The sequence below is a fragment of the Streptosporangium sp. OZ121 genome (assembly GCF_051918885.1).
GTDB lineage: Bacteria > Actinomycetota > Actinomycetes > Streptosporangiales > Streptosporangiaceae > Streptosporangium.
In genome coordinates, this window is record NZ_JBPXMC010000022.1 from 113,294 (window position 1) to 155,245 (window position 41,952).

39 protein-coding genes and 4 pseudogenes (1 of these 43 running past the window's edge) are annotated in these 41,952 nt (G+C 71.3%); 22 read left to right on the forward strand and 21 right to left on the reverse strand.

All coding sequences use genetic code 11. The features are described from left to right. Together ACTOQ1_RS30980 and ACTOQ1_RS30985 are read left to right on the forward strand one after the other, a co-directional pair. On the forward strand, positions 1-112 hold the end of the coding sequence (locus tag ACTOQ1_RS30980; protein ID WP_440071499.1) for a helix-turn-helix transcriptional regulator. The gene continues 719 nt to the left of window position 1, outside the view; only the last 112 of its 831 coding nucleotides appear in the window; its start codon lies off the left edge, out of view; the stop codon is at positions 110-112. Positions 113-330: 218 nt separating this feature from the next. Then, entirely contained in the window at positions 331-1,212 is an 882-nt protein-coding gene (locus tag ACTOQ1_RS30985; RefSeq protein ID WP_440071500.1) for an SDR family NAD(P)-dependent oxidoreductase, read from the forward strand. Positions 1,213-1,231: 19 nt separating this feature from the next. Here ACTOQ1_RS30985 and ACTOQ1_RS30990 read toward each other — a convergent pair whose 3' ends face one another. The 4 genes from ACTOQ1_RS30990 to ACTOQ1_RS31005 form a co-directional block, all read right to left on the reverse strand. Further along, a complete protein-coding gene (locus ACTOQ1_RS30990; protein ID WP_440071501.1) occupies positions 1,232-4,471 on the reverse strand; it encodes a S41 family peptidase in 3,240 nt (1,079 codons plus the stop codon). Between the two features lie 55 nt (positions 4,472-4,526). Then, complete coding sequence (locus ACTOQ1_RS30995; RefSeq protein ID WP_440071502.1) at positions 4,527-4,721, reverse strand: hypothetical protein; 195 nt, start codon at positions 4,719-4,721, stop codon at positions 4,527-4,529. A gap of 78 nt (positions 4,722-4,799) precedes the next feature. After that, positions 4,800-5,081: a hypothetical protein gene (locus tag ACTOQ1_RS31000; protein ID WP_440071503.1), complete on the reverse strand. Its 282-nt coding sequence runs from the start codon at positions 5,079-5,081 to the stop codon at positions 4,800-4,802. Positions 5,082-5,305: 224 nt separating this feature from the next. Further along, positions 5,306-5,761 (reverse strand): hypothetical protein, encoded by a 456-nt coding sequence (locus tag ACTOQ1_RS31005; protein ID WP_440071504.1) that lies wholly within the window; start codon positions 5,759-5,761, stop codon positions 5,306-5,308. A gap of 329 nt (positions 5,762-6,090) precedes the next feature. Between ACTOQ1_RS31005 and ACTOQ1_RS31010 the strand changes: the two genes are divergently transcribed. After that, positions 6,091-6,378, forward strand: a complete 288-nt coding sequence (locus ACTOQ1_RS31010; RefSeq protein WP_440071505.1) for a DUF3040 domain-containing protein — start codon at positions 6,091-6,093, stop codon at positions 6,376-6,378. Positions 6,379-6,550: 172 nt separating this feature from the next. Here ACTOQ1_RS31010 and ACTOQ1_RS31015 read toward each other — a convergent pair whose 3' ends face one another. From ACTOQ1_RS31015 to ACTOQ1_RS31025, 3 genes are all read right to left on the reverse strand, one after another. Next, positions 6,551-7,372 (reverse strand): F0F1 ATP synthase subunit A, encoded by an 822-nt coding sequence (locus tag ACTOQ1_RS31015; protein WP_440071506.1) that lies wholly within the window; start codon positions 7,370-7,372, stop codon positions 6,551-6,553. 322 nt (positions 7,373-7,694) lie between these two features. Further along, positions 7,695-9,326, reverse strand: coding sequence for a penicillin-binding transpeptidase domain-containing protein (locus tag ACTOQ1_RS31020; protein ID WP_440071507.1), 1,632 nt, complete (start codon positions 9,324-9,326; stop codon positions 7,695-7,697). A 71-nt stretch (positions 9,327-9,397) separates the two neighbouring features. Further along, the gene (locus ACTOQ1_RS31025) at positions 9,398-10,048 is read right to left on the reverse strand and encodes a lysophospholipid acyltransferase family protein (RefSeq protein WP_440071508.1); all 651 of its coding nucleotides are present in this window, start codon (positions 10,046-10,048) and stop codon (positions 9,398-9,400) included. A gap of 943 nt (positions 10,049-10,991) precedes the next feature. Between ACTOQ1_RS31025 and ACTOQ1_RS31030 the strand changes: the two genes are divergently transcribed. Genes ACTOQ1_RS31030 through ACTOQ1_RS31045 form a run of 4 tightly spaced genes read left to right on the forward strand, consistent with a single transcriptional unit; the run spans position 10,992 to position 14,699 of the window. Next, the gene (locus ACTOQ1_RS31030) at positions 10,992-12,455 is read left to right on the forward strand and encodes a sugar ABC transporter ATP-binding protein (RefSeq protein WP_440071539.1); all 1,464 of its coding nucleotides are present in this window, start codon (positions 10,992-10,994) and stop codon (positions 12,453-12,455) included. Positions 12,456-12,495: 40 nt separating this feature from the next. Beyond that, positions 12,496-13,518: an ABC transporter permease gene (locus ACTOQ1_RS31035; RefSeq protein WP_440071509.1), complete on the forward strand. Its 1,023-nt coding sequence runs from the start codon at positions 12,496-12,498 to the stop codon at positions 13,516-13,518. Then, positions 13,508-14,575, forward strand: coding sequence for an ABC transporter permease (locus ACTOQ1_RS31040; RefSeq protein ID WP_440071510.1), 1,068 nt, complete (start codon positions 13,508-13,510; stop codon positions 14,573-14,575). Before ACTOQ1_RS31035 ends, ACTOQ1_RS31040 begins: the two co-directional genes overlap by 11 nt. Before the next feature lies 1 nt (position 14,576). Further along, on the forward strand, positions 14,577-14,699 hold the full coding sequence (locus tag ACTOQ1_RS31045; protein WP_440071511.1) for a hypothetical protein: 123 nt from the start codon (positions 14,577-14,579) through the stop codon (positions 14,697-14,699). Positions 14,700-14,767: 68 nt separating this feature from the next. Here the strand turns inward: ACTOQ1_RS31045 and ACTOQ1_RS31050 are convergent, their stop codons facing one another. The 3 genes from ACTOQ1_RS31050 to ACTOQ1_RS31060 form a co-directional block, all read right to left on the reverse strand. Then, positions 14,768-16,048, reverse strand: a complete 1,281-nt coding sequence (locus tag ACTOQ1_RS31050; RefSeq protein ID WP_440071512.1) for an Nramp family divalent metal transporter — start codon at positions 16,046-16,048, stop codon at positions 14,768-14,770. A gap of 312 nt (positions 16,049-16,360) precedes the next feature. Then, positions 16,361-16,783 (reverse strand): GNAT family N-acetyltransferase, encoded by a 423-nt coding sequence (locus tag ACTOQ1_RS31055; RefSeq protein ID WP_440071513.1) that lies wholly within the window; start codon positions 16,781-16,783, stop codon positions 16,361-16,363. A 56-nt stretch (positions 16,784-16,839) separates the two neighbouring features. Continuing rightward, positions 16,840-17,346: a hypothetical protein gene (locus tag ACTOQ1_RS31060; protein WP_440071514.1), complete on the reverse strand. Its 507-nt coding sequence runs from the start codon at positions 17,344-17,346 to the stop codon at positions 16,840-16,842. Between the two features lie 203 nt (positions 17,347-17,549). Here ACTOQ1_RS31060 and ACTOQ1_RS31065 point away from each other — a divergent pair, with 203 nt between their 5' ends. Together ACTOQ1_RS31065 and ACTOQ1_RS31070 are read left to right on the forward strand one after the other, a co-directional pair. Next, positions 17,550-18,347, forward strand: a complete 798-nt coding sequence (locus ACTOQ1_RS31065; protein ID WP_440071515.1) for a GNAT family N-acetyltransferase — start codon at positions 17,550-17,552, stop codon at positions 18,345-18,347. Positions 18,348-18,470: 123 nt separating this feature from the next. Further along, positions 18,471-19,583: a winged helix DNA-binding domain-containing protein gene (locus tag ACTOQ1_RS31070; RefSeq protein ID WP_440071516.1), complete on the forward strand. Its 1,113-nt coding sequence runs from the start codon at positions 18,471-18,473 to the stop codon at positions 19,581-19,583. Between the two features lie 84 nt (positions 19,584-19,667). On the opposite strand, the gene ACTOQ1_RS31075 is transcribed toward ACTOQ1_RS31070, so the two are convergent. Continuing rightward, complete coding sequence (locus tag ACTOQ1_RS31075) at positions 19,668-20,234, reverse strand: TetR/AcrR family transcriptional regulator (RefSeq protein WP_440071517.1); 567 nt, start codon at positions 20,232-20,234, stop codon at positions 19,668-19,670. After that, complete coding sequence (locus ACTOQ1_RS31080; protein WP_440071518.1) at positions 20,227-21,048, reverse strand: alpha/beta fold hydrolase; 822 nt, start codon at positions 21,046-21,048, stop codon at positions 20,227-20,229. The genes ACTOQ1_RS31075 and ACTOQ1_RS31080 overlap by 8 nt, the downstream gene beginning before the upstream one ends. Positions 21,049-21,598: 550 nt before the next feature. Between ACTOQ1_RS31080 and ACTOQ1_RS31085 the strand changes: the two genes are divergently transcribed. From ACTOQ1_RS31085 to ACTOQ1_RS31095, 3 genes are all read left to right on the forward strand, one after another. Next, complete coding sequence (locus tag ACTOQ1_RS31085) at positions 21,599-22,564, forward strand: patatin-like phospholipase family protein (protein WP_440071519.1); 966 nt, start codon at positions 21,599-21,601, stop codon at positions 22,562-22,564. After that, positions 22,561-23,787: a macrolide family glycosyltransferase gene (locus ACTOQ1_RS31090; RefSeq protein WP_440071520.1), complete on the forward strand. Its 1,227-nt coding sequence runs from the start codon at positions 22,561-22,563 to the stop codon at positions 23,785-23,787. The genes ACTOQ1_RS31085 and ACTOQ1_RS31090 overlap by 4 nt, the downstream gene beginning before the upstream one ends. A 361-nt stretch (positions 23,788-24,148) precedes the next feature. Further along, positions 24,149-24,793, forward strand: a complete 645-nt coding sequence (locus ACTOQ1_RS31095; protein WP_440071521.1) for a LysE family translocator — start codon at positions 24,149-24,151, stop codon at positions 24,791-24,793. A gap of 15 nt (positions 24,794-24,808) precedes the next feature. Here ACTOQ1_RS31095 and ACTOQ1_RS31100 read toward each other — a convergent pair whose 3' ends face one another. The 4 genes and pseudogenes from ACTOQ1_RS31100 to ACTOQ1_RS31115 form a co-directional block, all read right to left on the reverse strand. Beyond that, positions 24,809-25,399: a DUF4865 family protein gene (locus ACTOQ1_RS31100; protein WP_440071522.1), complete on the reverse strand. Its 591-nt coding sequence runs from the start codon at positions 25,397-25,399 to the stop codon at positions 24,809-24,811. Positions 25,400-25,435: 36 nt separating this feature from the next. Continuing rightward, a complete protein-coding gene (locus ACTOQ1_RS31105; protein WP_440071523.1) occupies positions 25,436-25,807 on the reverse strand; it encodes a VOC family protein in 372 nt (123 codons plus the stop codon). Between the two features lie 54 nt (positions 25,808-25,861). After that, a complete protein-coding gene (gene tnpB / locus ACTOQ1_RS31110) occupies positions 25,862-27,004 on the reverse strand; it encodes an IS607 family element RNA-guided endonuclease TnpB (RefSeq protein WP_440071540.1) in 1,143 nt (380 codons plus the stop codon). 2 nt (positions 27,005-27,006) lie between these two features. Continuing rightward, positions 27,007-27,075: pseudogene (locus ACTOQ1_RS31115) on the reverse strand (helix-turn-helix domain-containing protein); the annotation flags it as partial. Positions 27,076-27,463: 388 nt separating this feature from the next. Here ACTOQ1_RS31115 and ACTOQ1_RS31120 point away from each other — a divergent pair. Beyond that, positions 27,464-27,892, forward strand: a pseudogene (locus ACTOQ1_RS31120) (FAD-dependent monooxygenase); the annotation flags it as partial. 200 nt (positions 27,893-28,092) lie between these two features. Here the strand turns inward: ACTOQ1_RS31120 and ACTOQ1_RS31125 are convergent. Both ACTOQ1_RS31125 and ACTOQ1_RS31130 read right to left on the reverse strand, forming a co-directional pair. Next, positions 28,093-29,295: a cellulase family glycosylhydrolase gene (locus tag ACTOQ1_RS31125; protein ID WP_440071541.1), complete on the reverse strand. Its 1,203-nt coding sequence runs from the start codon at positions 29,293-29,295 to the stop codon at positions 28,093-28,095. A 51-nt stretch (positions 29,296-29,346) separates the two neighbouring features. After that, positions 29,347-29,748, reverse strand: a pseudogene (locus tag ACTOQ1_RS31130) (cellulose binding domain-containing protein); the annotation flags it as partial. A 184-nt stretch (positions 29,749-29,932) separates the two neighbouring features. Here ACTOQ1_RS31130 and ACTOQ1_RS31135 point away from each other — a divergent pair. Next, the gene (locus ACTOQ1_RS31135; RefSeq protein WP_440071524.1) at positions 29,933-30,955 is read left to right on the forward strand and encodes a carbohydrate-binding protein; all 1,023 of its coding nucleotides are present in this window, start codon (positions 29,933-29,935) and stop codon (positions 30,953-30,955) included. Between the two features lie 48 nt (positions 30,956-31,003). Here the strand turns inward: ACTOQ1_RS31135 and ACTOQ1_RS31140 are convergent, their stop codons facing one another. Continuing rightward, the gene (locus tag ACTOQ1_RS31140; protein WP_440071525.1) at positions 31,004-32,230 is read right to left on the reverse strand and encodes a leucine-rich repeat domain-containing protein; all 1,227 of its coding nucleotides are present in this window, start codon (positions 32,228-32,230) and stop codon (positions 31,004-31,006) included. Between the two features lie 225 nt (positions 32,231-32,455). Here ACTOQ1_RS31140 and ACTOQ1_RS31145 point away from each other — a divergent pair, with 225 nt between their 5' ends. Then, a complete protein-coding gene (locus tag ACTOQ1_RS31145; protein WP_440071526.1) occupies positions 32,456-33,628 on the forward strand; it encodes a UDP-N-acetylglucosamine--N-acetylmuramyl-(pentapeptide) pyrophosphoryl-undecaprenol N-acetylglucosamine transferase in 1,173 nt (390 codons plus the stop codon). Between the two features lie 204 nt (positions 33,629-33,832). On the opposite strand, the gene ACTOQ1_RS31150 is transcribed toward ACTOQ1_RS31145, so the two are convergent. Further along, a complete protein-coding gene (locus ACTOQ1_RS31150; protein WP_440071527.1) occupies positions 33,833-34,267 on the reverse strand; it encodes a hypothetical protein in 435 nt (144 codons plus the stop codon). A gap of 90 nt (positions 34,268-34,357) precedes the next feature. Between ACTOQ1_RS31150 and ACTOQ1_RS31155 the strand changes: the two genes are divergently transcribed. The 3 genes from ACTOQ1_RS31155 to ACTOQ1_RS31165 all read left to right on the forward strand — a co-directional run bounded on the left by ACTOQ1_RS31155 (position 34,358) and on the right by ACTOQ1_RS31165 (position 37,581). Further along, a complete protein-coding gene (locus ACTOQ1_RS31155; RefSeq protein ID WP_440071528.1) occupies positions 34,358-35,251 on the forward strand; it encodes a hypothetical protein in 894 nt (297 codons plus the stop codon). Between the two features lie 355 nt (positions 35,252-35,606). After that, the gene (locus ACTOQ1_RS31160) at positions 35,607-36,434 is read left to right on the forward strand and encodes a class I SAM-dependent methyltransferase (protein ID WP_440071529.1); all 828 of its coding nucleotides are present in this window, start codon (positions 35,607-35,609) and stop codon (positions 36,432-36,434) included. Between the two features lie 226 nt (positions 36,435-36,660). Further along, positions 36,661-37,581, forward strand: a complete 921-nt coding sequence (locus ACTOQ1_RS31165) for a TIGR02452 family protein (RefSeq protein WP_440071530.1) — start codon at positions 36,661-36,663, stop codon at positions 37,579-37,581. 156 nt (positions 37,582-37,737) lie between these two features. Here the strand turns inward: ACTOQ1_RS31165 and ACTOQ1_RS31170 are convergent, their stop codons facing one another. Further along, positions 37,738-38,379 carry an NAD(P)-dependent oxidoreductase gene (locus ACTOQ1_RS31170; protein ID WP_440071531.1) on the reverse strand — a complete coding sequence of 214 codons (642 nt, stop codon included), beginning with the start codon at positions 38,377-38,379 and terminating at the stop codon, positions 37,738-37,740. 85 nt (positions 38,380-38,464) lie between these two features. Here ACTOQ1_RS31170 and ACTOQ1_RS31175 point away from each other — a divergent pair, with 85 nt between their 5' ends. The 4 genes and pseudogenes from ACTOQ1_RS31175 (at position 38,465) to ACTOQ1_RS31190 (ending at position 41,864) form a co-directional block, all read left to right on the forward strand. Continuing rightward, entirely contained in the window at positions 38,465-39,094 is a 630-nt protein-coding gene (locus ACTOQ1_RS31175) for a TetR/AcrR family transcriptional regulator (protein WP_440071532.1), read from the forward strand. Between the two features lie 286 nt (positions 39,095-39,380). Beyond that, positions 39,381-40,115: an SDR family oxidoreductase gene (locus tag ACTOQ1_RS31180; protein WP_440071533.1), complete on the forward strand. Its 735-nt coding sequence runs from the start codon at positions 39,381-39,383 to the stop codon at positions 40,113-40,115. An 82-nt stretch (positions 40,116-40,197) separates the two neighbouring features. Beyond that, entirely contained in the window at positions 40,198-41,163 is a 966-nt protein-coding gene (sigJ, locus tag ACTOQ1_RS31185) for an RNA polymerase sigma factor SigJ (protein WP_440071534.1), read from the forward strand. Between the two features lie 64 nt (positions 41,164-41,227). Beyond that, positions 41,228-41,864, forward strand: a pseudogene (locus ACTOQ1_RS31190) (transposase). Positions 41,865-41,952 lie beyond the last annotated feature (88 nt).

Consider the following 41,952-nt stretch of genomic DNA (forward strand, 5'->3'; position numbering starts at 1 on the left):
CGTCGTCTATCAGGCGGAACCCGCCTCGGCGACCGCGGCCGCCTTCGAGCGGCTGCGCTCGCCGGCCGTGCGGGAAACGGAAAGACCGCTGCGGACCCGCCAGGCGACCTGACCGCCCGCGCGGACCGCCCCGAGGGGGCTTCGAGGGGGCTTCGAGGGGGCTTCGAGGGGCAAGGCGGCACGCCCGGCGCTCCCTTCCCAGGTTTCCTGGGTGGGGAACTCCCAGGAAGGCCCTGGCCTTCCTCCCCGTGTGCGACCTGCGCAGACTCGAATCCGTCAGTGGCGGGAAACGGATCCGCCAGGACTCACGAAGGAGAAGGACACGACATCATGGCCATCTGGTTCATCACCGGTGCCTCCCGCGGTCTCGGCGCCGAGATCGCCCGGGCCGCGCTCAGGGGCGGGGACGACGTGGTCGTCGCCGTGCGCGACCCCGACGGGCTTCCCGAGGACCTCAAGACCTCCGGCCGGGTCCTCGCCGTCACGCTGGACGTCACCGACGGCGTCGCCGTCCCCGCCGCGGTCCAGGCCGCGACGGACCGCTTCGGCGGTATCGACGTGCTGGTCAACAACGCCGGCCGCGGCCTGCTGGGCGCCCTGGAGGAGATCGGCGACGACGAGGCGCGCTCCCTGTTCGACCTCAACGTGTTCGGCCTGATCAACATGACCCGGGCCGTGCTGCCCGGCATGCGCCGCCAGGGCTCAGGCAAGATCGTCAACATCGGTTCGCGGGCCGGTTTCGAAGGCGAGCCGGGAGTCGGCCTGTACAGCGCCTCCAAGTTCGCCGTCGCCGGTGTCAGCGAGGCTCTCGCCGCGGAGATGGCGCCTTTCGGAATCCAGTGCATGGTCGTCGAGCCCGGCGTGTTGCGCACCGACTTCCTGGACGCGAGCTCGCTGTCGCTGGCGAGGGAGCGGATCGCCGACTACGACGGCACCCCCGCGCACGCCACCCTGGACTGGGCCCACGACACCAACCACGCGCAACTCGGCGACCCGGCCAAGGCCGCGGCCCTGATCCACGAGGTCGTCGGCCAGGACACCCTGCCCCGGCACCTGTACCTCGGGCCCGACACCATCGAACGGATCCAGGCCAAGCTCGAACAGATCTACGACGACCTGAACACCTGGTGGGAGAAGTCGGCGGCCATCGCACGCGACGACGCCGCGTGGCCCGCGGGCGGCCGGCCCTCGACGCCGGCGTACGGCCGATGATCACATCGGTCCTGCCCGTCTAGCGGGGCGGCAGGCGCGGCACCACGAGCCGGGGCCTGGCCGCCGCGTTGGGCGTGTGGGGCGGCTGGAGGACCAGGCGTTCCTTGGCCGCCTCGATCGCCCGGTCCAGCTGGGTGTCCACCCCCGCCGCGTAGTCCTGCGGGGTGATGTCGACCTCGATGTCGGGGTCGGTGCCGTAGTTCTCCACCCGCCAGCCCACGTCGTCGAAGGCGAAGGAGAACTCCGGCTGGGTGGTGACCGTGCCGTCGGCCAGGTGGTGCCGGGGCCAGATGCCGATCACCCCGCCCCAGGTGCGCTTGCCGATCAGGGGACCCAGGCCCAGCAGCTTGAACGTGTGGCTGAAGATGTCGCCGTCGGAGCCGGCCCACTCGTTGGTGACGGCCACCATCGGGCCGCGCGGCGACTCGTCGGGGTAGGGCTCGGGCACGCCCCAGCGGGGGAAGTCGTAGCCCAGGCGGCGCCGGGCCAGCTTCTCCAGCAGCAGCGCCGACACGTGGCCGCCGCCGTTGAAGCGGACGTCCACCACCAGGGCCTCGCGGTCGTACTCGGCGAGGAAGCCCCGGTGGAACTCGGCGTAGCCCTCGGGGCCCATGTCCGGGATGTGCAGGTAGCCGATCCGGCCGCCGCCGAGCTCGTGGCAGCGGGCCCGGTTGGCCTCCACCCAGTCGCGGTAGCGGCCCGGCTGCTCGTCGCCGATGGCCCGCACGGTGACGGTCCGCCGCTCGTCCCCGCGCAGGACCGTCAGCTGGACCTCCTGGTCGGCCTGGTTGACCAGCAACTCGTCCGGGCTCGCGTCCGCGCCGACGGGCTGGCCGTTCACGGCGAGCACCGCGTCACCCGGCCGTACGTCCACCCCGAGGCGGTTGAGCGGCGAGGTCGCCTCCGGGTCCCAGCGGTCGCCGCCGACGATCCTCGCGATCCGGTAGACGCCGTCCGCGAAGGCCCAGTCGACGCCCAGCTTGCCCTGCCGGTAGTGCGGCCGGGACCGGTAGGCGCCGCCGCTCTCGTAGGCGTGGGAGGTGCCCAGCTCGCCGAGCAGCTCCCACAGCAGGTCGGAGAACTCGCCCCGGGTGGTGACCCGGTCGACCAGCGGCAGGTAGCGCCGGTAGACGTCGTCCCAGTCGAGCCCGGCCATGTCCTCGGTCCAGAAGTTCTCCCGCTGCAGCCGCCAGGCCTCCCTGAACATCTGCCGCCACTCCGCCTCGGGCCGGATGGAGACCTTCACCCTGGACAGGTCCACCCACCCGCTCGTACGGCCGGGAGCGTCGTCGTCCTCGGGCTCCTCGCCCGCCTTGACCATCCGCAGCCGCTTGCCCGACTGGTAGAGCAGCGTGCTCCCGTCACGGCCGAGCGCGAACTCCGACACGTCCCCGACCAGGGTCTCCTGCTTCTGCTTGGCGAAGTCGTAGACGTGCAGGGTGCCGTCGGAGGAGTCGGCGTAGTCGTCGCCCAGGCTGCCCTCGACGGGGAAGGTCAGGTAGACGGCCTTGCCCTTGATCCCGGCGATGGCGTCGTAGCGTCCCTCGGGGACGGGGAAGACGACGACCCGGTTCTCGATGCCGTCCAGGTCGACGACCACCTCGGGCGGCCCGTCGCCCTCGTTCTCGCCGTCGTCGCCGTCACCGTCGTCGTCATCGTCGTCCCCGAGCGGCCGGGGCTCGGGGACGAAGGGCGAGGTGACGTCGGCGCGGAGCGCGATCGCGTAGGGGCGGGAGCCCAGGGGGAAGCCCAGGTCGAAGTGGAGCTCGTCGTAGACCGGGTTGAAGACGCGCCGGCCGATGAAGTACAGGTAGTCGCCGCCCGGGTCGAAGGCCGGGCGGGCGTCCCACAGCACCGGCCGGGTGGCGGGGAACGTCTCGCCCGTCTCGACCCGGCACAGCTTCACCGCCGTCGTCTGCGCGGTGTCGCGGCAGGCGTACGCCAGCCAGCGGCCGTCGGGGGACCAGGCCAGGTCCTCGATCGCGCCGAACCTGCTGGAGTCGATCACCCGGCCCCGTGCCCGGTCCTCCTCGCCCGTACGGCCGGAGATCCCGCCGGCCGCGGGGCCGGGCGCGGGGCCGGGCGCGAGGTCGACCAGGATCAGCTCGTTGCGGTGGTTGGCCACCGCGACCAGGTCGGCCACGGGGGAGACCTCCAGCTCGACGGCGCGGCCGGTGTCGAGGTGGTCGAGCCTGGCGGGCTCGGTGGTGCCGTCGGCGGTGAGCACCGTCAGCACCTCGCGGTCGCCCTCGTCGCTGGCCGCCGCCACCAGCCGCTCGCCGTCGTTGAGCCAGCTCAGCAGCCGGTACCGCACCCCGTACAGCGCCCCGTGCTGGCGCACCGGGCCCTCCCAGGCGGCGAAGGAGAACGCCTTGCCGTGGGTGGTGACGGCCAGGCCGACGCCGTCGGGGCTGAGGGTCGCGCTGTCCAGGAAGTCCTCGGCCGAGGCGAAACGGCGGTTGCGCTGGGTGCGCGAGCTGCGCAGCCGCACCTCGATCGGGCGCGACTCCCCGTCCTCCACCAGGTACAGCTCGGCCCCGGCGTGGTAGACGAGCCTGCGGCCGTCGCCCGACAGGTTGCGGGCGTAGTAGTCGGCGTGGTCGGAGTGCCTGCGCAGGCCGCCGCCGTCCGCGTCGCAGGAGTAGACGTTGCCGACCCCCTCGTGGTCGGAGATGAAGTAGACCCGGTCCCCGGTCCAGCAGGGCGAGGCGAGGTTGCCGGGCAGCGCGGTGAGCCGCCGGAACCGCCCGTCCTCGCCGGTCTCGATCCACAGGTCGCCCATGGTGCCGCCCCGGTAGCGCTTCCAGCGGGCCGGGTCGGCGGTGTTGCGGCCGAGCACGATCCGCGGGCCGTACGAGATGGTGTTGGCCGGGCCGTACGGCAGGCGCTCGGGCACCCCGCCCGGCTCCACCCGGTGCAGCCAGGTGCGCCCGTCGAAGGGCTGGCCCTGGTCGCTGGCGTAGACGACGCCGCCGCGGGGGTCCCAGCCGGCGACGCTGGAACGCGCCCCGTGGTAGGTCACCCGCTGTGCCGCGCCGCCGTCGGCGGGCATCACGTAGACCTCCTCCGGCCCCTCCTCGCGGCCGACGAAGGCGAGCAGGTCACCGTCGGGGGAGAAACGCGGATATCCGGCCTCGGCCACCCCTGCGGTCAGCCGGAAGGCCCGCCCGCCGCCGGCGGTGACCATCCACAGGTCGTCCTCGGAGGCGAAGACGACCATCTCGCCGAAGATGGTGGGAAATCGAAGGTAGGCGGGCATCGTGTCACTCCATGATCGGGTGACCGGGGTGAAACCCGGTCACCCGATCATGATTTCACGCCCTCGGCGGCTGGGCTGCCCGTGCGCCCTGGTGGGCGGGCCCCGTCTCGGGCACCCTGGCCTCGGGCTGCCCGGACTGGTTCTTCGCTTCCTTCGCCGAGCGTGTCGCCTTGATCGCGGCCTTCTTGCTCTTCCCCGAGCCCTTCGCGGCCTTGTTCTTGGAATCCTTGGTGTCCTTGGAGTCCGTCATCGTTTCCCCCGTTGTGCTTGATGGACGATGCCGTTGATTAGGCATTCAAAGAGGTTTAGTACCCTTTGCAGGCTTCAGTCATCCACGATCCGTGGAGTGTCGGGCACGGAGTGTGACCAGGTGTGCGGCGGGTGGGGCCCTGGGGCCAGGTGGTGAGTCGCTGGGGGAAGGCGACGGCCAGGTGGCTTTGGAGGCGGCCGCGGTGAACTCGACACGGCGGCAGGTCAGCAGGAAACCGGGGATCTCCACCACGGCCTGATTCGGTGCCCGCACGGTCCCGGCGTCCACTCCGCCGAAGATCTCGTCCAGCCCGTCCAGAACCGGGATGATCCGGCCTTCGGTGAGCAGGCCGCGTGCCACGCTCTTTCGTTCTCCAGCCTCGACGACCGAGAGCGTTTCGGCGATCCGGCTCGCGCACCAGTCCAACAGCGACGGAACCGGGGCCGGGATGCCGTCGAGGCGATCCAGGGGGCCGAGCGGCCCGTGGCCGACGTGGCCGGACGGGACGTGCCGGGGCGGGTGACGTCACCGGCGCGAGGACCGCCACGCTCGTGAGGCCGGCCGACGGCCCGGTGCCGGGCTCTTCATGCCCCGCCCTCGCCGTCGGGATCTCCCGCGAGGGCCCGCGCGGCCGCCGCGTCGCGCTCGCTCATGCCCTCGTAGCCGCTGTTGCGGTGCTGTTCGGCCTGGTCGTCGATCCACCGGCCGTGCGCCTCCCACGCGGCCTGCTTGCTCGTGCCCAGGGCCGCGCCGATCTGCGACCACGACGCGCCCGCGGCCCGCGCGGACCGTACGGCGAGCTGGCGCCCGTAGCCCGCCTTGCGCGCGACCACCTCCCCGAGCGCGAGAAGCTCCAGCACCTCGTCGCGGGTGAGGGACGGCACCTCGGGGTCGGCGGGGTCGTTGACGTCGTCGGGGTGCTCTCCGCCGGTGGCGTCGCCCGCCGCCGGAGCCAGGGCGTCGCGCACGCGGAGCTCGTCGTAGCGGGCGGCGGCGGTCAGGAGCGTGAAGTCGCCTTCGAGGCTGTCTGGTGTGAACATGCCCCCACCTTTTCGTCAAGCCAGCCTGACGTCAAGAGGGCTTGACGGTGCGTCGCCGCCGGGCGCGGAGGTGATGCCACGGAGAGTGTCCCGGCCTTCGCGCGGTGCGATGAAGGGAGGCCGGGGCGGTGGAATGTCGAGATCGCGGAGAAGGCTGGGAATCGCCCGACACCCCGCCGGCGCCGCGCCGGCCCCCGCGCGAGGGCATGATCGCGTGCTCGGATTGCGCCCGTGAAAAGAAGAGGTAAATCGAAGCCCTCGGAAAGGATAATGATCTTCACGATTGGGCAGAACGTCCGCACACGGCTTGCGTTCCGGGGAGGTGATGCATGGCCTGGTCACAAGACGAGGAGCGCATGCTGCTGCAGATCGAGCGCCACCTCATCGACGAGGACCCACGGCTCGCCGCGCGGCTGGAGTCGTTCAACGAGCGTGTCCAGCGCAAGGAGGGCGGCGGTCGCGGGCGTGGCGCGAGGAACGGGCGGAGCCGGTCCTCCAGGCGTCTCCGCCGCTCGACGGTCATCATCATGTTCAGCTGGCTGCTGATCGCGACACTGATCATCACGCTGCTCATCATGGTGCTGCGTCACGACGCGGTCGCGGCTCTCCCTCTGTGATCGCGGTCGCCACGTCACCCCGCGACCTTCGCCGTGATCGCCCCCGTGATCGCCGGGGTGCGGGTGACGGCGGCGGGTGGCGCGGTGCGGGGCGCGTGGAGGTCCGAAGCGGCCGGAGGGTGCCGGGTCCCGGTGCCGGTCGCCCAGGATGCGCGGGGCGACGGCGGGCCGGTCAGTGCTCGGGGTTGAGCGCGTTGCCGATGAACATCGCGGTCAGCAGCGTGAACAGGAACGCCTGCAGGAACTGGACGAACATCTCCAGGGCCGTGATGACGATCGCCATCAGCACGCCGGCCACGCCGACCGGCACGCCCGGCAGGGTGGGTTCCTCGAACAGGAACCAGAAGCCGACCATGCTGAAGAACGCCAGGATGAGATGGCCCGCGAACATGTTGGCGGCCAGCCGCAGCATGTGCGCGAACAGCGAGTTCACGAAGGTGTAGAGCAGCTCCAGCGGGATGACCAGCACGTACGCCAGAACGGGCAGCCCGGGCGGGATCAGCCCGCGGAGATAGCCGGCGACGCCGTGCCGCGTGACGCCGAGATAGATCTTCAGGACGTAGACGCTCACGGCGATCACCGCGGGGAAGGCCAGGAACGAGGAGACGGGGATCTGGGCGAGCGGGACCACCCCCATCAGGTTCCAGATCCAGACCAGGAGGAAGACGCTGAGCAGCAGGCCCATCCACCGGTCGGTGTCCTTGCCGAGAAACGGGCGGGCCGCGTGGTCGCGGACGAACACGTAGCCCAGCTCGACCACGTTCTGCAGGCCGCGCGGCACCACCTTGGGGTTGGCGAAGGCGGCCCAGCAGACGCCGCAGACCAGGGCCGCGGCCAGGACGGCCATCAGGATCGGTTTGGTCAGCCAGTAAGGCGCGCCCGCCCACAGCGGGGGGAAGTCGAACAGCTCCAGGCCGGGCGCCTGGAATCCGGGTGACACGGGCGACGCGGGCGATGTGAACGACTCGAGTGATGAGGTGATCAGGATCGTCATGAGGCGGTCCCAGCGGCAGGGGGATACTTTGTGAAGGCTTTCACATGACCCCGCGAGCGCGACAATACCTCGAAGGTAATGATCAACTTAGAGGTGAGGGGAAGAAGGCTCCGGCGCCGGTCCCGCAGGCTCCCGTCGCCACGGGTCACCCGGGGAGGAACCCCCGCCCTTCCGGGAAGGGCACCGCCGGCCGGGAACGCCGACCTGGGGAGAAACGCCGTCTCGAGGAGAACGCCGTCAGCCGGCGACGTCGCCGGCTGAGAGCACCGTCAGTCGGGAGCACCGTCAGTGGGAGCGGGAGCATCGTCAGCTGAGAGCACCGTCAGCCTAGAGCGCGCAGGAAGTCGGCGGCCACCGGGGCGGCGACCGAGCCGCCGCCCGAGCCCTCCTCGACGATCACCGCGAAGGCCACCTCGCCGCGGAAGCCGATGAACCAGGCGTGGGTCTTCAGATTGTCCTGCTCACCGTACTCGGCGGTCCCGGTCTTGCCCCGGGTTCCCTGCGGCAGGCCCGCGTCCTCGGCGGTGCCCTTGGTGACGACCGCGGACATCATCCGGTGCATGTTCGGTATGACGGCCTCGGGGAGGGCCTGCGGCTGCGCCTCCTGCTTGATCGAGGGGACCAGGGTCGGCGGGCGCCAGGTGCCGTCGGCCAGCGCGGCGGCGACCGAGGCCATCATCAGCGGGCTGGCGGTGATCCGTCCCTGGCCGAACGACTCCGCGGCCAGTTCCGCGTCGCTCTCGGCCCTGGGGAAGCTGCCCTTGGCGGCCGTGACACCGATGTTGAGCGGCTTGTTGAAACCGAACAGCTCCGCGGTGCTCAGCAGCTTGTCGGCGCCCAGCCGCTCCTTGGTCAGCGGGGCGAAGGTGGTGTTGCAGGAGTAGGCGAACGAGTCGGACAGCGACACCGAGCCGTAGGCGGCGTGGTTGGAGTTGCGGATCGGCAGGCCGCCGACCGTGACGTCCTTGGGGCAGGTGACCCGATCGCCGGGGCTCATCCCCTCGGCGAGCAGCCCCACGGCGGTGACCGCCTTGAAGGTCGAGCCGGGAGGGTAGTTGCCGTCCAGGGCCCGGTTGAAGCCGCCCTGGTTGTTCACCACCGCGAGGATCTCGCCGGACGAGGGCCTGATCGCGACCAGGGCGGCGGTCTTCTTCAGGTCGCGGACGGCCTCGACCGCGGCCCGCTGGACCCGCATGTCCAGGGTGGTCTCCAGAGGCTCGCCGCTCTTGCCCTCGACCGTGCCGAGCGTCTTGACCGTCTTCTTGTCCGGGCCGACGAGTTCGATCTCGGTGTCCGGGGTGCCGGCCAGGCGCTCCTGGAAGGTGTGCTGCAGTCCGCTCGCGCCGACCGCGTCACCCACCTTGTAGGGGACGCCCAGCTTCGCGACGCTCTTCGCCGTGGCCTTCTCCAGGTAGCCGACGAGCTGCTGCACCGAGCCGCCCACGTCGGAGCCGTCGATGCGGTCGCCGTCCGCCGAGGTGATCGCGGCCCGTTCGGGCCACTTCGTCCTCAGCGCGAAGGCGGTGGTCGCGGTCAGGTCGGGGTGGACGGCCTTGGGCGACCACTTGACCCGCCAGTGCCGGTCGACGACCGCGAGGTCGACGTTGCCGGAGTAACTCCACTCGCCGACGTCCTTGAGCTTCAGCGTGGCGGTGTAGGAGGCCTGTCCCGTGCCGTCCCCGGTCTCGCGCACCCCGTCGAGGCGTACTGTCGTGCTCTCCACCGCGAGGGCCTTGCGCATGCCGTCGTACGCCTTGGCGAACGCCGGGTCCGGCGTTCCGAGCTCGGCGCGCATGCCCGCCAGGTTGCCGCTCTGCCAGGCGCCGACGAACCGCTCCGCGGTCTCCTGAGGGGTTCCCCTGGTGTGCAGGTACCACCAGGCGCCGCCGCCGGCGGCCCCCGCCACCAGCACGACGGCTGCCGATGTGATCGCGATCGTCTTGCCCCGTGCCACCTGATCCCCCAGTTCTCTCTTCCCCAGGGCCGCAGCCTAGCGTGACCAACGCGACATATATGGATAAATGGTCACTTGGCCTGTGTGCGACTAGGTGCGTAGCTCGTCACGTACTCCTGGCCGGACAGCTCCTGGATCGCGAACATGATCTCGTCTGTCACCCTGCGCCGGTCACGCGCGCTCGTCTCCGAGCCGGTGAAGGTCATCGGCTTGCCGATGCGTACGTTCACCCGGCCGAGCCTGGGCCTCGCGGCGCCGATCGGCAGCACCTCGCCGGTGCCCTCCATCGCCACCGGGAGCACCGGGGCACCGGTGGCCAGGGCCAGCCAGGCGACGCCCACCTTGCCCCGGTAGAGGCGCCCGTCGGGGGAGCGGGTGCCTTCCGGGTAGATGCCGAACAGCTCGCCTTTCTTGAGCACCTCCGCCGCCGCGTCGAGCATGTCCTGGGCCGAGGTGGGGCTCTGCCGGTCGATGCTGATCTGGCCGGTGGCGCGCATCCACATCGCGGTGACGGGGTTTCCGGTGAAGTACTCGGACTTGGCGACGAAGCGCACCTGGCGCTTGAGCACCAGGGGCAGGAAGGTCGAGTCGAGGATCGACAGGTGGTTGGAGGCCATGATGGCCGGACCCGTGACGGGAACGTGCTCGTGCCCGGTGACCGAGGTCGGCCAGAGCAGGTGCAGGACCGGGCCGCCGACGATTTTGGTCAGGCGATAGAGCACGGGCTCTCCTCATGAGACGGGTTACCCAACACTAGGTGGTGGCCCGGCGGCCGACGGTTGTACGCACCCGCACAAGCGGAGCGCCCAGGTTTGTAGCCCTCCTCCATCGCCACCGCTCTTTTCCAGGGCGAATCCGGTGAAAACCCCCACCGGTCACGGAGGAAAAGAAACGCCCCGCGGGCCGGGAGGGCTCACGGGGCGTGACGTTTGGTGCCGATGTGGCGGTCGCCTCCTCGGCGAGAGGCACAACACGGCTCCAGCCGAACGGTATTCCGTGAAGGCGGTAATTTGCGGCCCGGGGGACACAAACCACATCGGCACGATCACTCTAACGGACGTCTGCCGCTGGTTATTCCGATTTGAGGTCACCGGCGTGTCCTGTGGGGCCGTCTGGCCCGGAGATTCGCAGGTCACAGCCCTCGGCGACGGTCTCGGAGAACCGCGGGCCGAGGCCGAGGCAGAGGCCGGGACCGTGGCCGGTCGGCCCGGCGGGCCCGCCGGGCCCGGCGCGAGAGGAGCGACGGGAGCGACCGGAGCGAGGAGAGTCACGAGAGCGGGGCCGGACCTGGCGTGCGGGGGCCGAGGCCGGATCCGGGGGGTCCGACGCGTCCCGGGGGCGCCGTGGGCCGCCCCGCGACCTCCAGGGCCGTCGTGGCCACCCCGGCTCCGGCGCTGATTAAAACGTGTTACTCGATCTCGGTGGAACCGTCTCCGCGGGTGGCGTCCGGCCCGGTCCCGCCCCACCTGCGGGATGGCGTAACGCATTGGAAACGAGGCGTTCATTCCCCATTGACAAGGGAGGCGGCCGGGATTAGCGTCCGCTCATTCTGCTAAAACGTTTTTAGAGGATGGAAGGGATGGCGCGGTGACCGTACCGGACGAGGGAGAGGCGCCACTCCGGCCGCCCTCCGGCGACCCCCCTCCGGTCCTGGCGCTGGCCGGGGTGAGCAAGGCGTTCGGCGCCGTGCGGGCGCTGCGCGACGTCTCCCTCGACCTGTACGCGGGAGAGGCGCACGCGCTCGCCGGGGAGAACGGCGCGGGCAAGTCCACCCTGGTGAAGATCCTGGCGGGGGTGCACCGCCCGGACACCGGGCAGGTCCTGCTGGACGGCGAGCCGGTGGAGTTCGGCAACCCCGCCGACGCCCAGCGGGCGGGTGTGGCGGTGATCTACCAGGAGCCCACGATGTTCCCCGACCTGTCGGTCGCCGAGAACATCTTCATCGGCCGCCGGCCCAGGAGCACGCTCGGCCGGATCGACCGCGGGGCCATGCGCGCCCGCGCCGCGGAGCTGTTCGCCGGGCTCGGCGTGGCCCTCGACCCCGAACAGCCGGCCCGCGGGCTGTCCATCGCCGACCAGCAACTCGTCGAGATCGCCAAGGCGCTGTCGCGGGACGCGCGGGTGCTGGTCATGGACGAGCCCACCGCGGCGCTGTCGGGCAACGAGGTGGCCCGGCTGTTCAACGTGGTCAAGGCGCTGCGCGAGCAGGGGTGCGCGGTCCTGTTCATCTCGCACCGCCTGGACGAGATCTTCGAGCTCTGCCAGCGGGTCACCACGCTGCGCGACGGCGCCTGGATCGCCGGCGAGCCGGTCGCGGGCCTGACGCACGAGCACCTGATCCGCCGGATGGTCGGCCGCGACCTCGACACCCTCTACCCCAAGCAGGAGACCGAGGTCGGTGAGGTGGCGCTCAAGGTCGACCGGCTCACCCGGGAAGGCGTGTTCACCGACGTCTCCTTCGAGGTGAGGCGGGGCGAGATCGTGGCCCTCGCCGGGCTGGTCGGGGCGGGACGCAGCGAGGTCGCCCGCGCGATCTTCGGCGTGGACCGCTGGGACGCCGGGACCGTCGAGGTGAACGGGAAGCGGCTGCCCGCCGCGTCCCCGACCGCCGCGATGTCCGCGGGCCTGGCCCTGGTCCCCGAGGACCGGCGCCAGCAGGGCCTGGTGATGGACCACTCCATCGAGCGCAACATCGGGATCACCGGCCTGAGGGCGCTGCGCCGCGGCCCGGTGATCTCCCGCGCCGCCGAGCGCGACCGCGCCCGCGATTGGGCGATCCGGCTCCAGCTGAAGTTCAACCGGCTGTCGGACGCGGCCAACGTGCTCTCCGGCGGCAACCAGCAGAAGGTCGTGCTGGGCAAGTGGCTCTCCACCGGCCCCGACGTGCTCATCATCGACGAGCCCACCCGGGGCATCGACGTGGGGACCAAGGCCGAGGTGCACCGGCTCCTGTCCCAGCTGGCCGCCGACGGCCTCGCCGTACTGATGATCTCCTCCGACCTGCCCGAGGTGCTCGGCATGGCCGACCGGGTCCTGGTCATGCAGGAGGGACGGCTCGTCGCCGAGATCCCGCGCGAGCGGGCCACAGAGGAGAGTGTCATGTCAGCGGCGACCGGGAGGGCCTCGTGATCGAGCGGAACGAGAGCGCGCGGGCGGCGGGGGAGGGCGCATGAGCGCCGTCACCGCCGGGCGGAGCGCCCGCGGCCTGGTGGACCTGGTGTTCCGGGCCCGCGAGCTGAGCATCGTGGCGGCGCTGGCCGTGCTGGTCGCGGTGACCGCGAGCACCAACGGCAACTTCCTGTCCGGGCAGGGCCTGACCGACATCTTCCTCAACGCCTCCATCCTGGTGCTGCTCGCCGTCGGCCAGTCCGTCGTCGTCATCACCCGCAACATCGACCTGTCCGCCGGCTCGGTCGTCGGCCTGGTGGCCTTCACCGTCGGCGACCTGCTGTCCGCCGACCACGGCAGGGGCATCGTCTTCGCCGTCGTGCTGGGCGTCGCGATCGGCGCGCTCTGCGGCATGATCAACGGCCTGCTGGTCAGCTTCGGCCGGGTACCGGCCCTGGTGGTGACCCTCGGCACGCTGTACGTGATCCAGGGCGTCGACCACTACATCGCCCACGGGCGGCAGATCAACGCCGTCGACCTGCCCCCGGCGCTGCTGTCCCTGGGCAACGGCTCGGTGTTCGGGGTGCCGTACCTGCCGGTGATCGCCGTCGTGGTGATGCTGGCCGTCGGCTACTACCTGCGCTCCTACGCCTCGGGCCGCGACTTCTACGCCATCGGCTCCAGCCCGGAGGCCGCGAGCCTGGCGGGCGTGCCGGTACGGCGCCGCGTGATGGGGGCCTACCTCTTCAGCGGCGCGCTCGCGGGCCTGGCCGGGGTGCTGTGGCTGTCGCGGTTCGGCACCGTGGTCGCCGACGCCGCCAACGGCTGGGAGCTCCAGGTGGTCAGCGCCGTCGTGGTCGGCGGGGTGGCGATCACCGGCGGCGTCGGCACCGTGTACGGCGCGGCGCTCGGCGCGCTGCTGCTCACCACCATCACCAGCGCACTGGTCGTGCTCAAGGTCAACCCGTTCTGGCAGCAGGCCATCACCGGAGCGCTGCTGCTCCTGGCGATCAGCGTCGACCGGCTGCTCGCGCTGCGGGTCGCGCGGGCACTGCGGAGGAGGAACTCCCGGCATGGCTCCTGACGTGACGACCGTGAAGCCCGAGGCGCGGGCCGTGCCACCCGCCGGCCGGCCGGAGCGCGGCTCGCTCGGACGCCTGCTCCGCTGGGACGTGTTCGTCGGCCTGCTGCTGGTCCTCGTCTTCATCGGCGGCTCGGCCGGATCGCCCGGTTTCGCCGGCGTCGGCAACCTGTCGTTCGCGCTCGGCGACCTGGGGGAGATCGCGCTGATCGCGCTGGCGATGACCATGCTGGTGGTGGCCGCCGAGGTGGACCTGTCGGTGGCCTCGGTGCTGGGCCTGTCCAGCGCGCTGGTCGGCGCGCTCTGGGACGCGGGCTGGGCGATCGAGACGATCATCCCGCTGGTGGTCGTGGTGGGAGCGGTGTGCGGGCTGGTCAACGGCCTCCTGGTGACCCGGCTGGGGCTGCCCTCGCTCGCCGTCACCATCGGCACGCTGGCGCTCTACCGGGGCCTCGCCTACGTGGTGCTGGGCGACAGGGCGATCGCGGAGTTCCCCGCGCAGTACACGGAGCTGGCGGTGGGCGACGTGCCGGGCACGCCGATCCCGTACCCGGTGGCGCTGTTCGTCCTGCTGGCCGTGGTCACCGCCGTGGTGCTGCACGCCACCGGATTCGGCCGCTCGCTGTTCGCGATCGGCGCGCAGGAGGAGGCGGCGCGGTTCGCCGGCATCCGGGTCAAACGGATCAAGCTGATCCTGTTCGTGCTCTCGGGCACCGTCGCGGCCTTCGCCGGGGTGATCTTCACCCTGCGGTACGGCAGCGCCCGCGCCGACAACGGCGTCGGGCTGGAGCTGGCCGTCATCGCCGCGGTGCTCCTCGGCGGCGTCGATTTCGACGGGGGCAAGGGCACCCTCGGCGGCGTGATCGCCGGAGTGCTGCTCATCGGCCTGCTGCGCAACCTGCTCATGCTCAACGACGTGGCGACCGAGATCCAGTCGATCGTCACCGGCCTGCTCCTGATCATCTCGGTGATCACTCCGCGTCTCGTCGCCGCGGTGGCGCGGCGCCGGCACGCCAGAGCCGTCCGGGAGACGTCACCCCAGCGGGCCGGCACCTCGTGAGATGACGAGCACCGAGGGGACGAGCGCCGGCACCGCCTCCGCGGCCGTCGGGATTACCGCCCGTACCGGCAGCGGCGCGGTGTCGGCGGGGCCGGACGCGGAGGGGTTCGTCACCGACACGTGAGGAGCGGGCGGGGACGGGCGTCCAGCCGTCCCTCTCGATCCGCGTGCGGGCCATGGAGAAGGAGAACTTCAGAACAGGAAGGTCAGCGGCAGGCAGCACCCGAGCAGGGCGACCGCGGCGCCCGCGCAGGCCGCGATCCGCGTGGTCAGCGGATCGTTGACCAGGGGGCCCATCACCGACCGGTCGCGGCAGAAGTGGACGAGCAGGAACAGCGCGACGGGCACGCCGAGCGAGATGACCACCTGGCTCACGATCAGCAGGCTGGTCAGCGGCACGCCGAGCACCAGGGCGAGGACGGCCGGTGTCATCGTCACGACGCGCCGCAGCTGGATCGGCACCCGGAGGTTCAGGAAGCCCCGCATCACCACGTCTCCCGCCAGGGTGCCCACCCCGCAGGAGGAGACCCCCGACGACAGGAGCATGACGGCGAACGCGAGGGCGGCGCCGCCGCCGACCCGGTTCAGCAACTCCTCGTGGGCGGCGAACAGGTCGCCGGTCCAGGCCCCGCCCGCGGCGGCCCCGAGCCCGGCGCCGAGGGCGATCATCGACACGTTGACGATCGTGGCGGTGCCGAGCCCGAGCAGGCAGTCGATCCGCAGGGCTCGCCGGACGGGCCCTGGCTGCCGCCACGCCGCGCCGGCCGGCCATCCGCGGCCCTGCACCAGCGCGGAGTGCAGGTAGATGGCGTGGGGCATGACGGTGGCGCCGACGATTCCCATGGCGAGGATCAGCGAGCCGCCGCCGTCCAGGCGGGGTATCAGCCCGCCGGCCAGCTCGGTGACGGACTGACGGCCCACCGCGAAGACGTCGTAGACGACCCCCGCCCCGACGAGCAGGAGGCTCGCGGCGCTGACGAGCTCGAACCGCCGCGTCCGGCCGTGCCGCCGCAGCTGGAGCATGAGCAGTGCCACCACGGCGGTGACCACCGCCGACATCGCGGGCGGCATTCCGAAGAGCAGCTGCATCCCGATGGCCGCGCCGACGAACTCGGCCAGGTCCGTGGCCAGCACGACCACCTCGGCCTGCAGCCACAGCAGGAGGCTGCCGCGGCGGGAGAAACGCTCGCGGCACAGCCGGGGCAGGCTCTTGCCGGTCGCCATGCCGAGCTTCGCCGCCTGGAACTGGACGAGGAGCGCGACGAGACTGGCCAGCACGACGACCCACACGAGCAGGTAGCCCGACGTCGCCCCGGCGGTCAGGTTGGTGGCCACGTTGCCGGGGTCCACGTAGGCGATCGCCGCGACGAACGCCGGCCCCAGGATCGGAGCCGCCCGCGAGCCGCGCGGCCGCGCGGGAGGCCGGGACGTCGAGGTGGGCGGGGGCAGCGTCAGGGTGTCGTCGTCGTTCATCCATGCCTCCCGGCGCGTCGTGCCTGCCGTCACCTGTTCGGCGGGCGTTCACCGGCGACCGGGCATCGAGCTCCGCCTCGGCAGTGCGAAACCGTGCGACCTCCCGTGCTCACCAATGAATCACCAGAAAATACGAATTGGCGATATATTGCAGCCTAGGTGTCGCAAATCAAGGATTGCTCAGCGGAAGAATGAAGACAAGCGGGAGAGGTCTGGCCTGGGCAAACAAATAGCATGCCTCAAGAATCCGCCTCTTATATTCTCAAAAGGCGACAAGTCGCAGAAATGGCGATGATTGTAAGAGGGGATGCGTCACCACCTCAGCGGCTTGACCCAGCGGGACCACTGGGGCTGCGGCGCGTAGCCCGCGGCGCCCCAGGCGTGATGGGCCTGCTCGTTGTCGTGCAGCACCATCGCGTCGACCCGGAACGCGCCGAACGCCGCGAAGCGCTCCTCGGCCGCCCGGATCAGCGCGGTCGCCACTCCCCGCCTCCGGAGAGCGGGATCCACGGCCAGCCGGTAGAGATGGGCTCGCCAGCCGTCCCAGCCCGCGATCAGCGTGCCGGCCGTCTTCCCGCCGATCTCGGCGATGAGGACGGCCTCGGGGTCCCGTTCGATCAGCGCGACCACCTTGGCCGGATCGTCGTGCCTGTCGGTCCCCTCGGCGGCCACCAGCCAGAAGGCCAGCAGCGCCTCGACATCCTCGACCCGCCCGTACCGGATGTTCACGTCCACGGACGGGAAGCTACCAGCCCGCCGGGGTGGGGCCGGGAGGACCCCGTCCCGGGCGCTCAGGCGGGTGCGCCCAGGGACGGCACCGCCTCGGGCAGGGACTCCGTCTCGGGCAGCGGCCTCGTCTCGGGCAGCGGCTCCGCCGTCTCCGATCCCACCGCGATGGCCGACCGGGGGGTGCGCTCCCGCACGTCCTCGCCGCGGATCGCCATCACGGCGGGCGGGCTGCCCAGGTCGCCGTACCGGGCGGCGACGGCGGCGGTGATCGCCCGGCCCGCGTCGGCGACCGTCTCCTTCGCCGAGCCCGGCGGGTGAGCGGCCGACAGGTGACCCAGCAGCGCCGCGAACCGCAGTTCCTCGGCCGCCGCGCGGGGAAGCCCGTCGTCGGACGGTGGCAGCGGCCGGTCCAGCCAGAACACCCCGCCGCGCAGGAGCGCGGGATACGTCACCTCGCCCCGCTGGAGCGTGAGCACGGAGTCGACCAGCAACCGCCCGAACTCCTTCAGGTCGGTGTCGGGCGGCAGATCGGTCGTGACCAGCAGCGAAACCCTCAGTGCGTCAACCATGAGCGGCTATCCCTCCTTGAGGTGGCTCATAGTAGGGGTCGCCACCGACAGTTACGGTGCGCCCGGTGGAACGTGTCGGAATCAGAGCCGGCCGCCAATGAATCTACGTTGTAAAGGCGACGGGGCGGGATGAGAGGCTCCGGGTCGTGTCTAGGTCCATAACGCCATGTCGGAGGCGATGAGTGTGTGATTGGCTGTTCGCAATGGACATCTCATCGCGGGCTTCCGCCTACCTCGCGGCATATGACGAGCAGCTCCGGGCCAGGCCGATGCCGGGCCGTACGGCCGAGCGGATCGGGCCGCTGCTGAGGACCGTGTCGAACGGCCACGGTCAGGGTTTCCTGACATATCGGGACCTGGGTGGTCTGGAGGGCGCCGAGCTGGATGCCTTCATCGCGCGCCAGCGAGACTTCTTCACCCGGGTCGGGCGCGAGGTCGAGTGGAAGTACCACGGCTACGACCTGCCCGCCGACCTGCCCGAGCGGCTCGTGGCGGCCGGGTTCGAGCCGCAGGAGCGGGAGACGGTGTTCGTCGGCGAGGCCGGTGAGCTGGCAGGTGCCAAGGCGGCGCCCGCCGGGGTGCGGCTGCGCGAGGCGGCGGGGCGGGACGACCTGGAGCGCATCCGCGAGCTGGAGGAGACGGTCTGGGACGCGGACCACGGCTGGCTGCCCGGCATGCTGGAGCGCGACCTCGCCGGTCCCGGGGACCCGTGCGCGGTGGTGATCGCCGAGGCGGGCGGGCAGGTGGTGTGCGCGGCGTGGGCGCGTTTCCACGAGGGCACGGACTTCGCCTCGCTGTGGGGCGGCTCGACCCTGAAGGAGTGGCGGGGCAGGGGCGTCTACCGGGCGATGGTGTCGTACCGGGCGGAGCTGGCGGTGGCGCGGGGTTTCCGCCTGGTGCAGGTGGACGCCTCCGACGCCGGCCGCCCGATCCTCGCCAGGCTGGGCCTGGAGGCGGTCACCACGACGACGCCGTACGTGTGGGTGCCGCCGACTCTCTGATTCCGATCACGCGGGGGCGCCGCTATTCTGGCGCGGACCCGGAAGCGGCATCACGGTGTCGCCGGCCAGGCCATGTCGCGCGGCCATGCCGCGCCGTCGTGGCTCGCCCACGAGAGGACACGCATGCCCGAGGTGCTCAGCAGGCGCGCGCTCAACCGGGCCACCCTGGAACGGCAGCTGCTGCTGGCCCGAGCGGACCTGCCGGCGCTGGAGGCGGTCCGCCACCTGTACGGCATGCAGGCCCAGGCGCCGAACCCTCCCTACATCGGGCTGTGGACCCGCCTGTCCGGGTTCGCCGCCGACGATCTCGCCCGGCTGATCAACGAGCGCCTGGTGGTGCGGCTGTCGCTGATGCGCTCCACCATCCACCTGGTCACCGCCGACGACTGCCTGGTGCTGCGCCCGCTGCTGGGGCCGACGCTGGTACGGGGCCTGCGGGGGACGGCGCACGGCAGGGGCCTGGCGGACGTGGACCTGGACGAGCTCGCCGCCGTGGGGCGGAAGCTGGTGGAGGAGCGCCCCCTGACCTTCCGCGAGCTCGGCGCGCTGCTGCGTGAGCGGTGGCCGCAGGCTCCGGCCGCCGACCTGGTCGCCGGGGTGCGCAACACGCTGGCGCTGGTCCAGGTCCCGCCGAGGGGGATCTGGGGTGTGGGCGGGCAGGCCGCCCACACCACCGCGGAGGCATGGCTGGGCCGGTCCCAGGACCGGCGGCCCGGCGGCGTCCTGGCCGAGGAGGCGATCCGCCGCTATCTCGCCGCCTACGGTCCCGCCACGGTGATGGACGTCCAGCAGTGGTCGGGCATGACCCGCCTGGGGGAGATCGTCCGCGAGATGGGCCTGCGGGTCTTCGTGACCGAGGACGGCGCGGAGCTGTTCGACCTGCCGGAGGCGTCGCGCCCCGCCCCCGGGACTCCCGCCCCGGTGCGCTACCTGTCGGAGTTCGACAACATGCTGCTGTCGTTCGCCCAGCGGACCAGGACCCGGATCGCGGAGGAGGAGTACCGGGGGCGGATCTTCACCGTCAACGGCATCATCAAGGCGACGGTGCTGGTCGACGGCTTCGTGCGGGGCATGTGGAAGGTGACGGTGAAGCGGGGCGAGGCGATCCTGGAGGTCGAGCTCTTCGCGCCGGTGAGCGAGGGGGAGCGGGCGGATCTGGAGGTGGAGGGGGCGCGCGTGCTCGACTTCGTCGCCCCGGCGGCGACGTCCCGCGACATCCGCTTCCGGGAGGCCTGAGGGGTTCCGGGACTTCCGGGAAGCCGAGTACGCCGGTTCCGGGAGGCCTGGGCGTGCCGTCCGGCCGGCCTCTCGCCCGCCCCTTCAGGACGCGGGCGCGCGGGGCAGGCCCGAGACGACCATGGCGATCAGCATCTCGTAGCTGGTGTTCAGGTCCTCGTCCAGGCCGAACCCGCCGGCCGCCTCCAGGGAGGCGAAACCGTGCACGGCCGCGCGGACGCAGCGGGTGGCGTGGAGCGCCTGAGCCCCCTCCAGCCCGTAGCCGCGCAGCACGGCGAGGATCACCTCCAGCAGGCGGGTCGCCGTGCCGACCAGGTCGGGGTCGAGCAGCGGGTTGTCGGGGAAGACCGCGTAGCGGTGCGGGAAGTCGACCACGTAGCTCCGCCAGGCGCGCATCAGGGCCGCCGTCGCCTCGTCACGGCTCTTTCCCATCGCCGCGGTGCCGAGCCGCACCGCCATGTCGTCCATCACGCTCAGGCCGACGAGCTTGCGCAGCTCGGGCAGGCCGCGCACGTGCTTGTAGAGCGAGGGGGCGGCCACCCCGGTGCGAGCGGCCACCGCGGCCAGCGTCAGCGCGCCCGGCCCCTCCTCGTCGATCAGGGCCAGCGCCGCGTCCACCACCGCGCCGGAGGTCAGGCCCGCCCTAGGCACGGACCGCTCCGGCCAGGAAGCCCTCCAGGGCGGCGAAGGTGGCCCCGGGCAGCTCGGCGTGCGGGTAGTGGCCGGCGCCCTCGATCATCGCGACCTCGGCCGTGGCGGCGTACGGCCTCAGCACCTCCTCGGCCAGGCGGGCCTCCGCGGCGGGGTCGGGGAAGTCGGGATCCTTCGACCCCATGACGATCAGCACGGGGCAGGTCATGCGGGGGGCGCAGTCGGTCCAGTGGCCCTCGGCGGGGGCGACCACCCCGGAGACGGCGGCCATCCTGCCGGGCTCGCGCAGCGTGGCCTTCAGCCCGCGCAGGTAGCCGGGGAAGTCGGCGGGCCTGGCCGTGGGATAGAGCGAGCGGTAGTACATCCCCCACAGGAGCGGGCTGGCCAGGACGAGCCCCTTCACCAGCCGCAGCATCAGGCTGAGCTGCGGCTGCCCGACGAAGGGCGCCAGCATGGCCACGGCGCGCACCTCGCCCTCGGCGGCGGTCGCCGTGGTCCACGCCACCGCCCCGGCGCTGGAGGAGCTGCCGACGAGGACGGCGGGGCCGCCCAGGTGGCGGACCAGGGCCAGCAGGTCGGCGCCGATCGACCGGGGGCTGTGGTCGGGCCAGCCCGTGCTGGACTCCCCGTGGCCGCGCACGTCGACCGTGGCGACCCGGTAGCCCGCCTCCGCCAGTCGCGGCGCCAGGAACCGGAACACCCTGCGGGTGTCGCCCATGCCGTGCGCGCACACCACCAGGGGCCCGTCCTGCGGCCCGATGACCTCGTACGCCAGCCGCCCGCCGGCCACGTCCAGGAACTCCGTGCCCGTCACGCGCACTTCTTGGCTATCTCTCATAGCTTTAAAGCTAAGTGTAGTAGCTTCTGTGGTCAAGCGTTGATCCCACCACCGTGCTGGAATTCGTCCGGGAACCGGTTCCGCGGTTCCCCCGGAGGAGAACCCTGCCGCCCGGTCGAGCGCCCTCGCCGGGCGCCGGGACCTCCGGCGACGCCGCAGGCCTCGCTTCGTCCTGCGGGCCGCACCGTTGCTCTCCCATGAAAAAAGCCCTGTACGCTGGGCTTTGAGCACATCGGTTTCCAAACGGAACCACCAGCCTGCCACCGGGCCCTTTGGCAGACAGCCGGCCGGAGACCGTCGTCATCGATCATGGCGACGACGTGAGACGAGCGCGTCGGCCGACGAAGTCAGCGATGTGGTGACCACCCGGTCCCAGCCGGGGCACGCATCCGATCAGGCGCCGTGGTGAGGGAGGACGGACCATGAACGTTGCATATCACCGGAGATCGGCCTCCTCGGCTCTCCACGGCGTCGGCGAGGGCGGCCGGCCGGATGGTCACGGCGAGGCGACGAGCAGCGTCAGGTCATGAAGGGCGACGAGGGGACGCGCTCCTCGGCGTCGAGCCGCCCGGACGCGGGCCGGAAACCGGTGGGACTGGGTGCCCTTCCCCGCCCCGTGGCGGCGGTGGTAGGGGGCGGGGGAGTGTTCGGGGCCGCGCAGGTCGGTGTCGGGTACGCGTTGGAGCAGCGGGGATTCGTCCCGGACCTGATCATCGGAACCTCGGTGGGCGCCCTCAACGGAGCGATCGCGGCCGCCCACCCCGGCCAGGCCGCCCCGTGGCTGGATCTCGTGTGGACCCGCGCGCGTCGCCGTGAGGTGTTCCCGTTCGGCTACCTGTCCTCGCGGGCCAGCGTCTTCGCCGATCGCGGGCTGCGCAGGTTGATCGCCCAAGCCGCACTGCCGCGGCGGATCGAACAGCTGGAAATCCCCTTCGCCGCGGTGGCCATGGATCTGGCCACCGGCGCTCAGGCGCTGCTCGACCACGGAGATCTCGAGTCCGCGCTACTGGCCAGCACGGCCATTCCGGGGATCCTGCCCCCGGTGGATCGGGAAGGCCGGACGCTCGTCGACGGCGGGGTGATCGCCTTTGTCCCGGTACGGGCGGCCCTGCAGGCGGGGGCGGCCAGCGTGGTGGTGCTGTCGACCGGGCAGAAGAGCCGGCCGCTGCCCCCGAACGGCCCGCCCCGGCGGGCCGGCGCGGTCGCGGCCAGGGCGGGGCTGCTGCTGCTGGAGCATCAGATCGAGCGCGACCTGTGCGAGGTGTCCGAACGGATTCCGACCGTCGTGGTGCCGACCGGCATCGAGACCTGGCCCGCCCCGTGGGACTTCGGCCATTCCCGGCGGCTGATCAGCACCGCCTCCCTGGCGGCGGGACGCTTCTTCGACGGGCTGTGCATCAGCGGGCCCGGCCTGTACCGGGTCGACGGTCCCGCGGCGACATCGGCCGGCCAGGCCGGGGCGTGGACCGACGTCTGGGAGGCCGGCCGGTGAGCACCGTCGCGTTCCTCAACATCGCCATGCACGGGCACGTCAACCCGACGCTGCCGGTCGTCGCCGAGCTCGTCCGCCGTGGGCACTCCGTCATCTGTCACACCTCGCCCGCGTTCTCGAAGGAGATCGAGGCCACCGGCGCGGCCGTGCGCCTCTACCCCGGGGGTGATCAACCGCTCCCCGATCCGCCGATGCCGCTCACGCTGCTGGACGGACTCGCGCGCGCCGCCGCCGCCCTGCTGCCCGCCGTGCTCTCCGACCTGCGTGACGTCCGTCCTGACCTCGTCGTCCACGGCGCGGCCTGTCCCTGGGGCGCGGTCGCCGCCCGCGAACTCGGGGTGCCGGCGGCGGCGTTGTTCACCACGTTCGCGTTCAACCGGCATGTGCCCAGCCCCACCCGCGCCTCGTGGGAGTTGCTGGCCTCGGCGGCGAGGTGGCCCCGCCACGCCCAGGGCTACCTGCGGTCGCGGTGGGAGTTGCACCGCCGCTACGACACCCGTGAGCTGCCCCTGCTCGACCTGGCGAACATACGCCAGCCGCTCAACCTGGTCTTCACCTCGCGCGCGTTCCAGCCCGGCGCCGACGCCTTCGACCGGTCCTACCGGTTCGTCGGCCCAAGCCTCGGCGCCCGTCCGCCCGATCCGTCGTTCCCGGCCGACCGCCTGCGGGACCCGGTGCTGTACGCCTCGCTGGGCACGGTGTTCGACGCCGGCCCGCGACTGCTGCGCGACTTCGCCACCGCGCTCGCACCGCTGGGCGGCACCGTGATCGTCTCCACCGGAGGGACCGATCCGGCCGCGCTGGATCCGCTGCCGGCCAACGTGCTCGCCCGCCGCTTCGTACCGCAACCGGAGGTGCTGGCCCGCGCCGCGCTGTTCGTCACCCACGGTGGGATGAACAGCGTCAACGAGGCCATGTACGCGGGGGTTCCGATGCTGGTGGTCCCCCAGGGAGCTGATCAGCCGCTGGTGGCCCGGCGGGTGGTCGAGCTCGGCGCCGGCCTGTCGATCCGTACCCAGGACGCCACCGTGGAATCCGTGAACGCCCTCGCCCGGCGCCTGCTCGACGAGCCGGGTTTCCGGGCCGCGGCGGCCACCTTGCGGGTCGCCCAGCGCGAGGCCGGCGGCTATCTGCGCGCCGCCGACGAGCTCGAGCGCTACCTGCACCGGGGCGGCGGGGGCGGCCGATCGGCTGCTTCGAAGGATTCGCCGCGGGAGCGTTGAGCGATGTCACCCGTCGTGGCCGTGGTGCCGCTGCCGGCCGGGTTGTCCGAGGCCGCCGGGCGGATTCTGCCGCCGCCGGCGCGCCGGCCCGGCGTGTGGCGGTCGAGTTGCTGCTGTTCCTGCACAACGTGACGCAGATCTTCGTCGCCGCCGGCCACCGCCACCGTGCCCTGCACAACCGTGCCGTGGGCGCCCAGATCGTCGGCCACCCACGCGGGGCCCGGGTATCTCGCGGTGCAGGTGCCGCAGCAGGTGCCGCGGACCGGTGCCAGTACTGCGGTGCGGGTGCCGCGGTGCGGTTGCGGGCCAATCTCGGGAATTGGCCGTTCTTTCGGTGCGGAAGCTGCTCGATGATGTGCTCATGATCTCTGTCAGCGCCCTCGCGGGCATCGCCGCGATCGCTCTCGGCCTGGTGCTCACCCCCGGTCCCAACATGATCTACCTGGTGTCACGGTCGGTGACGCAGGGACGCATGGCCGGCATGATCTCGCTGGCGGGCGTCGCGGCGGGCTTCCTGGTCTACCTGCTGGCGGCGGTGGCCGGAATCGCCGTGATCTTCGCGATGGTGCCCGCCCTCTACGTCGCGATCAAGCTCGCGGGCGCCGCGTACCTGCTGTGGCTGGCCTGGAAGACGATCCGGCCCGGTGCCCGGCCGGTCTTCGCGCAGGGCGTCCTTCCCGCGGACCCCCCGCGGCGGCTGTTCTCCATGGGGCTGGTCACCAACCTGCTCAACCCCAAGATCGCCATCCTGTACGTGTCGCTGCTGCCGCAGTTCGTCGATCCCGCACGTGGTGACGTCGGCACGCAGAGCCTGCTGCTGGGCGCCACCCAGATCGTCATCGCCCTGTCGGTCAACGCGCTGATCGTGCTGACCGCGGGCTCGGTCGCGACCTTCCTGGGCAGGCGGCCCACCTGGATGCGCGTGCAGCGCTATCTGATGGGCGCCGTGCTCGGCGGGCTCGCCCTGCGCATCGCCACCGACCGCTCGCCCGCCGTGGCCGCGTAGGGGGAGTCGTTCAGGTCACCAGTGGCGGCCCGTCGCGATGTCGCCCAGATGCGGTGTCGACAGGTGCAGCACCCGGTAGGCGGTCCCGTCCCCCTCCCCGGGAACCTCGCGCTCCCACAGCGTGAAGCGCACCAGCTCCCAGTGCCGGGGGTCGACGGCGAGGGCCGCGGAGTGCACGCCCGCTGTGCCGGCGTGCCGCCGCAGCCCGGCCAGGGCCCGCTCGACCACGGCCGCGGGGTCGGTGTCGGCCGGGATCGGGTCGGTACGGAGCGAGGCCGCGCGGGGGACCGCCGCCGACGACGGCCCGCGCTCGTAGCCGGCGCCGGTCCAGTGCCGGACCGCGGGCCTGCCGAAGTCGCGCACGATGTTCTGGAAGCCGCCCCCGCCCCACAGGAAGGCGTTCATCCCGGCCGGCGAGCTCCACAGGTAGAACGGCGCGTACTGGTTGACCGCGGAGCCGTCCACGCCCCGCTCCCTGATCAGGTACGCCTTGAGTCCCAGCCCGGCGTGGCCGTCGAGCGCGTGGCCCCTGGTCGCCACCCGCTCACGGATGATCCCCATGTCGTAGTCGGCGGGCAGCCCGATCTCGTACTGCATGGCGTGCATGGAAGGAGACCTCCTGGCAGGGTCCGGAACGGGCCCTCAGCCGTGGCTGAGGTCGATGACGCAGAAGAGGTTGCCCTCGGGGTCGGCGAGGACCACGAAGTCGGGGTCGTCCGGATAGAGGTCCCAGGCGACCTGTTCGGCGCCCAGTGACACCAGCCGCTCGACCTCGGCCGCCTGCTCCGCGGCGTCGGGGGTGAACAGGTCGAGGTGCGTTCGGGGGTGCTCCTGGACCGGCGTCCGCGTCATGCCGAGCGCCAGCGGGACGCCGTTCCCCTCCACGGGCTCGATCACGGTCCAGTCGTCGCCGGCCTGCCCCTCGCGGGGCGCGTAGCCCAGTGCTCGCGTCCAGAACCCGACGGCGCGCTCCATGTCGGTGACGCCCAGAACCACCTGCCCGATCCTCACCATGTCCCAATCCTGGCAGGAACCGTTGCTTGTGAGTGTGCTGTGGTGAGCGCGCTCTCAGGCAGCTTCCGGCTTGCGTCGGAGCGTTCCCCGTTTCCGGGGTTCCCGTTTCGCCGGTGCGCGCCCGGCACGGGTGCCGGGTCCTACCGCTCCTCCACGGGCGTTTCGCGTCTTTCCGCGACTCTGGGCGACGTCGGCCGCGAGCGCGGCCAGATTCAGCGCGGCATTGAGGTCCCGGTCGGCGACCAGGCCGCACCCGGCGCAGGTGTAGGTGCGTTCGGACAGGGCGAGCTTGGCTTTCACCGCGCCGCAACCCGAACAGGTCTTACTACTGGGGAACCACCGGTCGGCGACGACGAGCCTGCCGCCGCTCCACGCGGTTTTGCAGGACAGTTGCCGCCGCACCTCGGCCAGGCCCGCGTCGGAGACGGCGCGGGCCAGGCGACGGTTACGGACCATCCCGGAGATGGTGAGGTCTTCGACCACCACCGTGCCCCAGGTGGCCGCCAGGCGGGTGGTGAGCCGGTGGAGGCCGTCGCGCCGCTGGTTGGCCACCCGCGCATGTGCCCTGCCCAGGGCGGCCTTGGCCTTGGCCCAGCGGGCGGAGGCCTCGCGCCTGCCACCGTCCGGGGCGCGGGGCCCGACGCGGCGGGCGAGCTGCTTGTTCAACCGGCGCAGCCGCTTGAGCGCCGAGCGGTGATGTTTGGGGTTGGCGACGACTTCCCCGGTGGACAGCACCGCGAGGTCCTTGACCCCGAGATCGACGCCGACCACGGCGTCCGGCCGGGCCGGGGCGCGGTCGGTGCGGTCGATCTCGCAGGTGAACGCGACGAACCAGCGGCCCACCTCGCGGCGGACGGTGGCCGACAGGATCCGCCCCGTGCCGCGCTCCAGGTGGCGGGCGAGTTTCCGGGTGGATTCGTGGGTGCGGATGGTGCCCAGGCGGGGCAGCGTCACGTGGCGGCGGTCGGCCTCCACCCGGATCGCGCCGGTGGTGAACCGGCACGAAGGGGTGGTGCGGTGCTTGGACTTGAACCGGGGAAACCCCATCTTCGGCCCCGCTCGCGTGCCGTTGCGGGAGGCGGCCCAGTTCCTCAGCGCGCGGGTGACGCCGTCGAGGCCGGTGGTGTAGGCCTCTTTGGAATGGTCGGCCCACCACGGCGCGACGTCGCCCTTGGCGATGTTCCAGGCGCGCCGCAGTGGGAGGCGAGCAGGCGCGCCTGCTCGGGGGTGGGGTCCAGGGCGTAGCGGTAGGCCTGGTGGACCCGCATCAACCCTCCCCCTCACGATACGTCACCGACTGTCAACGTACCGTAGGAGCCATGATCAATGACTCCCCGATCGGCGAACAGACCTACGCCCGCCTCGGGAGCGCAGGAAGCCGCAGACGGAGCCGGTGGTCTTGCCGGCGGTGCCGGTAGCGGTGTCGGTGGAAGCGGGCACGCCGAGGAAGACGCCTCCACAGAAGAGACGCAGGCGTACCCCACGGTGGTTGCGCCGTGCGAGGCGACAGGCTCGACGTCTGCGACCAGGATCAGCCGTCCGACCTTAGGAGCGGGCACAGGCAAAATGCCTTCCCGATACCACCGGTAAGCGGTGATCGGGTGGACACCCCGCGCCTTAACCCACTCTTTCACGATCACTCACACATCCTGATACATGCTCAACCACCAACTGCTTCCAACCCCCACCCCGGGGAAATCCGGCATCCCGGTGTCACGACCGCGCCCGGACGCCCTTCTCGCGGGGGATCCCGGCTTTGTGTCAACTGCGGTTGACGCGAGCATTGCGTCAACTTATATTGACAGCAGCGGGAGGTGCGCGGGCCCGGAGCGGGCCTCGCCACCTGGTCGTGTACGGGCTCCGCGCCCGCTTCCAGCCGCCCCGGCTCCCGGCGGGCGACGTGTCACCGCGCCCGTTTCCCTCATTCGACCAAGTGCGACCAAGGAGGTGCCCGATTGGCAGGACGAGGACGGCGTCACCGTCAACGTCCACGCCCCCGACGACGACTACGAGCTGCGCGCCCGTTACCTGGTCGGCTGCGACGGCGCCCACAGCCTCGTACGCAAGAAGGCGGGCATCGGCTTCCCCGGCGTCACACCGAGGACGTCGTGTCCCGCGGCATCTCCCGATGTGATCCTCCTCGGGGCGTTCCACGGCGGGGGCCGCCGGCCTCGGCCGGTCGACCGGGGGAGGGGGAAAGGGGGAGGGAGACCGGCCCCCGAGCCGGTCTCCCTCCCTGGTCCTTCCCGGTTACCCGTTCTTTCCGGCTCGCCGGTGGGAACCGGTCAGAAGTCGTCGGCGGTGCGGATCCGGTCACGGATCCAGACGCCGGCCTCCTTCAGCGACGTGGTGCCGGTCCAGGGGCCGCCGGCGTCGCACGTTCCGGTCTTGAAGACCGCGCCGGAGCGGTGGTCGTCGGAGAAGTTCCAGTTCACCCAGCTGATCTTCTTGCTCGCCATCAGGTCGAGGTAACGCTGGGACATGGCGAAGTCGTTGGCCTCCTCCCCGGCGTAGTTCTGCGTGCCGAACTCGGTGACGAACATCGGGATGCGGTCGGCCGCGCGGGACAGCGCGTTGAGGTACTCGGTGCCGTGCGAGGCCGCGTAGAAGTGGAAGGTGTACATGATGTTCGAGGCGTTGACCGGGTTGCCCGTCACCTCGGTCTCCGTGGCGCCGTCCGACACCCCGAGCGAGGACCAGGCGCGGGTGCCGACCAGGACGATCCCGTCGGGGTCCTGCGCCCGGATCACCGGGATGATCTGCTCGGCATAGCCCTTGATGGTGCTCCAGCTCACGCCGTTCGGCTCGTTGGCGACCTCGTAGAGGATGTTCGGCCTGGCGGCGTGCCGCTGGGCGATCTCGGTGAAGAAGGTCCTGGCCCGGGTGAGGTTGTAGTTGGGGTCGCCGGGGGTGAGCATGTGCCAGTCCACGATGACGTACATGCCCTGCGCGCTGACCTGCTCGATGAGCGTGTGCGCGAGGTCGGTGAACGCCCGCGGGTTCGTCTCGTAGCCGCCCTCCTGGACGTACGTGGACAGGCGCACCACGTCGGCCCTCCAGTCGGTCGCCAGCGCGTTCAGCGAGCCGGTCGTGACGCACTGCCGGTACCACTGCAGGCCGTGGGTGCTCATGCCTCGCAGCTGGATCTGCTTGCCGTTCTTGTTGCACAGCTTGGTGCCGCAGACCCGCAGCTGCCCGTTGGCCGCGATCGGCGTGCCGCCGCCGCCGCCCGCCTGGGTCGTCGCCGTGACGGACGCGCTCCTCGCGGACTCGTTGTTCGCGGCGTCGCGGGCGGTGACGGTGTAGGTGTGGGTCGTCGAGGCGGACAGCCCCGAGACCGTGGCGCTCGTGCCGGTCACGGTGGCGACCACGGCGGAGCCCTCGTAGACCCGGTAGTCCTTGACCGTGCCGCTGTTGTCGGTCGAGGCGTTCCAGGCCAGGCTGATGGAGGAGGACGTCGTGCCGGTGCTGCGCGGGGAGGACGGCACGCTCGGCGGCGTGGTGTCGCCGGGGTTCTGCCCGCCGCCGCAGGGAGCGCCGTTGAGCGTGCAGTTGACCGGCGAGCCCGAGCCGGAGGCGACGAAGCCGAAGGTGGTGCTCGCCCCGGGGGCCAGGGTGCCGTTGTACTCCCGGTTCCTGAAGGTGTACCGGCTGCCGCTGCTGGTCATCAGGGAGTCCCAGTACGTTCCGAGGCTCGTGCCCGACGGGAGGTCGAAGGAGACCGTCCAGCCGTTCAGCGTGGTGGTCCCGGTGTTCTTGATCGTGTACTGGCCGCTGTAGCCGCTGCCCCAATCCTGTGGCTTGGTGAACGTCGCGGTGTCCGCGTGGGCGGCGGACGGGACGAGCAGGGTGAACAGTAACGTCAGCAGCCCGGTCAGCACCAGGGCTGGGGTGGTGCGCCGCATCATCGCTCCTTGCGTGGGGGGTGGTGGACACGTCATGGCGCTTTATTAGGAAACTTTCCTAACGTGACACGTGACGTTAGGTGGCGCGGGCCTGTCATGCAAGACCCAGATCTCCTTGCCCGCTTAAGAAAATTTAATCGTTAGGAAGCTTTCCTAACGGTTTGTGCCGGGGCAGGATGGCGTTCACCCCCCGATACGCCGCGACTCAGAGGTGGCCGCCATGAAACGTTCGCGCACGGCTCTGCTGGTCCTCGCGACCCTGCTGCTCCCGACCTCCGCCCTGCCCGCCTCCGCGGCCGGAGCCGCCTTCCCCGCGGCCGGAGCCGCCGCCTGGCAGCTTCGCTGGTCGCCGGACGCCGCGCGGACGGGCCTGTCCGCCTTCGAGACCATCGAGGACGACCGGGCCGGCTCCCACCCGGCCGCCGCCCCGCACATCAAGGTGTCGGGCGGCGACTTCCGCTTCGACATGCACACGGCCGACCGCGACACCGCCACGGACCGGCAGCGCCACGAGGTGACCGGGATGCGCGACGGCGGGTCGTACCTGCAGTGGCGGCTCGGCGAGACCTGGCGGGTCACCTACTCGATGTACATCCCGAGCACGCTGAAGGCCACCACCACCTTCACCCACATCATGCAGACCAAGCAGCCCGGCACCGGTACCTCCCCCATCACGGTGACCTCGCTGCGCAGGGTCGGCGGCAAGCAGACCATCGAGCACAAGATCTTCGCCGAGGACGTCCTGGTGGGCAGGACCGACCTCGAACCGCTGCAGGACAAGTGGGTCGACGTCGAGTACGAGATCAAGATCGGGAACGGCACCGCCGGGTCGGTGCGCTGGGTCCTGCGCAGCGGCGGGACCACGGTGATCGACGCCACGAGGACCGGCGTCGACACCTTCCTGGCCGACCGCGTCCGTCCCAAGTGGGGCATCTACCGCTCCCTCGGCGACACCTCGGGTTCGCTGCAGAACACCTACCTGCTCCTGCGTGACATGCGCGGCTACCAGCTGGTGGGCGGGACCACCCCGCCCACCCCCACGCCGACCCCGACGCCCACCCCCACCCGGACGCCGACGCCGACGCCCACCCAGACGGGCGCCACGTCCTGGAGGGCCGGCACCGCCTACGCCGTCGGCGCCCAGGTCACCTACTCCGGCGTGAGCTACCGGTGCCTGCAGGCGCACACCGCCCAGGTCGGCTGGGAGCCGTCCACCACCCCCGCCCTCTGGCAGCGCCTCTGAGCCGTGCGCGCCGAGGTCGCCCGGGCCCGTACGCCCGCGCCCGGCCGGTCAGCCGGCCGGGCCCGCGCCCTGCCCGATGATCCGGTCTCCGAACCTGGCGACGAGCTGCGCGCGTACGTGCGCCGGCAGGGCGCAGCCGTGCGCGACGAGCGTGTCGAGCGCGGGCAGGTCGAGGAGGACGGCCCAGTCCTGGACGTCGTCGCAGTAGGAGACGTCGAGGTGGCGGAGGTCCTTCAGCGCCTGGAGCGGGGCCAGTGACCGCACGGGCGTGTTCCTGATCGACAGGTGCTCCAGGGTGCGCAGGCCCTCGATGCCGTCCAGGCCGGTCAGCGGCGTGTGCTCCAGATCCAGCCGGGTCAGTGAGGTGAGGGCCGAGATGTCCTCGGGAACGCGGTGCAGGCGGCTGCCGGACAGGTCGAGCTCCTCCACCCCGGAGGGCGCGGCCAGGGCCGAGAGCAGGAGCGCCGGGGGCGGGAGTATCACCGGCCGGGGCTGGGCGAGCACCGGTGACCGTCCCGCGGCGGCCTCCTGCAGGACGCGCCACCTGTCCACCGGCGCCCCGTACCCGCCGAGCCGGACGTAGCCCGACGGCAGCCACGGCGCCACCCGCTCGGCCACGATGTCGTCGCGGTCACCGGCGCCGACGACCCCGGCCAGCAGCCGGCCGTAGTGCTCGTACGCGTGCTCGGCGGGCACGAACAGGTCCGCCACGATGTCCCCGCCCGCGACGAGGACCCCGTCGTTGCCCGAACAGAAGATCACCCCCGCGGCGACGCTGCCGAGCACGAGATGGTCCGCCGCGCTGTGGATCGCGCGGGCCCGCAGGTCACCGGTGACCGCGAGGTAGCTCTCCGAGGCGTCGCCGTCGTCGAGAAGCCCCTCCACCACCAGCCCGCCGATCACGATGAGCGGCGCCTTCACGTCGAGCCAGCCGGGAACGTACGTGTCGCCGAACCAGATCGTGGCCCGGTGCACGATCCACCCCGACTCCGTCCGCTCCGCACCGTCGGGAAAGACCGAGGGCGTCTCGCCGGGAAACGCCAGCGACCACGCCTGCGCGAACAGCAGGCCGTAGACGGGAGGCATGATGTGGTGCGGCCACTCGCCGGCCTGGGCCGGTCGCCGCAGCCAGGATCCGATCGGGTGCAACTCCTCCGTGATGTCGCCAAAATAGTCCAGCGCCGCCGCGCCGGCCCCGGCCTGCCGCCGGAGCACCGTCAACGCGTCATCGAGACGCTCCGACGCCCCGGAGAAATGCTCATCGGTCAGATCCATGTCACATACCGTACTCATCGCCGCGAAATCCGAAAGCCGTTCAAAGGACGATCCCGGATGGTGGGCGTGTCGGAGAACCACCGGGTGCGACCACGCGGCGACGAAGGGCAAAGTGGATCTTCACCGGGACGTCGGGTACCGTGCCCGAGGCCCCTGAGCACTCCGGCACGGCCCGCGAACGCGGACCGGGCGCGGGCCACGGTGACATTGGAAGGATGGACACACATGGAGGCTGGAAATCGCCGGACCCTGCGATTGCTCGTCACCGGAGGCGGGACCGGTGGCCACACCTACCCCGCGCTGACCACCGTCGCGGCCCTGCGCGACCACGCCGCCGCGCGGGGGCTCGACCTGGACGTGCTCTGGGTCGGTACGGCGGCCGGCCTGGAGGCCCGCGTCGCGGCGGAGCACGGCATCCCGTTCCGCGCCATCACGGCGGGGAAGCTCAGGCGCTCGCCCAACCCGCGAGAGCTGGCCACCAACCTCGCGGACCTGTTCCGGATCCCGGTCGGCGTCTTCCAGGCCTTCGGCATCGCCGCCCGCTACCGGCCCGACGTGGTGCTGTCGACCGGCGGGTACGTGTGCGTGCCGCTGGGCGTCGCCTCCCGGTTGCTGGGCCGGCCGCTGGTGATGCACGAGCAGATCACCTCGCTCGGGCTGGCCAACCGCATCCTGTCGCGCTTCGCCCGGCGCATCGCGCTGACCCATCCCTCCTCGATCGAGCACCTGCCCGCGGGGGTGCGCGACCGGGCCGTCATCACCGGCAACCCGGTGCGTCCCCACCTGCTGCGCGGCAACGTCGACGCGGGACGGCGCCACTTCGGGCTCTCGTCCGACCTGCCCCTGGTCTACGTGACCGGCGGCGCGCAGGGGAGCCGCCAGATCAACACCATGGTCGAGGCGATCCTGCCCGCGCTGCTCTCCCGGGCCCAGGTGATCCACCAGTGCGGTCCCGGCTGGATCGCCCAGTTCACCCGTACCGCCGCAGCGCTCCCCGTGGCGGTGCGCGACCGCTACCGCCCGGTGCCGTACGTCGGCGCCGAGCTGGCCGACGTGTTCGCCGCCGCCGACGTCGTGGTCTCCCGCAGCGGGGCGGGCACGGTCGCCGAGCTGACCGCGGTGGGCAAGCCGTCCGTCCTCATCCCCCTGGTGCCCTCCGCCGCCGACGAGCAGCGCCAGAACGCCCGCTACCTCGCCGAGGCGGGCGCGGCCCGCGCGCTCCTGGAGGACGGCCCCACCGCCGACCACCTCCTGGCCGAGCTCGACGCCCTCCTGCGGGACCCGCGGGCCCGCGCCGCCATGGCGGGCGCCGCCGGTGCCCTGGGCCGCGTCGACGCCGCCGACAGCCTGGCCCTGGTGCTCCTGGAGGCGGCGGGGGTGAACGGCAAGGCCGGCTGAGCCCGGTGCCGGGTGTTCGGTGCCCGGGAGGCCGATCGGGCGGGAGCGTGACCTTCCCGGCGGGGCCTTCTTCGCCTCTCCGGTCGTCCGCGGACGTCCTCGCCACCCGGATCGGCGGGAAGGTCGCCTCCGGCCGCTCGTCACCTGACCCGGGGACACGCGTTCCCGTTTTCCGGACGTCCCATTGAAAGGGAAAGCCAGGCACTAAACGCCGGCCGGGTAACGGCCGGCCACGGCGGGGGGATGCACATGAGGAGACCATGTCCCTCGCGTCCCCGGGAGCCTGCCGACCATGAGCGAGCCGTACGGCACCAGGGCGGCGGCGCTCCTGTGCCGGGCGGCCCTGACGGTCACCGGCCTGCTCGTGCTCGCCGGTTGCGGCGACGGTGCCGAACCGCCGGCGACCACCGTGACGGTGACGGAGAGCCCGGACGCTCCGGGCTCCTCGGAGCCGCCGGAGAGGGAGGCGACTCTCGCGCCGACGAGCCCTGCGAACACGCCGGAGCCGGAACCGTCGCGGAAGCGGTCCACCACCGGTCCGATCGCCCCGCCGGGGAAGGCGTGCCCGACCGGTGGCGGGGATCCCGTCGAGGGTCCCTGCCCGAGCATCGGCGGCAGGGCGCCGTCGCCCGGTCTCACCGCTCGACAACCGACACACGAACCGCCCGCATCGTCGCCCTCTCCCGACCCGATCTTCTCCCCTGGCCCGCCCTCTCCCCTCCAGACGGGGTGAGCGTGCCGCAGGCCGGCCAGGAGCACCCCGAACAGTCCAGGCCGCTCGACGTGATAGGGCTGATCACCCTTCTGCTGACCGTCAGCGGCGCGGTGCTCATCTACATGGGATGGGCCTACCTGGACGGCTATCTGGGGTCGTTCCAGCTGAAGGCGACGGACATGGGCTTCGGGGTGGACGAGTACGCCCTGCGGGGCCTGAACATCTTCTCCCCGGCCTTCCTGCCCTTCATGGTCGGCGGTACGGCCGTTCTCCTGGCGGGTACGACGTACCGGTCGTCGCTGACCGCCGCGCTTCCGCAACGGGCCCGCGCGGCGGGCGCGGCGCTGGCCGCGAGGAGGCGGGTCCGGATCGCGGCGGACCCGAGATTCGGCGGAGCCGTCGTGACGGCCTGCGGGGCCGCCCTGGCGTTCGCCGCGCTGGCCGGATGGCAGGTCGACACCTTCGTCGTGCTGGCCCTGAGCATCGTCGGCCCGCTGCTGCTCACCTGGCCGACGCGCCGGCTCGCGGCCGGCCGCACGGCGTTCGCCGCCGCCGTGGTGACCTCGGTCTTCTGCCTGTTGTGGGCGGCGTCCCTGCACGCGTACCGCAAGGGAGAGGCGACGGCGGAGCAGCTCGTGGCCTCCCTGCCGCACCACACCTCGGTCGCCATCTACAGCGGGAAGACGCTCGCGCTCAACGCTCCGGGAGTCACCCGCGTCACGCTGGCGGACAAGACCTACCCGTTCCGCTACGAGGGACTGCGCCTGCTGATGACGCGCGGGGATCGTTACTACCTGATCCCTTTGATCACGGTGGCGGACTGGAGGAAGGGGAACGGGCGCACGTTCGTGATCGTCGAGCGTGAGGACCGGCGGGTGGAGCTGCTGCCGGGCACGCGAACCGGATGAGGCACCCCGCGGGAGCCCTCCCGGTGTCCACGCGGGGGCGGTGTCTCATGGACGAAGGTTTACCTGACAGGCGGCGCAGGCCAGGCACCTGCCGGGGGGCGGCCTGAGTAATCTGGCGACCGCACGAAGTGAAGTGCGGTGACGCCAAGAACTCCGAGAACGCCAAGAACTCCGAGAACGCTGAGAACGCTGGGAATGCCGCACCGCGGGCGTTCGTCCCGGGATTTCCAAGAGATGCCGCGGATGGGTGAGCGTGCGGTCTCGCACGGCCGCATGCTCCCTGGCGGGCGCGTCTTTCAGGGGGCCGTCCCGCCACGGGGTTTCACGCGGACCGCCGCTGAGAGGCAGGTTGGTTATGGCCCGTCAGGAAAAGCTCTCGCCCGAGGTGATCGGCGAGATGTACAACCAGCTCACCGATTCCTGCGCCGACGCGTTCGGCGGCAACCTCCACGTCGGCTACTGGACGGACGACTACGACGAGGCGCCCGTCGCGCAGGCGACGGACCACCTCACCGACCTGGTGGCCGAGCGCCTGGAGGTCGTTCCCGGGGAGCACGTCCTGGACGTCGGCTCTGGCACCGGCAGGCCCGCCGCGCGCATCGCCACCGCGCGCGACGTCCACGTCACCGGCGTCACCCTGAGCGAGTACCAGGTGCGGCTGGCCGAGTCGCGCCCCGAGGCGGGCCAGGGCCAGGGGCACGCCGACTTCCAGCTCGCCGACGCGATGTGGCTCCCCTTCGACGACGCCTCCTTCGACGCCGCGTACGCCATCGAGTCGCTCGTCCACATGGAGAACCCGGCGGCGGTCCTCGGCGAGATCGCCCGGGTGCTGCGTCCCGGCGGGCGGTTCGTGGTGGGGGAGTGGTATCTGCTCGGTCCGCTCGCCGACGACGACGCCGCGGACCTGGAGCACTTCTCCCGGAGCTTCAACGTCCACTTCCTGCCCACCGTGGAGGAGTTCTACGAGGAGATGGACCGCGCCGGACTGAAGATCGAGATATTTCACGACATATGGCCAAACATCAGCCGGTCTTTCCAGCTCGTGGGCGACATCCTCCCGGCCTCCGCCATCCAGCTGGGCGGCGAGATCGGCGAGCAGCTCGCCGTCTGCGGGGAGATCTACCGGCGTTTCGGGGAGATCCCGCAGATCAGCTACGCCCTGTTCACCGCGGTCCGCCGCTGAGAACGCGCCGCTCCTTCGCGGTTCGAGGAAAGGCGGCCCGATCTCGCCCGGCCGCTCCGGCCCGGGCGAGATCGGGCCGGCGGCGGTGATCTTCCGGTGGCCGGACGTCGTGGTGCCGCGTCTTCCCGCGGCGGTTGGCGCTGGGGTCGTCGTTCCCATGTCTTTCTCGTATTGAGAATTTCTCATAATGAGGATAACTTGTGCCCGGGGGAAACCGGGAGGAATGATGACGCAAGCACGCCGGGCGCTCGCCGCGGAGACCGTGGAGATCCTGGAGCGCGGCTGGTACGACCACCCCTCGCGGGGGCGGGTGTCCATCGCGAAAGAGCTCGCCGGTGCCGTCGCGGGCACCCGGCTGTGGGGGCCCGACGAGCCGATCGGGCCGCCCGCCGTGTCCCCGGCGATGTCCCCGGCGATGTCCCCGGCGATGCCCCCGGCCGTCGCGACCTCGGTGGAGGTCGTCAACGAGACCTCCCTGTCGGCCGCCCGCCGGATGGCCGGGGCCGACGGGATCGACGGGATCGACGGTGCCGGGAACGGGGACGGGAACGGCTGGGGTGACGGTGCCGTCGGCTGCCTGAACTTCGCCTCGGCGAAGAATCCCGGGGGCGGTTTCCTGCGGGGGACCCAGGCGCAGGAGGAGAGCCTGGCGTACGCGTCGGGGCTCTACCGCTGCCTGGTCGAGGCACCGGACTTCTACGCCTTCCACCGGCAGCGGCGCGATCCGCTCTACAGCGACCGTGCGATCTTCTCGCCCGCGGTCCCGGTCTTCAGGGACGACCGGGACGCCCTGCTCGCCCGTCCGTACCCCGTCTCGTTCCTGACCGTGGCCGCGCCGAACGCCGGTGCCATGGACGAGAACGACGAGCGGCGCGCCCGCCTGCCGGAGGTGCTGTTCGAGCGCTCGGGGAGGGCCCTGAGCCTCTTCGCCGCCTCGGGGCTGCACCGGCTCGTACTGGGCGCGTGGGGGTGCGGGGTGTTCCGCAACTCGCCCGCGCTCGTGGCGGCCTGCTTCGCCACGCACCTCGGCCCCTCGGGCGCCTTCCACGGGCGCTTCGAGCGGGTGGTCTTCGCCGTGCTCGACGACGCCCCCGGAACACCCGTCCACGACGCGTTCGCCCGGGCGCTCACCGGCGAGCCTGGGTAAGGCGCCGGTCCCGGTGTCCCCGGGATGCCCCCGAGCCGGGTCCCGCGCAGTTCCGCCGGGTCCTGCCGGGTCCGGGTGACCACCGGGAACGTCCGGGCCGGCGGTGCTCCCGTGCCCGTGCCGCGCAGGAGCGGGGCGTCGGAGGTGCGGGGAAGTTCAGTACGCGATGCCGACCACCTGCCTCACGGTCGCCGGGTCGTCCAGCAGGGCGAGGATCGCGTGGGCCAGGTCGGAACGGGCGATCCTGCGTCCGCCGGGGACGTTGCCGCCGACGGCCAGCCGGTAGGTCCCGGTGCGGGGCCTGTCCAGCAGGCGGGGCGGCCGCATGACCGTCCAGTCGGTGTCGCCGGCGCGGACGGCCTCCTCCATCGCCCCCAGATCGGTGTAGACGTCCCGCAGGAATCTCCGGATCAGCGGGGTCATGATCCTGCGGTCGAGGAAGGGGTCGCCCTGCGGCGACGGGCCGACCGGGGCCGCGCTCACCGCGACGAAGCGGCGCACCCCGCAGACCTCCAGGGCGGACAGGATCCCCCGCGTCGCCGGCGCGACGACGCCGTCCCGGGCGAGCTTCCTGCTGCGCGGGCCCAGACCCGAGATCACGGCGTCCCGTCCCTCCATCGCGGGACGCAACGACCGCGGGTCGGTCACGTCGGCCGTCACCACCCGCACGCCGGTGAGGTCGCCGGGCAGCCGCGCGGGATCGCGCACCACCGCCGTCACCTCGTGCCCCGCCTCCAGCGCCTGTCGTACGACCTCCCGGCCCGTACCGCCCGTGGCTCCGCAGACGGTCAGCTTCATGGCGCCCTCCTGGTGGGTAAGTGCTCACTAACCACTAGGGTGAGTGTTCACCCACCCATTCGTCAACCGCGGGGGAGCGCCCAGCATGAAGCCGACGCGGGTCCGGATCCTGGACGCGGCCGACCAGCTGATGCGGACCATCGGGCTGGCCCGCACCACCACCAAGGAGATCGCCCGCGCCGCGGGATGCTCGGAGGCCGCGCTCTACAAGCACTTCGACAGCAAGGAGGAGCTGTTCACGTTCGTCCTGAAGGAACGGCTGCCCAGATTCGCCCCGCTCCTGGCCGAGCTGGAGAGCGGGGAGGCGGACGGGAGCGACGTCGAGGAGACCCTGGCCGAGATCGCCCGGCACGCCGTGGCGTTCTACGCGTCGTCCTTCCCGATCGCCGCCTCCCTGTTCTCCGATCCGGCGCTGCTGCGGCGGCACGGCGAGGAGATGGACAGGCTCGACATGGGCCCGCACAAGCCGCTCGACTCCCTGGCCGCCTACCTGCGCGAGCAGCGTGCCACCGGGCGCGTCCGCGCCGACGCCGACCCCGAGGCGGCGGCGGCCCTGTTCCTCGGGGCGTGCTTCCAGCGCGCCTTCCTGCAGGCCTTCGCGGGGGACCGCCTGCCGTCGGGACCGGCCGCCCGGCCGCTCGACGAGTTCGCCGCCGCGCTGGCCAGGACCCTCCTGGAGGGCGTCCGGGAGCCGGAGGGACCCGTCCGGCCGTGACCGGAGGCGGGCGCGGGAGCGCGTGGCCGGAGGCACCCGTCCGGCCGTGACTGGAAGTGGACTCGGAGTCCGTGACCGGGGACCCGGAAGCCCGTGACCGGGGACGGACTTACTGATCGTTTCAGAATGAGGTTCGCAGGCGGCGGAGGCTGCTACGAGCGACTCCTCCGCCTCACCACATAGAACACGGTGTGGTAGCAAGCCTGCTTCGCAACCTCACATTTTTCCGGCCTGCGTCGTCCTGTTGGTGAGGGCAGCGACTGGTGCCCCGGAACGGAGTGAGGAAATGAAGGTTTTCATCGCTGGTGGGCGCGGCCGTGTCGGGTCCCGCCTTGCTGACAACCTGGAGGCCAAGGGCATCGAGGTGGTCTCGGGAGGACTCGAGGACGGGATCGACGTGATCTCGGGCAAGGGGCTCACCGAGGCTCTCGTCGGAGTCGACACCATCGTGAACGTCCTCAACACCCCCCGCTTTGATGCGGAGGGGGCGATCTCGTTCTTCGAGGGAGCGATCGACAACCTGACCGCGGAGGGCAAGCGGGCAGGTGTGCGTCATCACATCGTGCTCTCCATCGTCGGCGTTGGAGAAGGGGACGCATCTGAGATCGGGTACTACCTCGGCAAGGTGGCGCAGGAGAAGGCCGTGCGATCCGCTTCGATCCCCGCCACCATCATTCGGGCCACCCAGTTCCAGAGCTACATCCCTGTCCTCATTGACCAGCACACCGTGGACGGAAAGGTTCTCGCTCCGAGGTCATTCATCCAGCCCGTCGAGCTGGACGAAGTCGTCGAGCTGCTCGCCGAGGCTGTCACGACGCTGGAGCCGGGAAGTGTGGTCGAGATCGCTGGACCCGACCGGTTCTACCACGACGACCTCTTCCGTGCCACTCTGGCCGATCGCGGAGACGATCGTGAGGTTGTGACCGTGGACGGACAGGAGCCCCTCGATGCCATGGTTCCGCGCGGCGCGTGCCGGACAGGCAGCGTGCGGTACCCGATTACCGGGATCCCCACCGCCTGAATGCGATAGTGGAGAGAGGCGGGAACGTCTGACCGCCAGGCAATAGGTTAGGCGTGCTGCGCCCAATGGGAAAGGGTGCCCCATGTCGGAAGATCTTCCTGTTGAATCCGCAGAGTTCGGAAAAGCCGAGCGTGACGAATCACGGGCTCTCGATTCGGTCATGGCGGAGCGGCATCGTCTGCTGTCGCTAGCCTTTCGCATGATGGGCACCCTGGCCGATGCCGAGGACGTCGTGCAAGAGACATATGTGAGGTGGTACCGCCTTGAGCCCGAGGAACGCGACGAAATCGCCGCGCCTGTGGCATGGCTGATTCGAGTTGCGAGCCGCATCTCACTCGACTTGCTGGGTTCCGCGCGGGCACGACGGGAGACGTACGTCGGGCAATGGCTGCCGGAGCCGGTTCCGGCTGACCTCTTTGCAGACACAGCCATTGCGCCACTGAACTCCAGTCATCTCGCTGCTGATCCGCTCGAACGTGTCACCCTCGATGATGCCGTCAGCATGGCATTGCTGACGGTCCTCGAGGCCATGACCCCAGCAGAGCGAGTGACGTTCGTCCTGCATGATGTGTTCGGCGTCCCGTTTGACGAGATTGCTGGTGTCGTAGGTCGTTCAGCGGCAGCAACAAGGCAACTGGCGACGTCCGCACGCCGCCACGTTCGACGAGGAAGACGCGCACAGGTTTCTCCCCACCAGCATGATGAGGTTGTTCGGGCATTCCGTGGTGCAACTGTCAGAGGGGACATCGAGGACCTGCTCCGCGTGTTGGCTCCAGACGTCGAACTACGAGTAGACGGCGGCGGCTTCGTCAATGCCGCACCTCAGGTCATCCGTGGGTCGGATCGTGTAGCCCGGTGGTTCATGGGAGTGATGCGCAAGCAGCCCGCCCTCCGTCTTGAGCGACGCGACACAGCCGACGGTCTCGGATACATTCTTCGAAACGAAGGGCGTCGATACGGAATGGTTACCTTTGACGTCAGCGATGAAGGCGTCACGAATGTGTGGCTGATGCTGAATCCAGTAAAGCTGACGAATTGGTCGCTCTGATTGTTTTAGAATGGGTTGAGTCGCGGGTCTTGTGTCGACGATCTTGGTCGGCAGTGTGTCCGGGATGCGTGCTGATCTTGTTCCTGACGACCTGTGGGAGCGGGTTGCTCCGCTGTCGCCGCCTGCTCCCGAAGGGCGCCACCGCTATCCCGGGCGGCGGCGCGTTCCGGACCGCGTGGCACTCGCCGGCGTCATGTACGTGCTGCGGACCGGTGTCGCCTGGCGCGACGTCCCCGCGGAGACCGTGGGCTGCTCCGGGGTGACGGCCTGACGTCGGCCGCGGGACTGGACCGAGGATCGTCGACCGTCACGGAACCCCGCTCGCCGTCACGCTCACCGGCGGCAACCGGCACGACGTCACCCGGCTTCCGCTACTGCTGGACGCGGTCCCACCGATCCGGGGTCTGCGCGGACGCCCCCGCCGCAAGCCCCGGCGTCTGTACGCCGACCGGGGCTGCGACTTCGACAAGTACCGCCGCCTGCGGTGGAAGCGCGGCATCAAGCCCATGATCGCCCGACGCGGTCTCGCCCACGGCTCAGGACTGGGCAAGGTGCGTTGGGTGGTCGAGCGCGTCTTCGCCTGGCCGCACCAGTTCAAACGACTCCGCACCCGCTACGAACGACGCGCCGACCTCCACCACGGGCTGCCCGAACCGGCCTGCGGCCTCATGTGCCTCCGCCGCCCGCGGACCTCATTCTGAAACGATCGGTTAGAAGTCCATGTCGCCGCCGCCGGGCATGGCGGGGGCGGCTCCGGCCTTCTCGGGCTTCTCGGCGATGACGGCCTCG

Bases quoted from the DNA above. Each gene is read 5' to 3' on its own strand.
- ACTOQ1_RS30985 (WP_440071500.1), top strand. From the start codon at position 331: ATGGCCATCTGGTTCATCACCGGTGCCTCCCGCGGTCTCGGCGCCGAG.
- ACTOQ1_RS30990 (WP_440071501.1), bottom strand. From the start codon at position 4,471: ATGCCCGCCTACCTTCGATTTCCCACCATCTTCGGCGAGATGGTCGTC.
- ACTOQ1_RS30995 (WP_440071502.1), bottom strand. From the start codon at position 4,721: ATGACGGACTCCAAGGACACCAAGGATTCCAAGAACAAGGCCGCGAAG.
- ACTOQ1_RS31005 (WP_440071504.1), bottom strand. From the start codon at position 5,761: ATGTTCACACCAGACAGCCTCGAAGGCGACTTCACGCTCCTGACCGCC.
- ACTOQ1_RS31010 (WP_440071505.1), top strand. From the start codon at position 6,091: ATGGCCTGGTCACAAGACGAGGAGCGCATGCTGCTGCAGATCGAGCGC.
- ACTOQ1_RS31015 (WP_440071506.1), bottom strand. From the start codon at position 7,372: ATGACGATCCTGATCACCTCATCACTCGAGTCGTTCACATCGCCCGCG.
- ACTOQ1_RS31035 (WP_440071509.1), top strand. From the start codon at position 12,496: ATGAGCGCCGTCACCGCCGGGCGGAGCGCCCGCGGCCTGGTGGACCTG.
- ACTOQ1_RS31040 (WP_440071510.1), top strand. From the start codon at position 13,508: ATGGCTCCTGACGTGACGACCGTGAAGCCCGAGGCGCGGGCCGTGCCA.
- ACTOQ1_RS31045 (WP_440071511.1), top strand. From the start codon at position 14,577: ATGACGAGCACCGAGGGGACGAGCGCCGGCACCGCCTCCGCGGCCGTC.
- ACTOQ1_RS31050 (WP_440071512.1), bottom strand. From the start codon at position 16,048: ATGAACGACGACGACACCCTGACGCTGCCCCCGCCCACCTCGACGTCC.
- ACTOQ1_RS31060 (WP_440071514.1), bottom strand. From the start codon at position 17,346: ATGGTTGACGCACTGAGGGTTTCGCTGCTGGTCACGACCGATCTGCCG.
- ACTOQ1_RS31065 (WP_440071515.1), top strand. From the start codon at position 17,550: ATGGACATCTCATCGCGGGCTTCCGCCTACCTCGCGGCATATGACGAG.
- ACTOQ1_RS31070 (WP_440071516.1), top strand. From the start codon at position 18,471: ATGCCCGAGGTGCTCAGCAGGCGCGCGCTCAACCGGGCCACCCTGGAA.
- ACTOQ1_RS31085 (WP_440071519.1), top strand. From the start codon at position 21,599: ATGAAGGGCGACGAGGGGACGCGCTCCTCGGCGTCGAGCCGCCCGGAC.
- ACTOQ1_RS31095 (WP_440071521.1), top strand. From the start codon at position 24,149: ATGATCTCTGTCAGCGCCCTCGCGGGCATCGCCGCGATCGCTCTCGGC.
- ACTOQ1_RS31100 (WP_440071522.1), bottom strand. From the start codon at position 25,399: ATGCACGCCATGCAGTACGAGATCGGGCTGCCCGCCGACTACGACATG.
- ACTOQ1_RS31105 (WP_440071523.1), bottom strand. From the start codon at position 25,807: ATGGTGAGGATCGGGCAGGTGGTTCTGGGCGTCACCGACATGGAGCGC.
- ACTOQ1_RS31135 (WP_440071524.1), top strand. From the start codon at position 29,933: ATGAAACGTTCGCGCACGGCTCTGCTGGTCCTCGCGACCCTGCTGCTC.
- ACTOQ1_RS31140 (WP_440071525.1), bottom strand. From the start codon at position 32,230: ATGGATCTGACCGATGAGCATTTCTCCGGGGCGTCGGAGCGTCTCGAT.
- ACTOQ1_RS31145 (WP_440071526.1), top strand. From the start codon at position 32,456: ATGGAGGCTGGAAATCGCCGGACCCTGCGATTGCTCGTCACCGGAGGC.
- ACTOQ1_RS31160 (WP_440071529.1), top strand. From the start codon at position 35,607: ATGGCCCGTCAGGAAAAGCTCTCGCCCGAGGTGATCGGCGAGATGTAC.
- ACTOQ1_RS31165 (WP_440071530.1), top strand. From the start codon at position 36,661: ATGACGCAAGCACGCCGGGCGCTCGCCGCGGAGACCGTGGAGATCCTG.
- ACTOQ1_RS31170 (WP_440071531.1), bottom strand. From the start codon at position 38,379: ATGAAGCTGACCGTCTGCGGAGCCACGGGCGGTACGGGCCGGGAGGTC.
- ACTOQ1_RS31175 (WP_440071532.1), top strand. From the start codon at position 38,465: ATGAAGCCGACGCGGGTCCGGATCCTGGACGCGGCCGACCAGCTGATG.
- ACTOQ1_RS31180 (WP_440071533.1), top strand. From the start codon at position 39,381: ATGAAGGTTTTCATCGCTGGTGGGCGCGGCCGTGTCGGGTCCCGCCTT.
- sigJ (WP_440071534.1), top strand. From the start codon at position 40,198: ATGTCGGAAGATCTTCCTGTTGAATCCGCAGAGTTCGGAAAAGCCGAG.